The sequence below is a fragment of the Streptomyces sp. NPDC085866 genome, assembly GCF_044541035.1.
GTDB lineage: Bacteria > Actinomycetota > Actinomycetes > Streptomycetales > Streptomycetaceae > Streptomyces.
Window position 1 is genome coordinate 1 of sequence record NZ_JBITSQ010000007.1, and the last position, 55,878, is coordinate 55,878.

Below are 55,878 nucleotides of genomic sequence, written 5' to 3' on the forward strand. Positions count from 1 at the left end.
GAGCCTGCTCCAGGTCCAGCTCCCGGCCGACAGCGAGCACCGCCTCCAACAGACTGTGCACCCGGTCCCGGGTGCCACGGGCCGCGTCGATCCGGACCTGCAACTCCTCCAGCAGTTCATCGAGCTTCAGCTGCGGCAGTGACACGGGAGGCTCCTCCGGGCTTGCCACCACGCTCCGCCAGGTCCCTCAGCGGGAGCCGTCGGATTGTTTTGCTTCCACCGTATCCGTCCCCGGTGGAAGTCGGTACGTAAGCCGCTCCGCCGGCCGGGACTCCGCGCACCGCAGCTGCGCGTCGGTGCTTGGGGGCCGATCGGCCCACCCTTGGGGACCGAGAGCACCTCCCCCGGCGGCGCTTCCCCGTCCGACGCTGGAGACGTACGAGACCGCACTGCCGAACCGCACAGCCGAGGAGAGGCGTCATGGTCCGCTACGTCTACGACTTCCAGGACGGCGGCCGCGACCTGGCCGACCTGCTCGGCGGCAAGGGCGCGAACCTGGCCGAGATGGCCATGCTGGGTCTGCCGGTGCCGCCCGGGTTCATCGTCACCACCGAGACCTGCCGTGCCTTCCTGGCCACCGGCGAGGAGCCGGAGGGCATGTCGGCGGAGGTCTCCCGACACCTTTCGGCACTGGAGACGGCCACCGGGCGGCTGCTGGGGCAGGCGGACGACCCGCTGCTGGTGTCCGTCCGCTCCGGGGCCCGTTTCTCCATGCCCGGCATGATGGAGACGGTCCTCGACATCGGCCTGAACGACGCCTCTGTACTCGGCCTGGCCAAGGTGTCCGGCAACGAGCGCTTCGCCTGGGACTCCTACCGCCGGCTCGTCCAGATGTACGGCAGCACGGTGATGGGAGTCGATCCGGCCCTGTTCGACGAGGCCATGACCCTGCTGAAGGAGGCCCGTGAAGCCCCCGACGACCTCCATCTCGACGCGAGCGACCTCGCCTGGCTGGTGGAGACGTACAAGAGCCTGATCCGGGAGGAGACGGGCCACTACTTCCCGCAGTCCCCCGCCCAGCAGCTCCAGCAGGCGATCCTCGCTGTGTTCCGGTCCTGGAACGCCGAGCGTGCACGCCTGTACCGGCGGCGCGAGCACATCCCGGACGACCTGGGGACCGCGGTCACCGTGCAGCGCATGGTGTTCGGCAATCTCGGCCCCGACTCCGGCAGCGGCGTCGCCTTCACCCGCGATCCCGCTACCGGTCGCCCCGGCCTGTACGGCGACTACCTGCCGAACGCGCAGGGTGAGGACGTCGTCTCGGGCGTACGTGACGCCGTACCGCTTGCCGAGCTGCAACGGCTGGACCCGCGCTCGTACCGGCAACTGCGTGATCACGCCCAGACCTTGGAGCGCCACTACCGGGACCTGTGCGACATCGAGTTCACCATCGAGCGCGGCACCCTGTGGATGCTGCAGACCCGGGTGGGGAAGCGCACCGCAGAGGCCGCGTTCGCCATCGCCGCCGAGCTGGCCGAGGAGGGGCTGATCACCGCCGACGAGGCCCTGGCCCGGGTCAGCGGCGACGGGCTGGCGAGGCTGATGTTCCCCCGCTTCGACACCGCCGCGACGAGCGACGCTCTCGCTCACGGTGTACCGGCCTCGCCGGGTGCCGCGGTGGGCGCGGTCGTGTTCGACTCCGCGGAGGCCGTACGCAGGGCCGCAGCCGGAGAACGGGTCGTGCTCGTCCGCGAGGAGACCACCCCCGACGACCTGCCCGGCATGGTCGCCGCGCAGGCGGTACTGACCGGGCGGGGCGGCAAGACCAGCCATGCGGCGGTGGTCGCCCGCGGGATGGGCAAGGTCTGTGTGTGCGGTGCGCAGGACATCACCGTCAACGCCGCGGCGCGCCGCTTCACCGCCCGGGCCGGCACAGTCGTCGAGGAGGGCACTGTCATCTCGGTCGACGGCTCGACGGGGGACGTGTACGCGGGTGCGATTCCGTTGGTCGCCTCCGCGACGATGCGCTATCTGGAGACCGGCGAGCACCTGGACACCACAGTGGCCGCCGTCGCCCGCGCCCTGGACCACGCCGACTCGGTGCGGCGGTTGGAGGTGCGGGCCAACGCCGACACTCCCGAAGACGCCGCCCGCGCCCGACGGTTCGGGGCACAGGGCATCGGACTGTGCCGCACCGAGCACATGTTCCTCGGCGAGCGGCGCAAGTTGGTCGAACGGATGATCCTGGCCGGCACGGACGCGGAGCGCGACCATGCCCTGGCGGCTCTTCTTCCGCTCCAGCGGCAGGACTTCACGGCCATCCTGAAGGCGATGGACGGCCTGCCGGTCACCATCCGGCTCCTGGATCCGCCGCTGCACGAGTTCCTGCCCGACCGCACGGACCTCGCCGTGCGGATCGCCACCACCAGGGCCGCCGGCGGACAACCGGACGCACACGACGTGGAGTTGCTCGACGCCGTGAACCGGATGCACGAGGAGAACCCGATGCTCGGCCTGCGCGGCGTGCGGCTCGGGCTGGTGGTCCCGGGACTGGTGACGATGCAGGTGCGTGCGATCGCCGAGGCTGTCGTCGAGCGCACTCGTGCCGGCGGATCCCCGCGGGCGGAGATCATGGTGCCGCTCGTCGGCGCAGCAGAGGAACTCCGGCTCACCCGTGAGGACGTGCAGCGGGTACTGGCCGAGGTCAACGAGGAGACCGGCATGCCCGTCCACTGCCCCGTCGGCACGATGATCGAGCTGCCCCGGGCCGCGCTCACGGCCGGCCGGATCGCCGAGGAGGCCGAGTTCTTCTCCTTCGGCACCAACGACCTCACCCAGACCACCTGGGGCTTCTCCCGCGACGACGTGGAAGCCGCGTTCTTCTCGGCCTACCTCGACAAGGGCGTGTTCACCGCCTCCCCGTTCGAGAGGCTCGACCGTGAAGGTGTGGGCAGGCTGGTCCGGATCGCCGTCGAGGAAGGCCGTGCCGCCCGCCCGGACCTGCAGACGGGCGTCTGCGGAGAACACGGCGGCGACCCCGAGTCCATCCACTTCTTCCACACAGCCGGACTGGACTACGTCTCCTGCTCACCGTTCCGGGTCCCGGTCGCCCGTCTGGAGGCAGGCCGGGCGGCCCTGCAGAGCACGGACCCGAGCGACACCAGGTGACGAGGGCATCAAGGTCGACCGGCCCTTCCCTTGGCCCGAAACAGGGTGCCAAGTCCGGCGGGCAGGGTGCGACACACCCGCGAGGAAGCCAGCCATGAACCGTCATGACCGCCCCGCACACCGGCGCATCGACCTCGATCGCGCCGAGGCACTGCGGCTGCTCGGCACCGTGTCCATGGGCAGGATCGTCTTCACCCGCCAGGCCCTGCCCACGGCCCGTCCGGTCAACCACGTCCTGGACGGCGGCGACATCGTCATACGCACCCATGAGGGATCGGCCCTCACCAACCAGGCCCAACCGGCCGACGACAACGGCGTCGTCGTCGCCTACGAGGCCGACGCCATCGATCCGGACACACGTCTTGGCTGGAGCGTGGTGGTCACGGGCTATGCCCGGCTGGTGACAGACCCCGGCGAACTGGTGCGCATTCGGGCGCTGTTGGAGCCCTGGGCGGCCGAGCCGGGCATGGACCATGCGGTACGCATCCATCCCGACCTGATCACGGGGATCCTTCTCATCGCGCTGGGCGAGGCGCCGGAGGGCTGCTGATTCCGCCTCCGTGCGTAAGCACCACACTTCACACGGTGATCCGGCGGCCGGTCACGGTGAAGGGATCGATGCGCACCCACAGACTGCGGGAACCCCCCGCCCAGGGCGTGCTGTAGGCACGTTCCGTGAGCCGGCGCTGCTCCTGCGGGTCCGTGACCGCGCGTGCGGGGCCGCGGACCAGGACGCTCCAGCCCTGGCTGAACGCGTCGTCGATGCGGTCGACCTCGAACGCCACCTGACAGCCGTCGGCCAGGGAGGGCGTCGCGCCGCGCGCTGTCCGGAAGACGATCGCACCGTCCACGACGCTGTAGTTGACGGGCACGATCACCGGCCCGGCCGTCGTGGGCACCGCGAGCCGCCCCACCCCGTGCATGGCCAGCAGCGTGCGGCACTCGCCGGGACGCAGCCAGGTGAACTGCGGTGCGCGCCCGGCCCGTCCGGTTCCCGGTGGCAGGTCCACGGCGCCGCCGGTGAGTTCGGAGACGGTCGTCTCCAGTGCCTCGGACAGCTTCATCAGCGCACTGATGCCCGGCGCGGCGCCAGGATGTTCCTCCAGGTACCTGAGGTAAGTGACCGCCATCCCGGCCCGCGCCGCCGTCTCCCGCCGTGTCAGGCCGAGTTGCACCCGCCGGGCGGCGAGCCTGCGGCCCAGGTCGCCCAGCGATGCCTCCCTGACGGCCTCCACAGGAGCGTCCGCCGCCACGCTCGCCTTCGTCCGTTCGGCCATGATCTCTCACCCTCTCCTGGTCAGGTTGCGGGCACGGCTACTTCTGCGTGCTGCTCCCCGCCGAGTACCACCTTGAGCGCGCCTGTCTCGCCGGCCCTGGAGAAGACCTCGTACGCCTCCTCCATCTGCTCCAGCGGGAAGGTGTGGGTGACCAGCTGCCCGGTCGGCAGCCGACCCGCGGCGGCCATCCGGAGCAGCGTGGGAGTGGAGTAGGTGTCCACCAACCCGGTCGTGATCGTCACGTTCTTGATCCACAGGTCTTCGAGGTGCAGCGTGGCCGGCCTGCCGTGCACACCCACGTTGGCCACATGCCCGCCGGGGCGGACCATGCGGGTGCACAGCTCGAAGCTCTCCGGTACGCCGACCGCTTCGATCACCACGTCCGCGCCGAGCCCGTCGGTCAGGTCGGCGACCAGCTGGGCGGGAGCCTCGTGGACGTCGGCCACGGCGTCGGCGCCCAGCCGGTGGGCCGCCTCCAGCCGGGCCGGGGTCAGGTCCACGGCGATGATCCGCTGGGGCGAGAACAGCCTGGCCGTGGCGATCGCCGCGAGCCCGATGGGGCCGGCGCCGACGATGGCGACGGTGTCGCCGGGGCGTACGTGCCCGTTCAGGACGCCGACCTCGTAGGAGGTCGGGAAGATGTCCGCGAGCAGCACGGCGTCCTCGCTGCGGAGGGCACCGGGCAGCGGGTGGACGGACAGGTCGGCGAAGGGCACGCGTACGTACTCGGCCTGGGTGCCGTCGATCAGATGGCCGAGGATCCAGCCTCCGCCGCCCCGGCACTGGCCGTAGCTGCCGTCACGGCAGAAGCGGCACCGGCCGCAGGAGGTGATGCAGGACATCAGCACCCGGTCTCCGGGCCGGACGGTGCGTACGTCGCTGCCGACCTCGACGATCTCACCGACCGCCTCGTGGCCGAGCACCGTGCCGGGACGCACCTCGGGCACGTCGCCCTTGAGGATGTGCAGGTCCGTCCCGCAGATGGTCACGACGCCGACCTTCACTATCGCGTCGGTGGGTTCCTTGACGGCCGGGTCCGGGACGTCCTGCCAGGAAGCCTGGCCGGGACCGTGGAAGACGAAGCCTTTCATGACGCTCCTCACCCCTCGTCGGTCTGCCGCGGGACCCGGGTTCCGGCGCCTACGACGAACGGCACGGCCGGGTTCCGGCGCAGCCCCCGGGATTGCCCCGCACGTTCAGCTTGGGCAGCGCGCGTGGGGCCGCGCATGGGCCGTCCGGCCCTCGCCGTCGGCCGAACGGTGCCGATCCCGGCCGGAGACGGTGCGGCGGCGCCCGGGCCGGTCGTCGGCGCCCGGGGCCGGTCGTCCCTCGTGCGAGCCGATCGGACCCTCCCCACGACACGGCCACCGCCGGACGATGAAGGTGCCACGGACCTGCTCCCGGCAGGGAGATCGGCGCCGTCCGCCCGAACGACGCACGAGGCACCAGCCGGAGGGTGAGGAGAGATGTCATGAACGAGACGCTGTCCCTCGGCCGGATCGCCGGCGTGCGGGTCGGCCTGCACTGGAGTGTCCTGGTCATCGTCGCCCTGGTGGCGGTCGCGCTCGCGCGCGGCCGGTTTCCCGCCGCCCACCCGGGCCACTCCGCCGCCGTGTACTGGGGACTCGCCCTGCTGACCGCCCTCGTCTTCCTCGGTTCCCTGCTGGCGCACGAACTGGCGCATGCCGTGGTCGCCCGCCGCAACGGCGTCCAGGTGGACGGGATCACTCTGTGGATGCTGGGCGGCGCCGCCCGCCTGCACGACGAGGCGCCGACGCCGGCCGCGGAGCTGCGCATCGCCGGCGTGGGTCCGCTCACGAGCCTGCTCGCCGGTGGCCTGCTCGCGGGCGTCGCCGCAGGGCTGAAGGCACTTCACGCGTCCGGGCTGGTGATCGAGGCGTTCGCCTGGCTGGCCGCGATCAACATTCTGCTGGCCGTCTTCAACGCGCTGCCCGCCGCGCCGCTCGACGGAGGACGGCTGCTGCGCGCGTACCTGTGGCACCGCACCGGCGACCGGCTGCGGGCCACTCGAGGTGCCTCGTCGGCGGGCCGGGCACTGGGCTGGTTCATGGTGGTGACCAGTTTTCTGGCCGTGCTGTACGGACGTGACCTGTCTGGTCTGTGGCCCGCGCTGATCGGCTGGTTCCTCATAGCCGCGGCCACCGCCGAGGCCCGTCAGGCCGAGATGCGCAGCCTCCTGCGCGGTGTCCCGGTCAGCCGGGCCATGACACCGGACCCGGTCACCGTGCCGGCCACGGCGACCCTCACCGACTTCCTTGCCGAGGGGCCCTTCGGCCACTACCGCCACTCCGCGTTCCCGGTGCTGGCAGCCGATGGCTCGGTGAGTGGTGTGCTGACGCTTCGGCGCGTCGACGCGACCCCGCCCCAGGCCCGTGCGCGCACGCTGGTCCACGAAGTGATGCGTCCCCTCGACGAGGTCGTCACGGCCGCCCCCGAGGAGCCCCTGCTCGACCTGCTCCCCCGCCTCGAGGCGAGCCCCGTGCGCCGTGCGCTGATCCTCGACGAGGGCCGCCTCGTCGGCATCCTCACCATCGCCGACATCTCCCGTGCCCTGGCCTGGCCGGCCACATCCACCGCTCGTGGCACTGCAGGGCCGCGCCACGGGCGCCCCGAAGAACCGAAGGAGACATGATGACCAGCAGCAGCCCGCCCTCGACCTCGGTGCCTGCGCACCAGGTGCAGGTGAGTCACCTCAAGAGTCAGGCTTTCGCGGTCACGGTACGCGGGCACACCCTCATCACCGATCAGCCCGCCGATGCGGGCGGTGACGACCGTGGCCCCACGCCCGTCGAAGTGCTCGTCGTGTCACTCGCCTCGTGCGTCGCCTACTACGCGGGACGCTTCCTCGAACGCCACCACCTCGACCGCGAACAGCTCCGCGTTCTGGCGGACTTCACCATGGCCGACGACCGGCCTGCCCGTATCGCCTCGCTGCGTCTGCGGGTCCTGGTGCCGCACGAGCTGACCAGGGCCAGGCTCGACGCGCTGCGTGCGGTGGTCGATCACTGCACGGTACACAACACGTTGCGGCAACCGCCCGAGATACGGATCGAGTTCGGCTGACCCGTGGCCGTGCCCGCGGAGCGTGGGTCGACGTCAGTCGCGCTCCGGCACGACGGCCACCGGGCATGCGGCGTGGTGCAGCACCCCGTGTGCGACGCGGCCGAGCTGGAGGCCGAAGTGGCCGTGGCGGCGCCGGGCACCGACAACCAACAGGTCGGCCTCGTGGGAAGCGGCCAGCAGGGCGTCGCGGGCGCGCGCCTCGACCGTACGCCGCTGTACCTGCAGGTCGGCCGGCACATCGCGCAGTGCCTCCGCCAGCGCTTCCCCGGCCTCCTGCTCGTGCTGGTGCGCTGGTTCGCCGACGATCAGCGGATGGCCCGTGGTCGCGTGCGCGGGCCGGCGCCAGGCCCGTACCGCCTCCAACGGCACGCGGCGCAGCAGGGCCTCTTCGGCGGCGAACCGCGCAGCGGCCGAGCCCGCCGGCTTCTCGCCGACGCCCAGGACGATGCGACCGCGCGCCCCCGAGCGGGCCTGGTTGTCGTGGCTGCCGCGCAGCACGATGACCGGGCAGTGCGCGTGGCCCGCGACCATGACGCCGACGGAGCCCAGGAGTGCTTCGGCCACGCTGCTGCGGCCACGGCAGCCCATGACCACCGCAAGGGCTGTTCTGCTCTCCCGCACGAGCACGTACTCCGGCTCCTCCGGGAGCACGTCGGTGGTCACCTTGATGCCCGGTTGTCGGTGGCGGGCCCGTCGCTCGGCGGTGTCGACGATGTCTTCCGCCATCACCTCCTCCGACGGCTTGCCGAAGTCATGCGCGACAGAGGCGCCCTCGTAGCGCTCCCACAGCGATGCGTACACCAGCCTGAGAGACGTGCCGCGCAGGGCGGCTTCGTCCGCCGCCCAGTCCACGGCCCGCAGGCTCGGCTCGGAACCGTCGACGCCGACGACGATCGGAAGGTCCGTCCTGTTCACCGTCCTGCTGCCTTCATGGGTTCTCGTGCCTTCATGGGTTTCGGTCCGCGAAGTGCCGGATCAGCTGTGGGCCACGACGGCGACGGGCGCGGTGATGTGGTGCAGGGCGGCATGGGTGACGTGCCCGATGTGAGCGCCGAGGTGGCTGGTGCGGATCCGTCGGCCGACGACAGCCAGTGACGCGTCGCGCGAGGAGTTGACGAGGACCTGCGCGGCGTTGCCGCACCGGCTCGCCTCGATCACCTCGATGCCCGGGAACTTCTGCCGCCAGGGACGCAGGACCTCGGTCAGGGCGGTGGCCTGCCGGCGTTCGAGGGAGTCGTAGAGCTCGGCGTCGCCTGGGAAGCGGTAGAAGGAGGTGGGCGGCTCGGGCCAGCCGTGCACGACGCGCAGGGACGCTTCCCTGCGTGCGGCGGCGTCGAAGGCGAACTCCAGCACTGTGTCGTCCGCATCGTCGGTGTCGAGGGCGAGCACCACGGGTCGGAAGGGTGCCGCATCCGAGGGCACGCCCGTCCGGTCCGTCTTGTGTTCGTCCGCGGCCTGCTCACCCGCCCGCACAAGAACCACCGGGCGTTCGGCGCGTGCGACGACGGACAGACTCACCGAGCCGACCACGAACCCGCCGATCGCGCCGAAGCCCCGCGAGCCGAGCACCAACAGTTCGGCGGAGCCCGCCGCCTCGCACAGTGTGTCGACCACTCGCCCCGTCAGCTGCTCGCTGATCACCTCGAGACCGGGGTGGCTCAGCCGGATGCCCTCGGCGGCCTCGTGCGGAAGCCGCTCGATCCAGTGCTGGTCGGACTCCGGGCCGGGCAGCGGCTCCTGAGCCGCATGCGCGGGCACCTGCTCCCAGACATGGACGATCTTCAGCGGCAGGCCGCGGAGCATGGCTTCACGCGCCGCCCACTCGGCGGCGGCCCGGCTCTCGGGCGATCCGTCGAGGCCTACGGTGACGGTTCGCAGCATGGTCTCCACCTCCCGGGTGCGGGTCCCATTCCAGCGTGGTGGCCCGGTCGGGCTGAGGTCAGGGGCCAGAGGTCCCTGAGCTGGGCCACCCGACCCACCGGAGCGAAAATGGCTGGTACAGGAGGCCGAACGGACCGTCCGGGGGCCGAGGGGCCCCTTTTCCACCCTGCCCGTACCGGCACACCCTGGAAGCAGCACCACCCGCCGAGGACCTTAGGGGGTCACCATGTACGGCACCCCGCACATCGTCAGCGATGTCATGACCCACACGGTCGCCTCCGTCGGCCGGTGGGCCTCGTTCAAGGTGATCGTGGGGATGATGCAGGAATGGGGGGTCAGCGCCCTGCCCGTGCTCGAGGGCGAGGGCCGGGTCGTCGGCGTGGTCTCGGAAGCCGACCTGCTGCCCACGGAGGAACTCCGGGACAGCCCCGAGGAGGGCTACGCACTGCTGCGCCGAGCCGCCGACGTGGCGAAGGCCGGTGCGGTCACCGCGGGGGACCTGATGTCCTCGCCCGCGATCACCGTACGCGCGAACACGACCCTGGCCGAGGCCGCGCGGATCATGGTTCGCGAGAAGGTCAAGCGGCTGCCTGTGGTCAGCGAAGCCGGTCTGCTGGAGGGCATAGTCAGCCGCGCCGACCTGCTCAAGGTCTTCCTGCGCGACGACCAGGACATCGCCGAGGAGATCCGGCACGAGATCGTGTCGTACCTCTTCCCGCTGACGTCCTCGGCCATTCAGGTCGATGTGCACGACGGGGTCGCCACACTGACGGGCCAGGTCCGCGACACCGCCCTGGTCCCCGTGGCCGCGCGTCTGGTGCGCGCCGTCGAGGGAGTGGTGGACGTGGAGTTCGACCTCACCCGGGGGGCGGGTGTGCGCTAGGCGGTCCGTGCCGGCCTCGGGGGTGCTCGTCGCCGGGGGGAACGAGGCCGGTCGGCCCTGGTGCGTTCGGCACCAGGTGGTGACGACCGGCTGTGTAGACAACTCCCGCCGTGTAGACAACTCCCGTGTAGACAACTCTCAATCACACCTTCACGGTGGGTCCAGGCGGCGGTCCCCGCCCTCCCACCTCGGCCGGTGGGAGGGCGGGGACCGCTTCGGACATTGATCGCGATCGGGGAGCCCCGGGTCAGGCGGCGGTGAGAAGGTTCTTCACCTCGACGACGTCGGCGATGGCTTCCACCTCCGCCACCAGCCGGGCCATGGTGGCCGACGGCAGCCGTCCCGTCAGCTCCACGATGCCGTCCTGGACGGCCACTTCCACCGTGGTGCGGTCTTGCGGCGGGCAACACGCCTCTACCCTGGCCTCGACCTCTGCCCGTATCCCTGCGTCGTCCCTGATGAGGACCTGAAGCAGTGCGTTGCGGCGCACGACGCCGACCAGGCGGCCCGCGCCGTCGGCGACCGGGAGCCGCTTGAGCCGGGACAGGGTGGCCAGCCAGGCGGCCTCGGCGACGGTCGTGCCCGGGAGCACCGTGATCGCCGGGCTTGTCATCAGGTCGGCGGCCGTCTCACCGCGGGCCTTGCTGTGCATCCGACGCTCGCGCAGCCTTCCGACGCGTCCGGGCCGGTGGCCGGAGGCCTCGAAGGCCACTTTCGCCAGCAGGTCGGACTCCGACACGACACCGATCACATGGTCCTCGGCGTCCACGACCGGGACGGCGCCGACCTGCTCGCGCGCGAGCAGGCGGGCGATGTCGCGGTACGGCAGGTCGTCGCGCAGGGAGACGGCGGGTACGTCCATCACGTCCCGCACCAGCGGAACCCGGGCTTCGGGCGGCGAAGGCTGTTGCGAGGCCGAGCCGGCGGCCGGCGCCGGGCCGGCGGTGTCGTGGGCGGGCGCCTGCTCTGCGAATCGTGAGCGTTCGGCCGCGGCCGTGGCCACGGCTCCCAGGTAGCGAATCAGCCTGTCCTGCCGGTCCGTCTCGCCGGGGCTCCAGGGTCGGGAGGGCAGGCCCTGCCGAGCCTGGGCCTCCGCGGAAAGGTTCTCGTGCTTATTCACGGCGGCCTCCGGACTCCGTCGAGTTGCCTACCTCCCAGTCTCGCGCTCCGTCCGCCGTCGCCAAGAGCCGAACGGCCCTGGTCGGACGACGTGACGGCCCTATCCGGTGCGGGGCGGAGGGGGAACGGTGAGACTGAAAGAGCAGCCGACCGGCAGGAGGCCGCCGATGAGCCTGCGGGACTTCCTGGAGCGGTTCCGTCCGGTGGGGACGCCGGGAGCGTCCGCCACCGGCGTCCCCGCCGACCGTGCGGCGGAACGCGCCGCGGAACTGGAGCCCACACTCGCGCAGTTGACGGGCGTACAGCAGGAGGCGGCAGACATCCGGGCCGCTGCGGAAGTGGCGGCCGAGACCGTCAGGCGCGACACCGCGCGGCAGGCGGAACGCCTCGTGGCGGCTGCCAGGGAGCGGGCCCCCGAGACGCGCCGGCAGGCTGCGGAACCTCTCCTGCGGGAGGCGCGGCAGGAGGCTCGGACCGTTCGGGCCGCCGGAGACCGTGCCGCCTCGGCGGTCCGGGAGCGGGCCGCGGAGCGCATGCCGGATCTGGTGGAACGTGCGGTGGCCGACGCGCTGCGCCTGGCATTCAGGGTGGGCGAAGCACCATGAGCGCAGGCTGGGTGGCCGGGGCCGTGCGGGCCAAGGCTCTCGTGAACCGGTACCCGGGCGCCGACGGGGCGCGGGAGATCGCGGCCTGTGCCTCGCTCGACGACGCCCTGCAGCGTCTGGCGGCGACCCCGTACTCACGCTATGTGCGGACGGCGGTCGGCCTGTCCGAGGCACAGCGGGCGGTGACCGCCACGCTGCTGTGGCATCTGCGGGTGCTGGCCGGCTGGCTGCCCCGGGGCGGTGCCCGTCTGCTCGTTCCGCTCGCCGCGGGGTTCGAGATCGCCAACGTGGCCTCCCGGCTGCGCGCGCAGGACGGTCGCCCTGCCCAGGCCCCGGAGCCGTACCGGCTCGGGGCGCTCGAGACGGCTTGGCGGAGCTTGGCGCATGCCGGGACGCCCGCGGAGCTGCGGGCGGCGCTCGCCGCCTCGCCATGGGGCGATCCCGGTGGCGACACGCCCTGGGCACTGATCACCGGCATGAGGATGGCCGCCGCTCGGCGCACCGCCGTCGCCGTGCCACCCGCGCGCCGCTGGGCCGAGGGACGCGCGGTCCTGCTGATCGCCCGTGAACTGTTCGTGTACCAGCGCTCTCTGTCGAGGCCCGTACGGCGGGACGCGGCCCGGCTGCTCGGGGCGCGGGCGCCGTCCGCCGCCTCGTACCAGGAGTTCCGAGAGGGCCTTCCCGCGACGGCACGCTGGGTCGTGGCGGACGTGGCGGAGCCGGGAGGGCTGTGGCGGGCCGAGGCAGGCTGGTGGCGGACGGTGCAGCACGACGGCGCGGTGATGCTGCGGGGCGGCCGGGGCGGCCCGCGCGTGGTCGTGGGCGCGGTCGCGGTGCTGTCCGTGGACGCGTGGCGGGTGCGGGCAGCGCTGGAGTCGGCGGCGCGTGGCGGGCGGCCCGGGGAGGCATCCGATGCCCTGGCCTGAGGCGATGACGCCGGTACGGATGCGCCGCGTGGCGGTGATCGTGCCGCAGGTGGCTGTGCGGGACGCGTTGGTGCGGATCGCCGAGGAAGGATGCGTGGAGCTGGACCGCGCCGAGGAAGCGGCTCCGGGAGCGGCGGCGGTGCGGCTGCAGCGGCTGCGGGGACGTGCGACGACGGGCGGGCCCGAGGACGTCGTCTCCGCCGTCCTGGCTGCCGACGTGCCCGATCTCGACCTCCTCGAGGCTCGCCGCAGCGTGGAACTTCTGGCGGGCGAAGCCCAGTTGCAGGAGCGTGCGGAAGGCGCCGTACGACGCGGGGAGGTGGCCGCGCTGGCCGGATGGTGCCCTGTCGCCGAGGTGCCCCGGGTGGCGGACCGTCTGGCCGCCGCGGGCGGCGCCCTGGTGCTGCTGCCGTCCCCCCGTGGCACCGATCCACCGACACTGCTGCGACCGGGCAGGCGCGTTTCCTTCACGCCGCTGGTCACGACGTACGGGACTCCGGCCTATGCGGACCTCGACCCTTCATGGCCGGCGGGCCTCGCCTATGTCGCGATGTTCGGGATCATGTTCGGGGACGTGGGGCACGGGGCGCTGCTGTTGTGCGGCGCGCTCGCGCTGCGCGTCGGGAGGCCCCGTCGGCTCGCCCGGCTCAGCCGGCTGTGGCCGTTCCTGGCGGGCGCCGGAGTCGCCGCCATGCTCGCGGGCGCCGCGTACGGAGAGTTCTTCGGTCCGACCGGGCTGCTGCCGGTGCTGTGGCTGAGCCCGTTGGACAGTCCTGCCCGTCTGCTGGCCGCCGCGGTGCTCTTCGGGGCGGGACTGCTTGCCGCCGCGCATGCCGCCGGCGCGGTCAACCGCGTGCGTGAGAGCGGCTGGGGCATGGCACTGTACGCGGCGTCCGGCTGTGCAGGGCTGCTGTTCTACGCGGGGCTCGCGTTCGGCGCGGCGGGCCTGCTCCTGCACCGGCCGCCCGCGGCCGTCGCCGGGGCCACGCTCACCGTCATCGGGCTGGCGCTGGTGGCCCTCGGCCTGTTCCGGGCCACAGCGGGCGGCGGCGCCGGATGCGCCGAGACGGCTGTACGGCTGTTCGACGTCGTCGTGCGTACGGGCACCAACACCCTGTCGTTCGCCCGGCTCGCGGCCTTCGGCCTCACGCACGCCGCGCTCGCCGACCTGGTGTGGCGTGGCACCTCGGGCCTGGCCGGGCGCGGTGCCGCCGGAGTCGCGGCGGCCGTGTTGCTGTTCACCGTGGGCACGGTCCTCTCGTTCGGCCTGGAGGCCCTGGTGGCCGGTGTGCAGGCTCTGCGGCTGGAGTTCTACGAACTCTTCTCCCGGCTCTTCGAGGCGGAGGGCCGCCCCTTCCGTCCGTGGCACGTTCCCCCGGCGGAACCTGCCGACAGTGCTACGAAGGTGATCCCATGCTCACCTGGCTGATCGTCCTGCCGGTCCTGGCCGCGGTGCTCGGCGCCGTCCGGCTGCTGCGGCGACGCCGGGTCAGACACGCCTTCCGCTGGCTGCTGGCCACGAACCTCGCCCTGCTGGCCGGGGCGTGTGCCGTCCTCGGCACGGCGCTCTCGGGTCCCGCGCAGGCGTCGGCACAGGCCGCCACGTCCGGCGGCGTCAACGGATCTGCTCTGATCGGGGCAGCCATCGCGGTGGCCGGAGCCTCGATCGGGGCAGCGATCGCGGTCGCCTACACGGGAGCGGCGGCTCTGGCCGCGCTGAGCGAGCGACCGGAGATGTTCGGCCGGGCGATGGTGATCGTCGGTCTGGCGGAGGGCATCGCCGTGTACGGGCTGGTGGTCGCGATCCTGCTGATCGGAAAGGCATGACGATGGGCACCGTGGCCGCCATCGGCACCCGCACCAGCGTGTGCGGACTGGCCCTGGCAGGGGTCGACGTGCTGGTGGCGGAAGATCCGGACGCCGTCCGCCGTGCCTGGGAGACGCTCCCGAGCACGGTCGGTCTCGTGATCCTCACGGCCGAGGCCGCCGAAGGGCTGGGGGCCGACGTGATGGCACCCGCCCCTTCCCGGCCGTTGACCGTGGTGATGCCCTGATGACCGCGTCCGCGGACGCACTGGACCCAGTGCGCGCCGCATTGCTGCGGGCGGCACGGACCTCGGCCGACGCCGTCCGGGAACGAGCGGAGGCTGACGCAAGGGAAACCCTGCGCACGGCACGCCGGACGGCCGACGAGGTGCTCGCGCGGGCCCGGGAACTCGGCGAGGCCGACGGCGCCGCCGAGGCGGCTCGGGAGCGGGTGCGAGCGGCGCAGGACGCCTGGGCGGTGGAACTCGCGGCTCGCTCCGAGGTCTACGCCGAACTCAGGGAAGCGGTCCGCGCGGGCGTGCGCCGAGCGCTGGCGGAGGGTGCCGTACCACAGGCCCGGCTCGCCGAGGCGGCGCGGGCGGTGCTGGGAACGCAGGCGCGGGTCACAGCCGCCGCAGCGGGCGGAGTGACGGCCGAGGTGCCCGGCCGGCGGGTCGACCTGTCGGCGGACACGCTCGCCGACCGTGCCCTGGAACGGCTGGGTGCGCAGGCCGAGACGCTGTGGAGACCGCCGTGACCGCCGCTGCGGCGCCCCTGCCCGGAGACGACTCGTCCCGCCCGGTGATCCTCAGGGTCGCCGGCCCCCTGGTGGACATCACCTGCCCGCCCACGGTCGCCATGCACGACCTGGTCGTGCTCGGCTCCGCCGGGCTGCCGGGCGAGGTGGTCGCCATCCACGGAGACACGGCCACCGTCCAGGCGTACGAGTACACGGGGGGACTGGCCCCTGGGCATCCCGCGGAGCCTCAAGGCCGCCCGCTGTCGGTGCGCCTGGCCCCGGATCTGCTCGGTGGCGTGTACGACGGTCTGCTGCGCCCCCTGGCCGGTGCCGGTGACCTACTCATGACGGGCGGACCGAGCTCACCCCCGGAACTGCGCGGTTGGTCGTTCACACCACGGGTGGCCGAGGGAGCGCGGGTGGCTGCCGGGGACGTCCTCGGGGAGATCGGGGCGAGCGTGCCGCTGCGGCTCCTGACGCCTCCGGACTGCTCGGGCGAGGTGACCCGGGTCGCGGCGCCGGGTGAGCACTCCGCCGACGCGGTGCTCGCCGTGGTGGGCGGGCACGAAGTGCGGATGGCGCAGTCCTGGCCCGTGCGCAGGCCGCGGCCGGTCGCCCGACGACTGCCGGCGGACGTGCCGTTGAACACCGGGCAGCGGGCCGTCGATCTCCTCTTCCCGGTGGCCCGTGGCAGCACGGTCGCCGTGCCGGGCGGCTTCGGCACCGGCAAGACCATGCTGTTGCAGCAGATCGCCAAGTGGTGCGACGCCGACGTGATCGTCTACGTCGGCTGCGGTGAGCGCGGCAACGAGATGGCGGACGTCATCGAGGAACTGACCGAGCTGACCGATCCCCGTACCGGTGGCCGTCTGGCGGACCGGACCGTCACGGTCGCGAACACCTCGAACATGCCGATGATGGCCCGCGAGGCGAGCGTGCACACGGGTGCGACGGTCGCCGAGTACTTCCGCGACATGGGCCTGGACGTCGTGCTGATCGCCGACTCGACCTCCCGCTGGGCTGAAGCGCTGCGCGAGTTCGCCTCCCGCATGGGCGAACTTCCGGCCGAGGAAGGCTATCCGGCGGGGCTCGCCTCCCAACTGGCCGCGTTCTACGAACGGGCCGCCGCGGTGCACACCCTCGGCGGTGCGGCCGGCTCCGTCACGGTGATCGGCGCCGTGTCCCCGCCGGGCGGTGACCGCACCGAGCCGGTCACCGCGCACACCGAACGCTTCGTACGGTGCCTGTGGAGCCTGGACCGCGAACTCGCCTACGCACGGCACTATCCGGCCGTATCCTGGGCGGACTCCTTCTCACGGGACGCCGCCGCGCTGGCCACCGCCCACACCCGGGCCGGTGACGCCGAGTGGGCCGCGCGACGCGGACGGGTGGCACTGCTGCTCGCCGAGGCAGACAGGCTGGCCGACCTCGTCGACTTGGTAGGTGTCACGGCCCTGCCGCCCCGGGAGCGGATCAGCGTGCTCGCGGGACGGCTGCTGCGCGAGGCCCTGGTCCAGCAGAGCGCTCTGTCGCCGGCCGATGCCTACAGCGCCCCAGGGAAGACCGCCGCCCTCGTGGAGGCCGTGCTGGCGGTGATCGACCGCTGCCTGGAGCTGGTGGACTCCGGTGCCCAGGCGGACGCCGTCGAGGCGGTCGACTTCACCCCGCTGCTGCGAGCACGCGAAGCGGCCGGCCCGGCGGAGACCGCTCCCGTGGCAGCGGCCCGCGACACCGTACTGGCCCGGCTCGAGGAGGCGGCATGAGCGGCCTCGCCGACATCGAGTACACGGCTGTACGGGAACTGCGCGGCCCGCTCGTGGTCGTCGAGGGCGTCAGCGGGGTCGGCTGGGACGAGTTCGCCACGATCCTCCTCGACTCCGGTGAACGACGGCACGGCCTGGTCCTGGAGGTGGACCGGGATCTCGCGGTGGTCCAGGTCCTGGAGGACACGGCCGGCATGGACCGGACCGGCACCCGCGTCGCCTTCTCGGGCACGCCGCTGCGGATCCCGGTCGGCACCGGATGGCTGGGGCGGGTGTGCAACGGGCGGGGCGAACCGGCCGACGGGGGGCCGCCGGTGCTGGGCGGGTCGTACGCGGCGGTCGGCGGCGCACCGATCAACCCGGTGCGCCGGGAACCGCCGAACGAGCCGGTGCTCACCGGTGTGGGCGCCGTGGACGTGCTCACCACGCTGGTGCGGGGGCAGAAGCTGCCGGTGTTCTCGGCGGCCGGGCTGCCGCATCTGGAGCTGGCGGTGCAGATCGCGGCCCAGGCGACGTGCGGCGGCGAGGCGTTCGCGGTCGTGTTCGCCGGCATGGGACTCACGCACGCCGACGCGGGGTTCGTCCGTGACGGGCTGGCCGCCCGATCGGCCGCTCGGGAGCTGGTCCTCCTCGTCAACACGGCCGACGACCCGGTGATCGAACGGTTGCTCACCCCACGTCTCGCCCTGACGGTCGCCGAGCACCTGGCGTTCACCGAGGGCCGTCACGTCCTGGTGGTGATGACCGACATGACGGCCTATGCGGAGGCGCTGCGCGAAGTGTCCGCTGCGCGGGGCGAGATTCCGGCGCGCCGGGCGTACCCGGGCTACCTCTACAGCGACCTCGCGTCCCTTTACGAACGCTGCGGGAGGATCAGGGGGCGCCCGGGGTCGGTGACCGTGCTGCCGGTGCTCACCATGCCGGCGGGCGACATCACCCACCCCGTTCCGGACCTCACCGGGTACATCACGGAGGGGCAGATCGTGCTGTCCGCGGAGGTGCACGCGGCCGGCACGTATCCGCCCTTCGACCCGCTGGCCTCGCTGTCGCGTCTGATGCGCAAGGGAACGGGGGCAGGACGGACCCGGGCGGACCATCCGGCCGTCGCCGCGCAGTTGATCGCCGCGCTGGCCCGGTCCCGGCAGGTGCGGGAACTCGCCGATCTGATCGGGCGATCGGCACTCAGCCCGACCGACCTGCGCCACCTGGACCTGGACGACGCCTTCCGGAGCCGGTTCCTGACCCAGGGCACGGACGAGAACCGGTCATTGGAGGAGTCCCTGGACCGGGCCTGGGAAGTGCTGCTGACCCTGCCGCGCAGCCAGCTCGGCATGATCCCGGCCGACCTGCTCGACACCCACGCCCCGCCGCAGAACGAGGAGCCGACGTGAGCACGCACGGCCGCCGGGTGCCGCCGGGGCGGGCCGGGCGGCTGCGGCTTCGGCGTAACCTCGCCACCGCGCTGCGCGGAGCCGACCTGCTGGAACGCAAACTGCGGCTGCTGCTTGACCGGGAGCGCGCGGAACGCAGGGCGGCAGAGGATGCGAGGTCGGCGTGGCGGGAAGAGCTGGCCCAGGCCGACACCTGGCTGGTGCGCGGGGTGCTGCTCGGCGGCGAACAGGCGCTGGCCCAGGCGTTGCCCGTGGACCGGGCGCGCATCGACGTCGAGTGGGCCACGCTGATGGGCGTACGCCATCCCGCGGCCGTGGCCTGGACGGCCCCCGTCCGCTCCCGGGCGGAGCCGACACCGCCCAACACCGCGCTCGCGCAGGCCGAGACGGCCTACCGGGCCGCGGTGCGCGCCGCCGCGGAGTACGCCGCTCACCAGGCAGCCGCCGAACTGCTCGCCGCCGAAGCCGCACGGACCCGGCAGCGGGTGCGCGCCCTGCGCCGGCACTGGATCCCCCGGCTGCGGCGCGAACTGGCCTCTCTGGAGCTGGCGTTGGAGGAGACCGAACACGAGGAAGCGGTACGACGCCGCTGGGCCGCCTCCCACGGGGCCCGGTGAGGGCGGCGACGCGCGAAGCGCTCGACGGTGGCGGGCTCGCACCTGAGCCCGCCACGTGCCGTCAACCGTCGTCACTTATGGTGCTTGATCTCGACGTGCTTGGCCTCCGCCTTCTCGGCGCCCAGACCGACGCTGACGGTGAGCATGCCGTCGGTGTAGTCGGCCTCGACGTCGTCCTCGTCGGCGCTCGGCGGCAGCGTCACGCTGCGGCTCATCGCGCCGTACCGGATCTCGCTGCGGTCCTTCGTGACGTCCTTCTCCGTGCGTTCGGCCTGGACCGTCAGCACCCCGTCGCTGATGAAGACGTCGATGTTCTCGGGGGTCATGCCCGGAAGCTCCGCTCGCATGACGTAGCGGTCGTCCTCCGTGAAGTCCTCGATCCGGACCGTGTACAGGTCGCCCATGGTGGGCATCGCGAACCGGGCCGGAAGGTTCTCGAACCAGTCCGGCATCTCCGGGAACACCATCCTCTGCTTCCGTGCCAGTGTGCCCATCGCCGTACCTCCTCGGCTGTTGTCCGGCCTGCCGACACCTCCAGTCCAGCGCGCACGGGCCCGGACCGCTGAGGCCGAACAGCCCATGCCAGGGGTCCCTGAAGTCCCTTTCCTCCTGCGCGTGTGCGGTCAGACTGGTGGATGATGGGAAGACCCCACTCGGCGGCGATCATCATGTCCGACGTCACGACCACCGATCTCTACGAAGTGACCATGGCCATGTCCTACCTGCGGGAGGACATGCGGGCCCCGGCCACCTTCAGTCTCTTCGTCCGCGACCTCCCGCCCGGCCGGGGCTTCCTGGTGGCCGCAGGGCTGGAGTCCGCCCTGGACTTCCTGGCCGGCTACCGCGTGGAGCGGGAGGACGTCGAGGAGTTCGCGGACGCACTGCACCGCCCTGTCCGGGACCTCGAACCACTGCTCGGCCTGGCTTTCGAAGGCGAGGTGTGCGCCGTTCCGGAGGGTCGTGCGGTGTTCTCGGGAGAGCCACTGCTGGAGGTGACCGCGCCACTGCCGCAGGCCCAGCTCGTCGAGACGTACCTGCTGAACCAGGTCTGCCACCAGACGGTCGTCGCGTCCAAGGCCGCCCGCTGTGTCCTGGCCGCCGCCGGACGACCCGTGGTGGACTTCTCGCTGCGCCGTACCCACGGGCCCTGGGCCGGTTACCAGGCGGCCCGGCTGGGCGCCCTGGTCGGCTTCGCCGGCACCAGCAACGTCGCCGCCGCCACCGCCCTGGGCATCCCGGCTTCGGGCACCATGGCCCATTCGTACATCGAGGCGTTCCCTGGCGAGGAAGAAGCCTTCCGGGCCTTCGCGCGCGTTCATCCCGGCCCGATCACGTTCCTGGTCGACACCTACGACACCGAGGAGGGTGTGCGGATCGCGGCGCGGGTGCTGAGAGACCTGGGGCGCGGTCCGGGCTGCGCGATCCGGCTGGACAGCGGAGACCTCGACGCGCTCGCCCGCCGGGCACGCGCCCTGCTGGACGCCGCGGGGCTGCCCGACGTACGGATCGTGGCCAGCGGCGGACTGGACGAGTACGGCGTCGCCAGGCTGGTGCGCGCCGGTGCCCCGATCGACGTGTACGCCGTGGGAACGCGTGTCGGCGTCGCCGCGGACGCCCCGTATTTGGACACCGCGTACAAACTCGTCGAGTACGACGGCCGCCCGGTGATGAAGTTGTCCTCGGCGAAGGTCACGACCCCGGGCCGCAGGCAGGTCTTCCGCCGAGCCGGGCAGCCCGACGTCATCGCCCTGTGGCGGGAGGAACCCCCGGGCTCGGCACGGCCGCTGCTGCGCACGGTGATGCGCGACGGCCTTCGGACGGGCCCGCCGGACCGCTGGCAGGACGCCCGCGACCGGTTCCGCGAGGACCTTGCCGGCCTGCCCGGCCCGGCGCGGCGGATCTACGACCCCGAACCGGTCCGGCCCGTCACCTCCCGCGCCCTGGAAGAGCTGATGGCCACGGTACGCGCGGACATCGAGGCACGGTTCCGTCCGGACCACCTCACCGCCGCCTCGCGCCCCTGAACGCTGTCGGCCGGCGCACCGTGAACGGCCCGCGGTGGGGCCGACAGGGACGAGGCGAGGACCAATGGCCCCTGGATCCCGGACCGCGCCAGGTCTTTCATGAGATCGGCGGTGCTGCTCCGCGCCACCGCCTGGAGGAGGCGAGCGAGATGTCCGCTCCCGCAGCGACAAGAACGAACGAGGTGGCTGGAGGCCGTCATGGCACGGCCCGGTGATCGCCTCCCGATCGTGGTGGGCGTCGATCCCGATCCCGGTCGGCGGACGGCGCTGGCCTGGGCGGCGGACGAGGCCGCCCGCCGTCGCTTGCCGCTGCGGCCCGTCCACGTCGAGGGCGTGCCGACCAGGGGCTACCGGGGGCGGGAGGTCCCGCCGTCCTGGGAGGAATGGAACGAGGCGCTGCACGAGGCCGGGAAGCAGGTGCTCGAAGAAGCCGCGAACTTCGTCGGGGCGCGGCATCCGCAGGTCGAGGTGGACACCTTGCTCGCGGAGGGCGACCCCGTGTGGGTGCTGCGTGAGCAGAGCCGTGACGCCACGGCTGTCGTACTGGGTTCGCGGCATCTGAGCCGGTCCCAGGAGGTGTTCGGCTCCGCCTCGGTCGCCGTTCCGGTCATGGCCCACGCGCGCTGCCCCGTGGTGGTCGTGCCCGAGCCGGAACACATCACGCAGGAGCCCGCGTACTACGTCGTCGGAGTCGACGGCAGCGAACACTCGGCCGCCGCGGTCGACCTGGCATTCGAGGAGGCGGCTCTGCACGGCGCCCAGCTGCGGGCCCTCTATGTCTGGGAGCCGGGTCGGCTCCGGATCTTCGACGAGTACGCCCCGCAGCAGGAGGCCCGCCGACTGCTCTCCGAGACCGTGGCCGGCCGCCACGACCGCTACCCGGAGGTGGACCTGCACCACGAACTGGTCGTCGGGCATCCCGTGCAGGTGCTCACCGACGCCTCCGCCCATGCGCTGGGCCTGGTGGTGGGGACCCGGGGCCACGGCGGCTTCGCCGGCATGCTGCTCGGCTCGGTCAGCCAGGGAGTGCTGCACCACGCCCGCTGCCCCGTCATCGCCGTTCCGTCGAGGCCGACGTGAGGCCGAGGTCGGCACCCCCTGCACAGAAGGGAAGCCACCGTGTCTGCACAACCCATGGACGTGAACGTCGTCTCCGAGCTCGTGGCGGATGCCGCGGCGGCACCCTCCCTGCACAACGCGCAGCCGTGGAGGTTCCGCTTTCTGCGCAACAGTGCCGTCCTGCTCCTGCACGCCGACCTGGAGCGAGCCCTGCCGCGAACCGATCCGGACAAGCGAGGCCTGCATCTCGGCTGCGGTGCGGCGCTCTTCAACCTGCGCGTGGCCGCCGCCGCGAAGGGACTGGCGCCGGTCGTCCGGTTGCTGCCTGCCCCGGACGACACCGAGCTGCTCGCCGAGGTGGGTCTGCGCGGCTCCACGTCACCCGACGAGACGCTCGCCCGGCTGTACCCGGCGATCTCCCTCCGTCATTCCAGCCGTTTCCCCTTCCGCGACGAGCAGATCCCGGCCGCCGTGGTGGAGCGGCTGTGCGCCGCGGCTCATGCCGAGGGCGCCCAGTTGGTGTTCCCCGGCGCCTGGCACCTGCGGTCGATTCTGGAGCTGGTGCAGGATGCTGAAGGCCGGCAGGCCCTGGACCCGGGCATCCGCGGTGAAACGACGCAGTGGACGCGTACGGAACCGTCGGACGTCGTAGGCGCACCCGACGGCATTCCCGCGGAGGCGTTCGGCCCCCGCCAGCACGGCACCACAGCCCCCGTGCGCGACTTCGCCGTCGGCCGTCCGATGCCGGGGCGTGGCTGGGCGTCCTTCGAGAAGAACCCGAACATCGCTCTGCTGGGCACGGCTCGCGACGGGGTCGCCGACTGGCTGCTCGCGGGCCAGGCCCTGGAGCGTGTCCTGCTCCAGGCCACGGTGGACGGGCTGGTCGCCTCGATGACCTCCCAGCCCCTGGAATGGCCGGAACTGCGGTGGGTGGTCCGCGACCCCGTCTCGGCCATGGCCCACGTGCAGATGGTGCTCAGGCTCGGCTACGGCCCCGAGGGCCCCGCGAGCCCGCGCCGACCGGTGGCCGACGTGCTCGACATCGCCTGAGGCAGGTCTGGTCGCATGAAGGTCTCCGAGGTCATGACCGCGCCGCCGGTGTCCGTCGCGCCTCATGCGTCCCTGCTGGAGGTGACCCGGCGGATGGCCGAGTCCGCCGTCGGATCCGTCCTCGTCGTCGAGGACGAAGTGCTGCGCGGCATCGTCACCGACCGCGACCTCGCCGTACGCGGCCTGGGCGGTGGCCTGGACCGGGAGGCACGGGTGGACGCGGTGATGTCGGCCGAGGTGGTCACGGTCGACGCGGACGACGACCTCCAAGTGGCCTACCGAACGTTCCGCCGCACCGGCGTGCGCCGACTTCCGGTCCTCGACGGGGACGGGGTGGCGGGGGTGCTGACGATCGACGACCTGTTCCTGGACCTCTTCCGGCGGCTGGCCGACCTGCTCGGACCGGTCGCCTGGAGCGTGCTCCAGGAGCCGCCGGGGCCGCCCTCGGCGGTGGGAGACCCGTATGCCCGCTGAACCGGCCGAGCGGGGCGCGGTCCCGCATCGCGTGCCCGGGACGACGGCGCTGTGCGACGGCGGTCCACCGACGGACATCGTGGCCTCGGCCGACGGCCCGCCGTCCCGGTACGGGCAGGGGGCGCCCGGCCCGTCCGTCACGTCCCTGGCCGCCACGGACGTGTTCGCCGCCCTGGACACTGCCCCGCGCGGTCTCACACCGACCGAGGCCGCCGCACGGAGGGCCCGCTACGGCGCCAACGAGCTGCCCGGTGTGGGCCGCAGGCATGTGTGGAGGCGACTGCTCGCGCAGTTCACCGATCTCTTCGCGGTGGTGCTGCTCGTCTCCTCGGCGATCACCTTCCTCGCCTACGCGCTGGAGCAGCCCCGGGATCCGGCCACGCTTCAGCTGGCCCTCGCGATCCTCGGTGTGGTCCTCCTGAACGCGGGCATCGGATTCGCGCAGGAGTACTCCGCCGAGCGCACGGCGGAGTCCTTGCAGGCGATGGTGCCGCACACCTGCCGGGTGCTGCGGAACGGGGAACCACGGGAACTGCCCGCTCGGGATCTGGTCCCCGGCGATGTCGTGCTGCTGGAGGCCGGGGACGCCGTGCCGGCCGACTGCCGGCTGGTCGAGGCGCACGACGTCGCCGTCAACAACGCGGCGCTCACCGGGGAGAGTGACGCCGTCGCGCGGGTCGCCGGGCCGGTACCGGCGGGGCCGCCGCTGGAGGCGCGCAACTGCGTGTTCATGGGCACCGACGTGATCGCGGGCACGGGGAAGGCGGTCGTGTCCGCCACCGGGACCGGCACCGAGTTCGGGAGAATCTTCCGGCTCACCGCAGCGGCACCCCGGCAGCAGACCCCACTGCAGCGCCAGGTCGCGGCGATGGCCCGCCGGGTGGCGGCCCTCGCGCTGGCGACCGGGGCCGTTCTGTTCGCAGTGCGCGTGCCCAGCGGGCAGCCGTTCGTCGACACGTTCGTCTTCTCGCTCGGGGTGATGGTCGCCCTCGTTCCGGAGGGTCTGCCGGCGACGCTGTCGGTGTCGCTGGCGATCGGTGTGCGCCGCATGGCTCGCCGGCACGCCCTGGTCAAGCAGCTGCTGGCGGTGGAGGCGCTGGGCTCGACCAGCGTGGTGTGCACGGACAAGACGGGGACACTCACGCAGGCCGAGATGACCGTCGTACGGCTGTGGGCGAACGGCGTGTCGCACGCCGTGACGGGGGTGGGATACACGCCTGCCGGTGAGGTCGCCGAGGCGCGATCCGTGCGGGAACTGCTGCGGGCGGCGGCTCTGTGCGGCAACTCCCGGCTGGTGCCGCCGACGGACCGGGACGGGTGGCGGGTGCTCGGCGACACCACCGAGGGCGCACTCCTGGTGGCCGCCGAGAAGGCCGGCCTGGACCCGGCGGCCGAGGAGGCCCGTACGCCACGGGTGGCGGAGTACCCCTTCGACTCCGTCCGCAAGCTGATGAGCACCGTGCACCGTGATGGAGACGGCACGTATCTCGCGTGCGTCAAGGGTGCGCCGCTGGAGCTGCTCGCCCGCTGCGACGCCATCGACCGGGAGGGTACGCGGACACCGCTCACGGAAGCCTCCCGCGCCGAGGTGGTCGCGGCCGCGGACGACATGGCCGGGCAGGGCCTGCGCGTGCTGGCGGTCGCCCGACGGCGGGTGTCGGGTCCCCGCCCGGCGCTCGGAGACGTGGAATCGGGGCTGACCCTGCTGGGACTCGCCGGGATGTACGACCCGCCGCGCCCGGAGGTGCGGGACGCGGTGGACGCGTGCCGGCGGGCGGGGATCCGCATCGTCATGGTCACCGGCGACCATCCCCTGACCGCGGAGGCCGTGGCCCGTCGCGTCGGCATCGTGCGGGAACCGGCCCCCTCCGTGGTGACGGGTGCGCAACTGGACGCACTGGACGACGGTGGCCTTGACGCGCTGCTCGCGGGCTCCGCCGAACTGCTGCTGTGCCGGGTCAGTCCCGAGCACAAGATGCGCGTGGTCACCGCGTTGCAGCGGCGCGGCGAGGTCGTCGCCGTGACCGGGGACGGCGCCAATGACGCGCCCGCCCTGAAACACGCGGACATCGGTGTCGCCATGGGGGCCTCCGGCACGGACGTCGCCCGTGAGGCGGCAGTGATGGTGCTGCTCGACGACTCCTTCGCCTCCATCACCACCGCGGTGGGGCTGGGCCGTTCCGTCTACCGCAACATCCGCAAGTTCCTGATCTATCTGTTCAGCCACAACATCGCCGAACTGGTGCCGATCCTGGCGGCCACCTTCACCGGGTTCCCGCTGGTGCCGATCACGGCCGTGCAGATTCTCGCCATCGACCTGGGCTCCGACGTACTGCCCGCACTCGCGCTGGGCGCCGAGCCGATGGAGGCCGACGTCATGGACAGCCCGCCACGACCGCGCCGGGAGCGGCTCTTCTCGACCGCCGTCATGGGCCGGATCCTGTTCCTCGGTGGCATTCAGGCCCTCGGCGTGTGCGCCGTCTTCTTCTGGCACGTCCACGCCTCCGGCATCCCGTACGCGGACTTCACCAGGGACGATCCCGTCTACCGGGAGGCGATCACCCTGGTCCAGGCCGGCATCGTGGTCAGTCAGTTCTTCAACGCCCTCGCGGTGCGCACCGACCGGCAGAGCGTGTTCCGGGCAGGTGTGCTGTCCAACCCCTGGCTGATCGGCGCCGGTTGTGTCGGCATCGCCCTGATGGCCGCCATCAGTTACGCGCCGCCGCTGCAGGAGGTCTTCAACACCGCGCCGCTGGCCCCCGCCGACTGGGCGGTTCTCGCCGGGTTCGGAGCGTTGTTGCTGGCCGCCGAGGAAGCCCGTAAGTGGGTGCTGCGGCACCGGCGGAGGTCCCCGAAGGGAGGGACATCATGAGAGTGGTGATCGTGGGCTGCGGCCGGGTCGGTTCCACCCTCGCGGCGCAGCTTGTGGCCGAAGGCCACGACGTACGTCTCGTCGACCGGCAGCCCAAGGCGCGCAGGCGGCTGCCACCGGGCTTTCCCGGAACCTTCCACGTGGGCAACGGCTTCAGCCGCTCCGTGCTGGAAGCGGCCGGGATCGGACACGCGGACGCGTGCGTCGCGGTCACCTCGGGGGACAACAGCAACATCGTGAGCGCCCGTACCGCCAAGGAGACCTATCGGGTCCCCGTCGTCCTCGCCCGTATCCACGACCCGAGCCGCGCCGACATCTACCGGGACCTGGGCATCCCGACGATCTCCAGCGTCCGGTGGGCCGTCGGTCGCATCCACCAGATGCTGCTGCACCGCCACCTCACCCCGGAACTCTCCTTCGGCAACGGCGAGACCCTCCTGGTCCGCTCCCAGCTGCCGGCCTATGTCACCGGGCGGCAGCTGACCGAGTTCGACGTCGACGGGGAGATCCGCGTCGTGGAGATCACCCGGGCCGGACGCTCGCTGCTGCCCGCCCACGGTGTCCTCGTCGAACCCGGCGACCTGGTCACCTTCGCCGTGGCGGCGACCGCGCTGGGCCGGCTGCGCGGCTTCCTCGACAAGGAGCTGGGAACGTGAAGGTCCTGATCGCGGGCGCGGGCCGCCTCGGCACTCAGATCGCCCAGGTGCTCGGCGCCGCACGCAACGACGTCACCCTCATCGAGCACGACGAGGACCGCTGCGCGGAACTCGAAGGGATGCCGTCCGTGCTCCTGGTGGCCGGGGACGCCTGCGAGCCCGCGCTCCTGGCGCGTGCGGGCGCGCTGACCTGCGACCTCGTCGTGGCCGCCACAGGCCTGGACGAGGACAACCTCGTCATCAGCCTGCTCGCCAAGCGGCAGTTCGGCGTGGGACGAGTGGCGGCACGCGTCAACGACGCGGAGAACGCATGGCTCTTCGACGCACGGTGGGGTGTGGACGTGGCCGTGCCCGCGGCCACCCCGCTGATCTCGCTCATCGAGGAGGCCACCGGTGCCACGGACACGGTGGCGCTGCTGCGGCTGAGCAAGGCGGGCGTCGAAGTCATCGAGACAGCGATCACCGAGGAGTCCCGGGCCGCGGGCCACACGCTGGGCGAGATCGCGCTACCGGCCGGCACCGTGGTCGCCACGGTCGTCCGCGACGGACATCCCACGGTGCCGAACCCCGAGGTGCGGCTCCTGCCGGGGGACGAACTCCTGCTCGTCTCGCACGAGGCGACCGAGCAGGAGATCCATGCGGCCTTCCAGTGACCGGCCCGGGCGCTATCGGGCCCCGGCTCAGGTCACGACGTCTCGGGGCGCACGATCACGACCGGGCACTTCGCGTGCTGCGACACGTGCTGGCCGACGGAACCGAGCAGGGCGCGGGCGAACCCGCCCCTCCCCCGGCTGCCCACCACCAGGACCTCCGCTCCCTCGGCAGCCCGCAGCAGGACGTCGGCGGGGTTGCCGTGCACCACGTGGGTCCTGACCGCCCCGGCCGCGTCCGCGCCCAGCACATCGGTCAGTTCCTGGCGCATGCGCTGGCGGACGTCGTCCTCGTCGACATCCAGGTCCACAGCGGGCGCCGACCAGCCGTACAGGCCCGCCAGCTCCCATACGGCGACCGCGTCCACGGTGCCGCCCACCAGCCCTGCGTAGCGAACGGCCCACCGCAGGGCCGCGTACGAGGACGGCGACCCGTCGACGCCGACGACGACCCTCGGCTCGGAGACATCCGCGTCCATCTGTCCCACCTCTCCTACGGCCCTCACGCCGTCCGAACGGTCGTCCCTGTGCGGTGTCCGCATGGCACGGCGCTCCGCTCCGGAGGCCTCTTCCGATACCGTTCCAGGCTCCCGCGCCGCAGAGGGCCCGGGTATGGGCCCGACGGTCCACGTGAGTGCCGTTCGACCCCACTGCGCGGAACAGTTTTGACGCGATGCTGGGCGTAGCAGGGACCGCGCCCCAGCGGATGGAAGGGATCGATGAGCAAGCGCAAGCGAGCCGAGCGGTTGGCTGAACGCGCCCGCGGCAGCGCCCGGTTGCCGTCGCGGGACGCAGCCGCTCGGACCACGGACGGCTCGGGCCTCTGGAGTGCCCGAGGCACGGACGGCGATTGGCTGCTCCTCCCTGGCGGCACATGGCGGCGTGTCGAGACGATCCGGGTGCAGAGTCTGTTCGGCTGACTGCGGCGGACGCGCCCAACGACGCGGGCATGCGTATCGGCACGACCCTGGACCTCGCCGTACCGCGGAGGAACCGGCCGAGACCGCGATGGGCCGGGTGGCCGACGTCGTCAGCGTGGACGTGCTCCACTCCGTCCACCGGGGCGAGCCCCCGAGCCCGGACCGGTGAACCTCACCACCGTCACGGCCTCTGCGGCACGATCGCGACCGGGCACTGGGCCAGGTGAAGAAGTGCGTGGCCGACGCCGCCGAGCTGGAGCCCGACATGGCCCGTCCTGGGCCGGGACCCGACGACCACGAGGTCGGCGGCTGCCGACCGGTTCACGAGGATCTTGCCGGCCGGCCCCTCGAGCGTCGTACGGTGCACACGTACCTGCGGATGCTCGGCGCTCGCTTCGCCCAGCACCGCGTCGAGCAGGGCGGAGGCCTCCTGCTCGGGAGTGGCGGCCCCTTCCTCGGGACCGCGGGTCAGGCGGGCGGGGCTGCGCCAGGCCCGGACCACGTCCAGGACGCAACCGCGCACCTCGGCCTCACGAAAGGCGAACCGCACAGACTCGGCGGCCGTGTCGGCGTCGTCCCCCAGCCCGAACAGAATCCGCTCGTGCGTACCGGTGATTCCCGCCTGGTCGCCTCGGACGACGATCACTGGGCAACGGGCCCGACCCACCACGCCCAGCCCGACCGAACCGAGCAGCAGCCCTTTGAGCTCACCGCGACCGCGCGACCCCGTCACCAGCGCGGACGCACCGTCGCCCTCGCGCACGAGGGCGGCTACGGCGTCGTCCGGGATGACGTCGGTGGTGACCTTCACGTCCGGGTTGCGCCGCTCGGCGCGCTCCGCACCGGAAGCCACGATGTGCTCCGCCAGCACCTGCTCGGAGGGGCGCCCCAGGCCGGTGGAGGGCAGCGCACCCTCGTAACGCTCCCAGAGGGAGGCGTAGACCAGCCTGAGCGGAACGCCATGGCGGACTGCTTCGTCCACGGCCCAGTCGAGGGCAAGCAGACTCGAGTCCGATCCGTCGATGCCTGCGACCACAGGAAGTGTCATCGTCCCCACCGCCTTTCACGGAGCTTGCAGCGCATGGGACCGACTTCACCGTCGCACCCTCTCGCACCCGGGCACGAGGGGCCCTTCGGCCCCTTCCGGGGGCCATAGGCCCACGCTCGTCCATCCCCGCCGCAAGGCGGCGGCCGGTCACGGTGAAGCCGCACCGCCGGACGTCCGACCTCGGCGGTTGCCTTCGCGGGCCTGCCGGACCGAGACGCGGGTGCGCTCGATCAGTGCGGGCAGGGCCGACCGCACCGGCTCGCTCAGCCCCGTGCCGAGTTCGACGTCGGCCACCTCGACGGCATGCACGACGACCTTCCGCGGAAGCAGGTCGAGGGCTTCCGCCAGGGCGAGGCACTCCCCCAGGCCCAGGGCGTGCGTACTCGCCGTACCCCTTGCCCTGCCGGCCGCCTGTGTCGCTGTCAGGGTGTGCAGCGCACCCGGCCTGGACTCATGCAGACGCAGGGCCTCCACCACGACCGCGGTGTCCGCGCCGCGCCACAGTTCGAGCATCCGGCCGGGTTCGCCGTCGCTGACCGCGAGCACGGTGTCGTCGGGAACACTGCCTCGCAGGGCCTCGACCACCGCCGGCCCCGCTCCGTCGTCACCGCGGAGGGGGTTGCCCACGCCGATCACCACGATCCGGCCGGTCATGTGCGGTCCACGGTCAGGTCGAGGAAGTGGGCGGCGCAGGAGATGCAGGGGTCGTGATTGCGGATGGCCCGCTCGCACAAGCGGGTGAGTTCCTCGTCGTCGGGGGCGGGCCCGTGCCGGTCCAGGCGTGCCTGCACGGCTCGGCGTACGTCCTCCTCGATGGCCGTCTGGTTCTGGGCCGTGGGCGGAATGATGCGGGCCGCGGTGAGTGTGCCGTTCTCGGCGAGGGCGTAGCGGTGGTACAGCAGTCCGCGCGGTGCCTCGGTCGCTCCGGTGCCCACGGCCTCGCGCGGGGCGACGTCCAGTGCCGGCCGTGGCGGTCGTTCGTAGTCCCGGATGATGCTCAGCGCTTCCTCGACGGCCTGCACCACTTCCACGGCGCGGACGACGATGCTTCGGAACGGGTTGTCGCAGATGTCCCCGGCCACGGGATCGCCCAGCCCGGCGGCCCTCGCGGCCTCGGCCGCCACCGGGTGGAGCCACCGGCCGCTGACCGCGTAGCGGGCCAGTGGACCGGTCAGGTAGCGGCGGCCGTCGAGCGCGGCGGTCAGAGCGGTGCTGTGCGGCACCTGTTCCTCGTGGACGTGCTGTTCGAGGTCGGACACGGGGAACTCACGGGGCGCCGGCGTCGCGCCGGCGCCGGCGATGACCGTTGGTGTGCCGGAGTCGATGGCGTAGCGGCCCGGGTCTCGCAGCGCGAGCAGGTCATGGTCGCTCGCCGCGTCGGGGAGGTCGAACGCCGCCGCCCAGCGGACGGTCTCCAGTGCGTCGTCCCGGGCCTGTCGCAGCCGTTCGGCCAGTGGCCGCAGCTCTTCGGGCGCCGGTGTGCGGTAGAAGCCGCCGACGCGGACGTTGACCGGGTGGATGGGGCGTCCGCCGAGCTGTTCGAGGATGGCGTTGCCGGTCTGTTTGATCCGCAGACCGCGCTCGACGGCGGCTCGCTGGTCGCGGGCGAGTTCGACGGCGTCGGCCCGGCCGAGGAAGTCGGGGGCGTGCAGCAGGTAGATGTGCAGGGTGTGGCTCTCGATCCACTCACCGCAGTACAGCAGGCGGCGCAGCTCCGCGAGAGGCCCGTCCACGGTGACACCGCAGGCGTTCTCGATCGCCCGGCAGGCACTCATCTGGTAGGCCACCGGGCAGATGCCGCAGATGCGGGCGGTGATGTCCGGCGGCTCGGTGTGGGCGCGTCCGATCAGGAAGGCTTCGAAGAACCGGGGTGGTTCGTAGATGCGCAGCCGTGCCTCGGTGACCGTCTCCTCCTGCACGCGCAGGTGCAGGGCGGCTTCGCCTTCCACCCGGGCCAGGGCGTCCAGCCTGAGGATGCGGGTTCCGCGATGGCTCATGCGGGCCTTTCCGGGTCGTCTTCTGTTCCTGCCCGAGGGGCGTCCGGCTCCTCGGCCGCAAGATCGGCCACGGGGGCATACTCCGGCGCGGCTGCGTTGAAGGTGCGGAAGACACGCAGGATGTCCGCCTCGCTCATCCCGTCGCGGCGCAGCTGCGCGACCATGGACCGCAGGTTGGGCCGGACGGTCGGCCCGAAACAGCCGTAGCAGCCGCGGCCGTAGGCGGGGCAGATGGCACCGCACCCGGCGTGGGTGACGGGACCCAGGCAGGGGGTGCCGTGGGCCACCGTGACACAGGTGGTGCCACGCCTCTTGCACTCGAAGCAGACGCTGTGGGCAGAGACCTGGGGTTTGCGGCCGGCCAGGTGGGCGGTGACGACTTCCAGGAGCTGGCGGCGGTCGATGGGGCAGCCCCGGAGCTCGAAGTCGACCGGTACGTGTGCCGAGATCGGAGTCGAGGTCTCCAGGGTGGCGATGTAGTCCGGGCGGGCGTAGACCGCGGCTCGGAACTCCTCGACGTCCCCGAAGTTGCGCAGCGCCTGGATGCCGCCCGCGGTGGCGCAGGCGCCGATCGTCACCAGGTGCCGAGAGATGCGCCGGATGTGCTGGATGCGCTCGGCGTCCTCGGCCGTGGTGATCGAGCCCTCGACCAGGGAGAGGTCGTACGGACCCCGGCCGGCCAGCTCGGCCCGCCCTCCGCCGGGGCCCTCGGCGCCGGACATCTCCAGGAAGTGCTCGATCCGTACCTGCTCGGTGAGGCCGAGCAGTTCGTCCTCGCAGTCGAGGAGGGTCAGCTGGCAGCCGTCGCAGGAGGCGAACTTCCAGACGGCGAGCGTGGGCAGGGGGTGGGCGTCGGCCGGCCCTCGGTCGGTTTCCATCTCACAGCTCCCGTACGGCCAGCAGGCGTTCCACGCGGTCGTAGCGGACGACCGGTCCGTCCCGGCACAGCAGCAGCGGGCCGAGCTGGCAGTGACCGCAATGGCCGGTGGCACAGCGCATGTTGCGTTCCAGCGACACCTGGACGCGGGGCGCGGCGAGGCCTCGGCCCATGAGTGCGCGTGCGGTGTGGCGCATCATCACCTCGGGCCCGCACACCAGCGCATGGGTCCGGTCCGGCCGGAGGGCGAACGCGTCGAGGAGGGCGGTGACGACCCCGACCGAGCCGTGCCAGCCCGGCCCGGGGCGGTCGACGGTCACCCCCACCTCGGCTTCGCCGCGCCAGCGCTCGATGTCCTCTCGGTAGATCAGGTCACCAGGGGTACGGGTGCCCACCAGCACCCCGAGCCGGCCGTAGGCGGTCGGCTGGTCCAGGACCGCGTGGACCACCGGTCGCAGCGGCGCGAGCCCGATGCCCCCGGCGATCACCAGCACGTCCTGGCCGGCTGCCGCGTGCAGATTCCAGCCGGTGCCGAACGGCCCGCGCAGCCCGACGGTGTCTCCCGGGCGCAGCTCGTACAGGGCGGCGGAGACCGCGCCCACCGCACGGACGGTGTGCACGAGTCCCTGGTGGGGGCCGCGCAGGGCACTGACCGAGATCGGCACCTCACCGACCCCGAACGCGTAGATCATCGCGAACTGGCCGGGTGAGAAGGGCGGGAGTTCCCGGCCGACGGGAACCAGTTCCAGCGAGCGGACGTCGGCCGTCTCCGCCAGGATCTCGGCCACCCGGTAGGGCAGCGGCGGCGTCACGGTGCTCACGGCGGACCGCTTCCGTGGGGTGCGTAGAGGTCCAGCAGCCTGATGCGGGTGGCTTGCAGCCGCTCGGCGACCACCTCGGTGAAGCGGCGCATCAGGGCGTATCCGAGTTCCGGGTCGGCAGCGCAGAGAGCGAGGACGTCGGCGGCGGGGAACTCCGTGGCCTGCACGGCGGTCACCGTTCGTGCGCCGAGGTGCCAGCGGTACGGCGGGCAGATCCATGACCAGCCCAGCAGCTGACCCGCCCCGAGCGTCTCCACGAGGGCCTCCGGCTGTCTGCCGGGAACACAGATGTCGAGGGCGACCTCGCCACTGCGCAGCAGCCAGAAGCGGTCGGCATCCCCGCCCTCGTCGAACAGGCGCGTGCCGGCCGGGAACGTCACGTCGAACCCGACTGCCAGCAACCGCTCGCGCTGTGCGGGCGCAAGGAGTTCCGGAGTCGGTGGCAGCCCGGTCATGGGGCTTCTCCCGATGTTCCGGACCGCGTCCAGTCGTACAGGGCGGCGGCCTCCTCGGTGATGTCGATGCCGACCGGGCACCACACGATGCAGCGGCCGCAGCCCACACAGCCGGAGGAGCCGAACTGGTCGTACCAGGTGCCGAGCTTGTGGGTCATCCACTGCCGGTAACGACTGCGCGGGGAGGTACGGACGGAGCCTCCGTGCAGATGGGAGAAGTCCAGGTCGAAGCAGGAGTCCCACAGCCGCCACCGCTCCGCGTGGTCACCGGTGAGATCGGTGACGTCCTCGGTCGTGGTGCAGAAACAGGTGGGACACACCATGGTGCAGTTGCCGCACGTCAGGCAGCGCCCGGCGACGTCGTCCCAGCGGGGGGCGTCGAGTGTGCCTGCCATCAGCTCCCGCAGGTCGGCCTCGGGCATGGTCCGTCCCATCCGGTCCGCGGCGGCGGCGACGCCTGCGCGCGCCGCCTCACAGGTGGCGGGGTCGGCCGGGCGGACGGGCAGTTCGGCCAGGAGCTCGTCGCCTTCCGGGCTGCCGCCGCGGATCCAGAAGCGGTGGCCGTCGTCGTCGACCACCTCGGTGATCACCAGGTCGCAGCCGGGCGGGGCTGCGGGTCCCGTGCCCATCGAGACGCAGAAGCAGGTACCGCCGGGTTCCGTGCACTCGACCGCGATGAGCAGCGCTCCGGCACGCCGCCCCTGGTATTCGGGGTCGCGATGGGCACCACCGGTGAGCACCCGGTCCTGGACGGCGATGGCCCGCGCGTCACAGGGACGGACCCCGAGGAAGGCGTACCGCGGCGGCGAGGGCTCCTCGGCTGTGAACACCAAGTCCTCGCCCACCCGGTCGGCACGCCACTGCCGTACCTTCGCCGGATGCAGGAACTGCTTCCACGACTGCGGGCCCGCCGCGTTCGCGAAGGCGGCGCCGTCGGCCCGCTCCCGCAGCCGATACGTCCCGGCTTCGAGTTCCACGCCCCACCCGTACGGCAGCTCGTCGGCCGACTCCAGTTCCGCCAGCACGATCGCACCGTCCCGCACGGTGGGGCCGACCACGGTGAAGCCTCGCCGGGACAACACGTCCACCAGCGCGAGCATGCCGTCCTTGCCCATCTCCAGCCCGCCGGACGCGGGAGGAGACGCGGCGTTCACGTCAGGGTCCGCAGTCATGGCCGTTCTCCTTCGGCACCGCCTCGGACAGGTGGGACGTCTGCGGTGCCTCATGCAGTCCACGAACGCAGGATTTCCGGTCCGGCACCACACAGGTAGGGCCATGCGGGCCATAGGCTCGGGTTCTTTCGTCTCCGCTCACTCGGCCGGGTCGGCGCTCTCCCGCTCTCCGGGGCCGCCTCATAGGGCTCGACGGCCACACGCCGGGGCCGTTCGGCCCAGTGCGTGCGAAGCGGCCCCGACAGATGGTCGAAAAGGGCAGACAGGAAGGTGGCCGCGATGCGATGGGAAACGGTCCGGAAGGACGCTCCGCCTCGCGTCGAGCCGAATCTGGACGACTACGAGAAGGTGTGTGCGGGATTCGCCTGGCCTCAGGCGCGTGCCCACCTGCAGGGGCTGCCCGGCGGACGGGGACTGAACATCGCGCACGAGGCCGTGGACCGGCACGCCGCTTCGGACCACGCCACGGCCGTCGCGCTGCGCTGTGTCCGACGGGACGACTCCGTGACCTGTGTGACGTACGGGGAGCTGGCCCGATCGACCGCGAGGTTCGCCAACGTGCTCCGGACCCTCGGCATCGGTCACGGTGACCGGGTGGCGACGCTGCTCGGCCGATGCCCCGAGCTGTACACCGTGGTTCTCGGCACGCTGAAGAACACCAGCGTCCTGTGCCCACTGTTCTCCGCGTTCGGACCGGAACCGGTCGCCATGCGCCTGACGCTGAGCGACACGCAGGTACTGGTCACCACGGCGGAGCTGTACCGCAGGAAGGTCGCCGGACAGCGCGAGAGACTCGCCGCCCTGCGGCACGTACTGATCGTCGGCGAGGGCGCGGACGAGCTGCCAGGCACCGTGTCCCTCGGCGCGCTGATGAACGAGGCAGCCGACACCTTCACCATTCCGCCGACCTCGCCCCACGACATGGCCCTGCTGCACTTCACCAGCGGCACCACGGGCACCCCCAAAGGCGCCGTGCACGTGCACGAGGCTGCCGTGGCCCATTACACGACCGCGCTGTACGCGCTCGATCTCCACGAAGACGACGTGTACTGGTGCACCGCCGATCCCGGCTGGGTCACCGGCATGTCCTACGGGATCGTCGCGCCGCTCATGCACGGGGTCACGGTCGTGGTCGACGAGGGCGACTTCGACGCCCGCCGCTGGTACCGGATCCTCGCCGACCAACGCGTAAGTGTCTGGTACACGTCGCCGACGGCGCTGCGCATGCTGATGCGGACGACGCCGCGCTCAGGGCCGTACGATCTGCCCCGCTCGTTCGACCTGAGCGCGCTGCGGTTCATCGCGTCCGTCGGTGAGCCGCTCAATCCGGAGGCCGTGCTCTGGGGCAGGGACGTCCTCGGGCTGCCGGTGCACGACAACTGGTGGCAGACGGAGACCGGCGCCATCATGATCGCGAATTACGCCGCCTGCGAGATACGCCCGGGGTCGATGGGGCGTCCGCTGCCCGGCGTGGAGGCAGCGGTGGTGCGACGCGGGGAGGACGGCCGGGCGGAGCGGGTCGAGGGCCGTGTCACCGTCCTGGAGGAGCCCGGTGTGGAGGGCGAACTGGCGCTCCGGATCGGCTGGCCGTCCATGTTCCGCGGCTATCTGCACGACGAGCCTCGCACCGCGGCGGCTTTCGCGGACGACTGGTACCTCACCGGCGACCTGGTACGGCGCGACGCGGACGGCTGGTACTGGTTCGTCGGGCGCGCCGACGACATGATCAAGTCGGCGGGACACTTCATCGGGCCGTTCGAGGTCGAGAACGCCCTGATGGAGCACCCGGCGGTCGCCGAGGCCGGGGTGATCGGCCGGCCCGACCCCGTCGCAGGGAGCATCGTGAAGGCGTTCGTCACGTTGACGCCGGGCTTCGAGGCGACCACGCAGACCCGGCAGGAGCTGCTGGCCTTCGCCAGGCGCCGGCTCGGCCCGGCCGTGGCACCGCGTGAGATCGCCTTCGACCAGCACCTGCCCCACACCCGCAGTGGAAAGGTCATGCGCCGCCTGCTGCGAGCGCGTGAACTCGGCCTGCCCGAGGGCGACATCTCCACCCTGGAACGGGCCGGCTCCTCCCTGGACACATCGGAGGCGTCCGCATGAGCACCACCCGCGCCCCACGCAGACCCCGGCCCGGGGCCCGGCCGAACCATCAGGCGGCGCACCGCCTGGCCCTGCTGGAGTCGATGCTGCGCGTCCGCCGCTTCGAGGAACGCTGCGTGGAGCTGTACAGCGCGGCCCGCATCCGCGGTTTCATGCACCTCTACATCGGCGAGGAAGCCGTGGCCGTCGGTGTCAACGAGGCCCTCACGGACGAGGACGCGGTCGTGTCGACGTACCGCGAACACGGCCATGCGCTCGCACGCGGGGTGCCGGCCGAGGCGATCATGGCGGAGATGTTCGGCAAGGCCACCGGCTGCAGCCATGGCCGGGGTGGCTCCATGCACCTTTTCGACGTCGGCCGCCGCTTCTACGGCGGCAACGCGATCGTCGGCGGCGGACTGCCTCTCGCGGCCGGTCTCGCCCTCGCCGACCGCATGACCGGTCGCAACCGGGTCACCTGCTGTTTCTTCGGTGACGGCGCCTTCGCGGAGGGCGAGTTCCACGAGACGGCCAACCTCGCCGCGCTCTGGCAACTGCCCCTGCTGCTGATCTGCGAGAACAACCTGTACGCGATGGGCACGGCCCTGGCCCGCCATCAGGCCCAGACCGACCTCGCGCTGCGTGCCGCCGGCTACGGCATGGTCTCCTGGGCCGTCGACGGCATGGACGTCTTCGCCGTCGAGGACGCTGCCCGGCGGGCGGCCGAAGGGGTCCGTGCCGGTACCGGTCCGCACTTCCTGGAGATGCTCACCTACCGCTTCCGCGCCCACTCCATGTACGACTCCGACCGTTACCGGGACAAGGCAGAGATCGAACACTGGAAGGAGCGCGACCCGGTCGAAGGCCTCGCCCGGCGGATGCGGGAAGCGAAGGAGCTGTCCGACAAGGCCCGCGCCGCCCTGGAGGACCGTCTGTCCGCCGAGATCGACCAGGCCGTCGAGGCCGCCGAACGGGCTCCCGAAGAGGCTGTCGAGGATCTGCTGAAGTACGTCACCAGTCCGGTGGAGGCGAGCCGGCCATGACCACGACCCACGTCCGTACCGCCGGGCCCGCCCCACCCTCCGGCCGGAAGACGACCTACCGGGAGGCGATGCGCGAGGCCCTGCGCGAGGCCCTGCACGCCGACGCGCGGGTGTTCCTGATGGGTGAGGACGTGGGCCGCTACGGCGGTTGCTTCGGCGTCAGCCTCGGCCTGCTGGAGGAGTTCGGGCCGGAGCGGATCCGCGACGCCCCGCTGTCGGAGTCCGCCTTCGTCGGCGCCGGCATCGGCGCGGCCCTGGCGGGCATGCGGCCGATCGTCGAGATCATGACGGTCAACTTCAGCCTGCTGGCCCTGGACCAGATCCTCAACAACGCGGCGACCTTGCTGCACATGTCGGGCGGTCAGCTACCGGTCCCGATCGTCATCCGGATGACCACGGGTGCCGGACGGCAGTTGGCGGCCCAGCACTCGCACAGCCTGGAGGGCTGGTACGCACACATCCCGGGCCTGCGCGTGCTCGCCCCGGCGACCCTCACGGACGCCCGCCACATGCTCGCCCCGGCGCTGGCCGACCCCGATCCGGTGCTGATCTTCGAGCACGGCAGCCTGTACAACGCCTCGGGCGAACTGCCCACCGGGGCGGGCCCGGTCGACATCGACCATGCCGCCGTTCGCCGACCCGGGACGGACGTCTCGGTGATCACCTACGGCGGCTCCCTGCGCAAGGCGCTTGCTGCCGCCGACGACCTGGCGGGCATCGGCATCAGCGCGGAGGTCGTGGACCTGCGCACCCTGCGCCCCCTGGACGACACGACCATCGGCGACTCGGTCGCCCGCACGCACCGGGCCGTCGTCGTCGACGAGGGGTGGCGCACCGGCAGTCTCGCTGCGGAGATCTCCGCGCGCCTCACCGAACAGCACTTCTACGACCTCGACGCCCCCGTCGAACGGGTGTGCAGCGCCGAGGTCCCCATGCCCTACGCCCGCCGACTGGAGGAGGCCGCGCTGCCGCAGCCCGCCGGAATCGTCGCGGCCGCATGCCGTGCGGTCGGCGAGCCCGTGCCGACCGGCACGGACGAACCGGGTGCGGACGCCGGGAGGTCGAGCTGACATGGCCGAGTTCACCATGCCCTCGCTCGGCGCGGACATGGACGAGGGCCTCTTGCAGGAATGGCTCGTGGGTCCCGGGGACCGGGTGCACAAGGGCGACGTCGTCGCCGTAGTGGAAACCGACAAGGCAGCCATTGAGGTCGAGTGCTTCGAGTCCGGGACCGTGGGGCGACTGCTCGTCGAGCCGGGGACTCGGGTACCGGTCGGGGCACCGCTCGCGGTGATCGAGGGCGGGGGCGCGCCCGGCGTGCGGGCGGGCGCGCCGGTGGGCACGGGATCCAGGGACAAGCCTGCCAGGCAGCCCGTGGGCACTTCGGCCGGCCCCGAACACCTGCCTGCGAAGCTGCCTGCCGAGACCACGTCGGCCATCGGGGCGGGACCCCTGGTACGGCACCTCGCGTTGCAGCGGGGCATCGACCTGACCGCCGTGCACGGCACCGGACGGGGCGGACGGGTCACCCGTACCGACGTCGAGCGCGCGTCACCCACCCCACTGCCAAGAGTGCGAGCCACCCCGTACGCCCGGCGGCTCGCCCGGGATCTCGGCATCGACCTGACCACGGTCCGGGGCACCGGGGACGGCGGAGCCGTGCGCGCGGCGGACGTACACACGAACATGCGTGCACGACGGCACGAGCCGGAGCGGGAGACCACGCACGGACGGGACGCCGAGCAGCCTGGGCGCGGGGCTGTGCCGACCGACGGCGGAGCGGCACACCGTACGGACACCATGCGCCGTGTCATCGCCGACCTCATGAGCCGCTCCAAGCGGGAGATCCCGCACTACTACCTGTCCACCACGATCGACCTCACGGCGGCCGAGGACTGGCTGCACCGGTTCAATCGCGGCCGTCCGCCCACCGACCGGCTCGTTCCGGCGGCCCTCCTGTTGAAGGCCGCAGCCGTAGCAGCACGTGAGGTGCCGAAGCTCAACGGCTACTGGCAGGACGACGAGTTCGTCCCCGGGACCGCGGTCAACCTGGGGGTCGCGGTGTCGCTCCGGCAGGGCGGACTGCTCGCGCCGGTCGTCCACGGTGCCGACACGCTGTCACCCGACGCGCTCATGACCAGGCTCAAGGACCTCGTCCAGCGCGCTCGCCGGGGCCGGCTGCGCGGCAGTGAGATGTCCGGCGCCACCCTGACCGTCACCAACCTGGGTGACCAGGGCGTGGAGACCGTGTTCGGTGTCATCCATCCGCCCCAGGTGGCCCTGGTCGGCTTCGGCGCGGTCGTCGAGCGGCCCTGGGCAACGGGCGGCATGCTCGGTGTACGCCCGGTGGTGAGCGCGACCCTGGCCGGGGACCACCGGGCCACGGACGGTGCCGTGGGGGCGCGCTACCTGACGACGGTCGACCGACTGCTGCAGAAGCCGGAGGAGTTGTGAGTCAGATGAAGCCCCTGGACGAGACGGAAGCCATGTCGGTGGTCAAGGAGTCCATCACCCGGATCATCCCCGACGCGGACTTCACGCTGGTCGGACCGGACGACAAGTTCCGTGACGTGCTCGAACTCGATTCGCTCGACTTTCTCAGCCTGGTGGAAGTGCTCTGCGAACGCACGGGAATCCGTATCGACGACGAGGACTACCCCGAACTGACCACGCTGGCCGACGCTGCACGGTTCCTGGTCGACAGGTCGCGGGACAGGACCGGCCCGGCGTCGTGAACCCTCACCGAAGGAGTGAGTGACCGGGGCCCGTTCGGTGGCCCAGGAGGTCTGTTGCGGGCCGTGGCAGACGCGTGCACCTCAGTCCGGCTCCATGTAGGGGCGACGGAAGACCGGGGCCTGGCCGGCGCCCCATGGGCGTACGGCTGTGAGTGCCCGGGCGACCGCGGACTCCAGGGGGCCGCCGGTGTCGACCGCGACGGCCTCGGGCCAGGGTGGTTCTCTTGCCGCCATGGCGGCGGCGACGTCGGGGCCTGCATCGGACGGGCCGACGGCGCGCGTGGTCAGGCGGGCGGTAGACACGTCACCCGGCGCCTGGCAGTGCAGGGCCACCAGGTCGGCACTGGTGCGTTCCGCCACGCGCAGGGCCGCCTCGCGTTGTCCCGCATCGGACCAGGTGGCGTCCAGGACGACGGACTCGCCGGAGGACATCAGCGCGGCTGCGCGATCCAGGAGGGCGGCGTAGGTCTTTGCCGTCCACTCCGGCGTGTAGAGGCCCTCGCCGTAGTCGGCGGCAGCGGACTGCTCCGCGGGGATGCCGGCCAGCTCCTTGCGGAGGCGGTCGCTGCTGAGCAGGGTGACCCCCAGCCGGTCGGCCAGCGCTCCGGAGAGGGTGGACTTCCCACTGCCGGGCAGCCCGCCGACGAGGGTGAGCGACACGGCAGAGGTGCGCAGGTGGCGCAGTGCCGTCGAGGCCAGCCGCCGCGACGCCGCCGCCGCGCCGGGCGCGCCCTGCCGGGCCTGGATCAGGGAGACCTTGGCGCGGACGAACGCCCGGTAGGCGACGTAGTGGTGCCTCAGGGAAGAGGGCGCGGGATCGCCGGAGTACTCGCCGTACTGGGCGAGGAAGTACGCGGCTGCCTCCGGGGCGCCGAGCTGTTCCAGGTCCATGGCGAGGAAGGCGGCGTCGTCCAGGCCGTCGACGTAGCGGAGACGGTCGTCGAACTCCAGGCAGTCCAGCACGCGTGGGCCGTCGTCGAGGCAGAAGATGTCCTCGGCGAGGAGGTCGCCGTGGCCGTCGACCACTCGCCCCTGCTCAATTCGGGAGTCGAAGAGCCGCTTGCGGCCGGCGAGGTAACGGCGGACCAGCCGCTCAACCTCGGTCACCTGGTCCAGGACGAAACCCTCGGCAGCCAGTGCGCGGACCTGCGCGAAACCGGCCTCCCAGCGGGACGAGAGCGCATCCCGCGTGCCCTGCTCGTTCACTTCGCGGCCACGGGGCGCCTCCGCGTGCCAGGCGGCGAGATGCCGGGCGACCGCGCGGAGGACGTCGTCGACTGCGGCTCCCTCACGTACCAGGTGGGAGAGGCGGCGGTCCGCCGGCATGCGGCGCATCACCACCAGGGGTTCGGGCCCCTCCGCGTCCGGGCTGCGGAACTCGCCCAGACCCAGGTAGACGTCGGGGGCGAAGCGGCGGTTGAGAGCGACTTCGCGCTCGCACGCGGCCCGGCGGGCCGCCAACGTGGTGTAGTCCAAGAACTCCAGATCGACCGGCTTCTTGACCTTGTAGGCGCGGTCGCAGGCGAAGAACACGATCGCGGTGTGAGTCTCGAACACCTCAGCGCGTGGCAGCGGCTCACCAGCGTGCCCGGCGCCGGACCGGAGCGCGGACGCATCGATGGCCCGAGGCACCGGCCGCGCCGATGTCCCGCTGGGGCCGGGCTCAGTCATGAGGGACGACGGCGACGGGGCAGCGCCCGTGATGAACGGCCGCCTGCGCCACGGGACCCAGGTGGGGCGCGAGACCATGACGGTGCCGGCGACGGCCCACGACCAGCAGCACGGCGCCCTCGGCAGCCTGTACGACTGCCTTGGCCGGGCTTGCCAGACGGACGCTGTCGGCCACGTCCACCCGCGGGTACTTCTCCCGCCACAGGTGGAGCGCCTCGCTCAGCTGCCTGTACGCATCCCGGGTGATCTCCTCGGTGACCTCGTGGTCCACGCCCCAGGGAACCCGCGCATGGAGCGGCACGCTGCGGCCGTGGACGGCCAGGAGAGGAACGCCCCTGGCCGCGGCGGTGTGGAAGGCGAAGTCGAGCAGGGCGTCGGAGGATCCGTGCAGTTTCAGGGCCACGACCACACGGCTCGCGGGCGCCGGAGGCGGTCCTTGCTCCCGGGGTTCGGCGCGGACCAGCACCACCGGCCGCTCCGCCCGTGCCACGACGGGCATGCTGATGTCACCCAGGAAGTAGCTCTCGAAGGGCTCCAGACCACGCGAGCCCAGCACCGCCATCTCCGACTCCGACGCGGCTTGGAGCAGGGCGTTCTGAGCGTCGTCGGCAACCAGGTTCCCGACGATGGACAGCCCTGGGTGGCGCGCCTGGAGCTCCGCTCGCGCCGTGTGGACGAGACGCTTCGCCCAGTAGTTCTGATCGACTTCCGCGGGGACGCGGGCCGGTTCGGGCGCCAGCAGCGGCCACGCGTGCAGCAGGCGCAGGGTGAGCCTGCGCTTCTCGGCCTCGTCCGCGGCCCAGCGGGCAGCGGCGAGGCTCTCGGGTGAACCGTCGAGGCCCACGGTGACGGCTTGTTGCATGGCGGCGGCCTCCGTCTCGTAAGAAGCTGGAAATGACGGGTGGACGTCCGATCCGGTGACCGGCCCGGACACCACCTGGATGCCGATCGCGGTGCTTCTCTCATTCGAGGATCACCCCGATCCCCTCCGAGACGCATGTGGACCTGTGGAGGCGTGGAATTCCGCACAAGAGGAATCAGGGCGGTGATGATTCCGGCGGGCTCGGAGATCTCGCCGACATGCTTCTGGGCGCTCCTGCATCACGCGCTGTGTCCCGCTGCGGTCGTACCCCACAGATGACGGCCACCGGCTGAGACGCCCGTGCCGACCACCGCCCTCTTGGGGCCGGACGCCGGTCGGCAGGGACTTTCGGCCCTGTGACCGAAGCCGGCCGCCGTCCGATGGTGGACGAGGCGGGGGAACCGGACCAGCAACGTGCTGGAGGCCGCATCATGAGCGCACACGCTTCGCCGTCCGCATCCGGTCCGCCCCGGCCGCGCAAGGGGGACGTGCCATACGAGGCGAACCCGCTCAGGCGTACGTCCGACAGGTGTGAATCCTGGTTCCACCGCCTGCTGATGCTCGTCCTCGTCCTCGGACTGCCGGTCGCCGCGCTCGGCGCGGGGCATACGGCGTACGAGTCATCCATGCGCACCGTGCATGCCCAGGCCGTGGAGCGACACGAGGTCACCGCCCGGCTGACGTCCGACGTGCTGGGCGACAGCCGAGTGTCCAAACGACAGGCGCCGATCCGCTGGACCCAGCGGAACGGCATCGTGCGGACGGGAACCGCCCTCGTGGAACCGGGCACACCCGAAGGCGCGATCGTGCGGGTGTGGGTGGACCGGGACGGGACCGTCACCAGTCCGCCGATGAACGTGGCCGGCGCACAGGCGAACGGCTGGTTCGTGGCCGGTATGGCGGCGCTCGGTGTGGCCCTTGGTGTGCGCGCCGCACGGGCAGCCATGCGCCTGGCGCTGGACCGGCGAAGGTACGCGCGGTGGGAGGCCGAGTGGGACCTGGTGGAACCGCAGTGGTCCGGGCGCTTCCGCCGCTGACCGACAGACCGGAGTGAGGAGGAAGGCAATGTCGCACACGACTGAGTGGAAGGTTCGCCTCCATCTCTTCGAAGACGACGACGGAACGACCAAGGCGCATGTGGTGCTGGACACCGGTACCACGGCGCTCACCGGCAACGGAACCGCGCACCGTCATCCGGCGGACACGAACGTGCCGGAGATCGGCGACGAGCTGGCGGCGGGCAGGGCCATGGTCGACCTCGCCCACCAGCTGCTGGAAGTCGCCGGACGCGACATCCAAGCCATGGGTGCGCCCCGGCTGAGCACCCGTGACCCCGCTGGACGGCTCGTCTGAGACCCTGCGGACTCAGGAAGTAGTGGGGAAACGCCCGGCATCGTCCGTCCGGTACGCGATGTGGCCGGCGACCGAGACAACGCCGTCGACACCGCGGCACAGCTGCTCGATGACCGGGATCAGGCTCCGGAACTCCACTGAACCGCCGAGGTCGACACGCCCGTCGTGGACCTCGACCGTCACCTCCGAGGGATCGAGCCCCATCGTGCGCCGCAGCAACTCCTGAGTGATCTCCTCGCGGATGGCGTCGTCACGGCGCAGGAAGATTCGCAGCAGATCGCCACGGCTGACGATGCCCAGGAGCCGGTCCGCCTCGTCCACCACGGGCAGCCGCTTGACGTGCTGCGCCTCCATGAGCCGCGCGGCCTCGACCACGCTCCACTCCGGACGTGCGCACACCGCGGGAGCCGACATCAGTTCCTCGGCGCGGGACCCCTCGGCCTTGGCCCGCTCCGAGGCTTCCAGCTTCGGGACCGGAACCCTGCCTGACGGATCGACCTGGTCAGCGCTCTTGCGGAGCAGGTCGGCCTCGGACACCACACCGATGGGGCGCTCCAGGTCGTCCACCACGGGCACTGCGGTGACGTCGTTGTCCGCCAGCAGCCTGACGAGCTCCTTGAACGGCGTGTCACGCCGTGCCCGGACGACGTCCCGGGTCATGAGCTCCTCGACCGTTCGGTGGTGCATGTCGCCTCCCTGATACGGGCAGCCCGCCTCGCGGATACGGGGTCTCGTCCCGTGCGGCGGTGCCTTCCGCGTGGCAGGTTGGAATACAGCACCATTCTGAGCAGAGGGCGGCGATCATGCGAGCTCACCTCGGTGACCAACTCGTCATCGAAAGTCCGACGACCGGCGGCGCCAGGCGCGACGGCGAGATCGTCGGCCTCCACCACTCGGACGGAACCCCTCCGTACGACGTGCACTGGTCGGACACGGGCGAGGTGACGCTCGTCTTCCCCGGGCCCGACGCGCACATCCGCCATCTCGAGCACGAACAGCCCGGGACCACGCACGAGGCACCGCCGGGCACGACCGGGGCGGAGCCCGTGTCCACGGTCGCCGCTCCGGCCGGGACACCCAACCCCGGCGACATCGGCCGGCGCGTGGGCACCGAACGCCGCAGACAGGGTCTCAGCCTGGAGGAAGCGGCCCGCCGCGCGCGCATGTCGCCCAGCTACCTGTCATATCTGGAGGAACAGCCCGCCGATCCCACGATGCCGGCTCTCATCAGGCTGGCCGACGCGCTGGGCACTTCGGCCACGGCGCTGCTCGGCGGCGGCGTGGATCTCCCGCCAGGCCAAGGCCACGCACTCCTGCACCCTCAACTGCGGGACCTCAGCCCCGATGAATGCCGCGCCCTGCTCTCCACGCACGGCATCGGGCGCGTCGCGGTGTCGACGTCCGACGGCCACCCGGCGGTCGTCCCGGTCAACTACGACGTCGTCGATGAAGCCATCGTCTTCCGTACGGCGCCCGACTCCGTGGCCGCAGCGGCCGTGGGAACGGAGGTCGCCTTCGAGGTCGACCACGTGGACGAGGCTCTGAGCCAGGGCTGGAGCGTGCTCGCCGTCGGCCCTGCGAGCGTCGTGACCGAGCCGGAGGTCGTGCGCGGGCTCGCCCAACGCGCCCACACCACGCCATGGGCCGGCGGTGAGCGCGAGATGTGGGTGTCGATCCGCCCCACGAGCCTCACGGGCCGTCGCATCACTCCGGCCGACGAGTAGACACGGGGCGCGGCGCACCTGCCGCTACTTACCGGTGATCTCTGGTCTGTCCTGGCGGAACCCTTCGCCGACGAGCCGTGCCTCGACGCCCACCACGCCCTCCAGGGCACGGACGAGGCGCTCGGCGACCCAGTTGAGCGAGGTGTCGGGGACGCGCCCGCGGAGCGTGACGACCCCGTCCCGCACGGACACGTGGATGGCGTGACCCACTGCGGGGAACAGGTACGACACCACGGTGCGGCGGACTTCCTCCTCGATGTCCTCGTCCGACCGCAGGAAGACCTTCAACAGGTCGCCTCGGCTGACGACGCCGGAGAGCCTGTCCTCGTCATCGACCACGGGAAGCCGCTTGACGTGCTCCTTCGCCATGATCCGGGCCGCCTGGGCCAAGGTGACGTCGGGGCGGACCGTGACCGCGGGCGCGCTCATGAGCTCCTCAGCGGTCAGCGCCTCGGCCTTGGCCAGTGCTGACCGGTGACGGGTCCGATCACTCCGGGTGGGACCGTCATCCCGGAACTCCTCCTTGGGCAGCAGGTCGGCCTCCGACACGACACCGACCACACGCCCCTGGCCTGCGACGACCGGCACGGCACTGACCTGCCGCTGCTCCATGACCCGCACGATCTCCTTGAACCGCGCATCGCGCCCGACGGCCACCGCGGGACGGGTCATCACATCGCTCACGATGTGCGGAGGGTCAGGCATGGCAGGGTCCTTCAGAGGCGCACCGGAGGAACTGGTTCGGCCGCATGCCTCCAGCATCACCGCGCCGCAGCATCGCGCAATCCGGCCGAAGGCCGCCCGGTCCGGGGCCGGACGCACAGGTCGCGGCTGCGCAATCGCGGGGCTGCTGTTGGGGTCGATCAGCCTCTCGTCGGCCGGGTCGTGGTGGGGGTCCGGGAGCCGAGCACCGGTGCGGGCGCCGTGCGGTTCGCCGTCCGCGAGGAGCGGGCCTCGACCGGTCTCGACGAGGCACTGCGCGAAGCCATTCGGGGCGCTCTACCGCAGCCGACCTTCAGCCGGCGACTCGGCCCCCCAGGTGGCTGCAGAGGCGAGAAACGGCTTGTACGACCACTTGAAACGGGCCACGGCTACTGATGGGATGCGCGGCACCCCGAACTCGACGGCCGGAGGTTCCCCGTGGTGCTGCGAACGACTCTGACAGTGAGCGCAGTTGTCGCCGCACTGCTCGCCCCCACAAGCGCCCACCCCCGACAGGCCACGGTTGGCATACCCGCACTCACCGACCGGCAGGGACGTGTCCTCACCCTGCGCGGCTGGAACGTCGAGGACAAGACGAACCGGGGCGAAAAAGCCCTGACGGCCATCACCGAAAACCACTTCCGCGACATGCGCGCCAAGGGCTTCGACTTCGCCCGACTGCTGGTCTTCTGGGACGACCTGGAACCGCGGCGCGGCCACTACAGCGAGACGTACCTGCGGAAGATCGAACGCATCCTGGACTGGGCGGCCCGACATGACATGAAGGTCGTGATCGACGCCCACCAGGACGTCTTCGGCCCCGCTTTCGGCCACCGCGGCATTCCCGAGTGGGCGACCAGGACCGACGGACTTCCCTTCACCGCCCACCCGGACGACTGGTTCGCCGAGTACTTCGAGCCCGCCGTCCAGCGCGCCTTCACCCACCTCTACCAGGACCAGGACCTCCAACGCGCCCAGGCCCGGGCGTGGCAGGTCCTCGCGGAACGCTTCGCCCACCACCCGGCGCTCCTCGGCTACGACCTCATCAACGAACCCATGGGCGAGCTGCGCCAGGGGGAAGACCTGCCGACGGCCGCCCGCCGGATCGAGCACGATCAGCTCACCCCCATGTACAACCGCCTGGCCGACTCGGTCCGTTCGGTCGATCCGGACTCCTGGGTCTTCGTCGAACCCACCCCGATCGTGGGCGAGGGCGTACCGACCGGCCTCGGCCGCATCGACGATCCCAAGGTGGTGTACGCGCCGCACTTCTACAACGCCGCCATGGAGGCGGGCGCCGACTACGATCCCGGCGCCGGGTGGATCGCGGCCTACGAGCAGGCCGTCACCGAGTACCCCAAGCAGTACAAGGTCCCGATCGTGGTCGGGGAATGGGGTCCACTCAACAGCTCCCTGCCGAACATGAAGCGCTTCTACCACGACGCGATGGACTCGCTCCGCCGCTACGGTTCCGGCTGGGCGGGCTATGTCTGGTGCTACGGCGGCGGGTACTGCGCCGTCGACGACGCCGGCGCCTTCCGCACCAACAAGGAGCTGACCGCCGAACCGTACGCGGAGGCAGTGGCAGGCACGATCCGCTCCGCCTCGTACAGCCCCGCCGATGCCGTATACCGGCTGACCTACACCGCGGCGCGCCAAGGCTCGCGGCTTACAGAACTGTCCCTGCCCCCCGGCCCATGGCGCATCGCCACCCACGGCAATGCGGTGATCCTACGCAGGACCACGGGCAAGGCTTGGGTCCTGGCAGCCCCAGGCAGCGAAGTGACGATCACCGTCGAGCACGGCTGACAGGCCGACGGGTCTCAGACCTGTGGATCGATGAGGTGAACAATACGGAGTGCAGTAGCCCGGGTCCGGCTACCCGGTGAGTTGGCAGGACGATCCCCTTACGCTCGATCGTGTGGACTCCTGGGGACGCCGGACGCCCACCGCGAAGCGGACCGTGGGCTTCGCAGAGCGCAGAGGCGCCGTTCCCGGGCCGTGTTCACGCCCGTAGGCCCGACCGTCGGGCGCGACGCCGGGGAGCGTCATGTCCCTAGACTCCCCGCACATGTTGCTCTGGCTGCTCAATCATTTCAGCACCTTCACCCTGGCCGTGGTCACCGTCGGCGGGACCGTCGTCCTTGCCGTCGCCGGCAGTGTGCTGCTCCGCCGCAGATACCCGTCGCTGGCCAAGGGCGAGCACAACGACATGGTCGGAGTGACACTCGGGATGTTCGGCGCGATCTACGGGATCATCCTGGCCTTCGTCATCGTCACCCTCTGGACGCAGCTGGAGAGTACGGAGACCATCGTCGCCACCGAGGCCACCGATGTCTCGCTCATCGCCCGCGATGCCGCTGCTTTCCCGACCCCGGTCCGCGCCCGCCTCGACGCCGCGCTCGGCGACTACGTTCACGCGGTCGTGGAGCAGCAGTGGCCTCGGATGCGCGCGGGACACCCGAGCTACGGGGCCACCGCCGGCAAGCTCCAGTCCGTCTACGACGTGCTGCAGACGTACGAACCGAAAGCCACTCGCGAAGAGGTCTTCTACGAGCAGGCCGTGGACCACGTCAACGACGTCGCCTCCCAGCGCCGGGCCCGGCTGACCATGGCCGAACAGCAACTCCCCCCGCTGCTGCAGATCCTGGCCTTCGGCGGCGCCGTCGTCCTGATCCCGCTCACCTTCCTGTACGGCATGCGAAAGCTGCGGATCCAGATCCTCTTCGTCGCCTCCGTCGCCGCTCTCATCGGGTTCAGTCTGCTCCTGGTCTTCGTCCTCGACCGCCCCTTCGCCGGCGAACTCAGCGTGAGCCCGGCGCCGTTCCGCCAGGGAGCGCTCGCGCCGTACTGGACCAAGTGAGTCCGGAGTAACCCGTTTTCGCAGCGCAAGCCGCCAGGGACGCCCCAGCCCTCAACACCCCACCCATACAGCGAAAATGCTCGCTCACGGACTTCTCGAACAGGCTTTAGTGCCCATCGGCCGCCCGTACCGCGGCCTCGACCAAGCGATGGTTCTCCAGGCCCGCACCGAATCCTGACGGCATGCCGAAGCGGCGGCGCGTGTACGCGTAGGCCACACCGCTGGCCGGGTCGGCGAGGGCGAGTGAGCCTGTCGCCCCGCTGTGTCCGAACGCGTCCGGGCCCAGGACGCGATAGCGGCTGCTCAATTCCTCGAAGCCCAGGCCGAAGACGTCCTCGTTCCCGGTGACCAGATCGGTTCCGCGATAGTGGACCCGGGCGAACTCGGTGATGGTCTCCGGCTTCAGCAGCGGCACCCGGCCGTCCACCTCGGTGATTGCCGCGGCGTACATCCCCGCCACGCCCCGTGCGGTGCCGACCCCGCCGGATGAGGTGGGCCCGAGCGCCCGCACGGCTCGGGTGTTCGCGAAGGCCACCAGGTCGGTCGGCGGGGTCGCGTTCTGGTTGAACGCGATGCCCGTGACGCTGTCCGGGGCCGCGGCGTTGGCCGCGAGTTGCTCGGCCTCCTCCCTCGTCGGCAGCAGCGGCAGCACCTCGGCATAGCGCGGTTCGAGCGCCTCCGGCAGGCCCAGGTGGAAGTCGAGCCCGTACGGCGCCCGGATCCGCTTCGCGTAGATCTCCTGAATCGAGCGGCCGGTCACCCGCCGCACCACCTCGCCGGTCAGGGCGCCGATCACGAAGGCGTGGTAGCCGTACGCCGTTCCCGGCTCCCAGAAGGGCCGTTGGCCGGCGAGTCGCGCGGCCATCAGTCGATCGTCGGCCAACTCGCCGGGGGTGAAACCACCATCGACGCCGACGACGCCGGAACGGTGTGCGAGCAGCTCGCGCAAGGTGAGCCGTTCCTTGCCCTTCGCCCCGAACTCCGGCCAGTACGCGGCCACTTCACGGTCGAGGTCGAGGACGCCTTCCTGGACCAGAAGCGCGACCACGAGGTGGGCGGCACCCTTGGTGATGGAGTAGAGGCCGGTCAGCGTGTCCGCCGTCGTACCGGGACCGGCCCACAGGTCGGCCACCCGGCGGCCGTCTACGTGCACCACGAGCTGCGCCTCGGGCGCGTCGCACATCTCGCCGAGCACCGCGGCGAACTCCTGCCGCACGCCCTCGAACCCCGCCGCCACGGTCCCGTGCACCCTGCCATCGTCGTGCGCCACGGCCTGCCCCTCCTTGATCAACTGCCGGTCGGGAGACACAACAGCCGTACGCGGACGGCCATTCCCGCGGTGACAGGAGCTCGACGACAGGACCACGGCGCTCTCGATCTCCTGCTCGGCGTCGACGTCGAGGGGTACAGCTCCTGCAAGGTCCGGCCGAGAGCCTCAGGAGCAGAAGTCGGCGACGGTGGCGGTGAGGATGTCGGTGAGGCGGTCCACGACACAGGCGAGGACGACATCGCCGCGCAGGGGGCCGCGGGCGGCGGCGACGAGCGAGGGGCGGCCCGGGTGCTTCTCCAGGCGATGGACGTCGAAGGCGCGAGCAGCGAGCCACTCGCTGCAGAAGTCGGCGATGGCGGTCTCACCGGTCCCGCCGGGAACGAGGTCCGGGTTGACGGAGTCGATGGAGACCAGCCGGGCCAGCAGGCTGCCGGGGTCCGGGTCGAGGGGTTCGGGAGCCGCGGGGGTCTAGGAGGTCTCGGGGAGCATGAAGGCCTTCCGGAGTTCTGCCCACGCCCCGGGTCCAGGGCGGGGTGGTGAGCACCGCACGTAGGTGGGGGTTTCTGCCGAACGGTCGCTGCTGTGGGACGCCGTCGGCGGTCACTCCAGGCCGGCCAGGCGCAGGAGGGTGGTCGCCAGGACGTCGACGCCGTGGGCGCACGCCTCGGGGGTGGAGTACTCGCGGGGGTTGTGGCTGATGCCGTCGTACTCTCCGCGTACGAAGATCATGGCCGTGGGGCAGAGCGCCGCGATCTCCTGGGCGTCGTGGCCGGCGCCGGAGAGCAGGGAGATGTGCTCCAGGCCGTGGTCGTCGGCAGCCTGCGCGATGAGCTTCTGCACGCCTTCGTCGAACGGGACGTAGGCGGTCGTGGCCGTCCGCCGGGTGGTCAGCGACAGGCCCGGCCGGCTGTTCTCGAGGTCGCACAGGAATGCGGCCAGGGCCTCCTCGGCCCGGGCCATCTGGGCGTCGTCGGGGTTGCGCAGGTCTACGGTCAGTTCGGCGCGGGCCGGGACGATGTTGGTCAGGTCGGGGTGGACGACCAGGTGGCCGACCGTGGCCCGCAGGTCGCCGTAGGAACCGGAGTCGACCAGGGACCGCAGGTGGACGATGATCTGGGCTGCGGCCAGGCCGGCGTCGGCGCGCAGGTGGGTGGGGGTGGTGCCGGCGTGGGCGGCGCGGCCGTGGATGGTGATCTCCTGCCAGGAGATGCCCTGCACGCCGGTGACGACGCCGATCTCGACATCGTTCTCGGCGAGGACGGGGCCCTGTTCGATGTGGCACTCGACGTAGGCGTGCGGCGGGGCGAGTCGTACGTCGGTGGGACCGTCGAAGCCGGTGCGGGCGAGTTCTCCGCCGAGGGTACGGCCGTCCCGGTCGGTCAGGGCATGGGCGTACTCCAGGGTGAGGCGGCCGGCGGCGACCGCGCTGCCGAGCATGTCGGTGCCGAAGCGGACGCCTTCCTCCTCGGTGAAGACGCCTACCTCGATCGGGCGGCGGGTGGTGATGCCACGTTCGTTCAGGGTGCGGACGACCTCGATGCCGCCCAGGACGCCGAGGCAGCCGTCGAAGGCGCCGGCGGTGGCGACGCTGTCGATGTGCGAGCCCGTCAGGACCGGGGCCGCGGTGGGATCGGTGCCCTCGCGGCGGCCGTAGATGTTGCCCATCCGGTCGACACGGACGGCCAGTCCGGCCTGTTCCATCCAGGCGATGACCTGGCGGCGGCCGGCCGTGTCCGCATCGGTGAGGGCCAAGCGGTTGACGCCGCGCAGGCCGGTGCGCTCGTCGTCATAGGCGCCGATCTCGGCGAGGTCCATCAGGGACCGCCACAGCCGGTCTGCGTTGACGGTGATCGTGTGGGGGGCGGGGTTCATCATGACCTGGCTCCCGGAGGTTGTCGGTTTCAGTGGGGTGGGGCGACGGCACGGCAGCCGTGTGCGGGCAGGCACGGGTCGGCCGGGAGCGGTGGCAACCGCGAGGCCGAAGCCGATCAGCGTGACGCCTGCGGTCCGCCCGAGCGCGCGGTGGACCCGGGGGTCTTGCAGGTGTTGCGGGCTCAGTGACCGGCGCTGGAGTGCGGGTTGGCAGCAGTGCCCTCGGTGCTCAGCAGTACGACCACCGAGGACGGCCCGAGCCCCAGTGCCGTTCGGCGTTGCTCGGCGTCCACGCCGGTGAGCGCCGCACGCAGACCGGCGAGCGACGCGGCCCCGCAGGGACCCGAGGAGATGCCGAGAGCCGCGAGATCACCGGCCGCGCGGGCGCTGTCGGCGTCGGCGACGGCGACAGCCGCGTCCAGCCCACCGTGCAGGTAGGGCCAGGCGATGCTGGACGGAGTGCCGCAGTTCAGCCCGGCCATGGTGGTGTCCCCCGTCGTCACGCTGACGGGTACGCCGAGGGTGAGGCTCTCCAGGACGCAGGCCGCGGACTCCGGCTCCACCGACAGCAGCGCCGAAGCGTGCCCGGACGGGCGGCTGCGGTAGTGCGTGACCACAGCCTGGGCCAAAGACCCCACACCCACCGGTATGGAGACGAGGTCGGGGCCCGCCCTGACCCCTTCGGCGGCCAGCTGCTCGTCGATCTCGGCGCAGAGAGTGGAGTAGCCCTCTACGATCCACCCGGGGATCTGCTCATATCCCGGCCAGGCGGTGTCCTGGACCAGGACCGCGTCCGGCGCGGCAGCCTCCTCGGCCGCCAGGCGTACGGCCTCGTCGTACGGCCCCGGGACCTCGGTGACCTTCGCCTGCTCGGCGACGATGGCCGCCACAGCCTGCGGATGCACACCCTGCGGTACGAAAACGTGCGCGTGCTGCCCGAGACGGTGTGCCATACGGGCCACGGCGCGGCCGTGATTGCCGTCGGTGGCGGTCACCAGGGTGACCGGGCCCGGGTCCCTTCCGTTCGCGGCCCGCTCGGCAAGGGCGCGGTGGATCGCCCAGGACGCGCCCAGCGCTTTGAACGCGGGCAGCCCCAGACGGGACGACTCGTCCTTGACGAAGACACGACCGACTTCCAACTCCGCGGCCAGCGAAGGAACTTCGGACAACCGGGTGGGCGCGTAGTCGGGCAGGGAGAAGTGGAAGCCGCGGACCTCGGCGGGCGCGGGTGCACACCGCCAGGCGCGGGCACCGAGCCGAGCAGACCACGGCAACGTACGGGAGGGGGGATCGTTCTCACACACACGACCAGGGTCCGACGCCCTCCTACGATCGGTCCAGCGAATGTTTTCGACCTATACTCGTCGAAGAAACCGACCATTCAGCCGTCGGGCCCGCGACGGCGAGGAGAGCGGCTGCTCATGTTCGACCTGCACCGGCTGCGCCTGCTGCGCGAACTCAAGCACCGCGGCACCCTGGCGGCCGTCGCCCAGGCCCTCTCCTACGCCCCCTCCTCCGTCTCCCAGCAGCTCTCGCAGCTGGAGGCCGAAGTCGGCGTGCCGCTGCTGGAACCGGTCGGGCGGCGGGTACGGCTGACCGAGCAGGCCGAGATCCTCGTCGCCCACACCGAAGCGCTGCTCCAGCGCCTCGAGCGAGCGGAGGCCGACATCGCCGCCTCCCTGACCGATCTGAACGGCACCCTGCGCATCGCCTCGTTCCAGACCGCGGCACTCACTCTGGTCCCGACCGCACTCGGCCTGCTGCGCGAGCTCCACCCCCACCTACGCGTCCACGTCACCCACATGGAGCCGGAAAAGGCCCTGCCCGCCCTGCAGGCCCGCGACTTCGACCTGATCATCGCCGAGGAATACCCCGGCAACCCCAACGCGCGGCCGGCCGAACTCCAACAGGAAGACCTGCTCGACGACACCCTGCACCTCGCCCTGCCGAAGCCGGCCGACAGCACGGAGACCGACGGCCCGATGGCGGCGCTGCGCCCACTGGCGGACCACCCCTGGGTGATGGAACCCGAAGGCACAGCCGCGCGGCACTGGGCCATGTCCCTGTGCCGCAGCGCCGGCTTCGAACCCGACGTACGGTTCGAGACCACCGACCTCCTGCTCCACGTCCGCCTCGTCGAGCAGCACCACGCCGCGGCCTTCCTCCCCGATCTGGTCTGGAGCGGCCGACCTCCGACCGTCCCGCTCCGGCACCTTCCCCGCGGCCAGCGCGCACGCCGCGTCTTCACCGTCGTACGCCGCGGCCGAACCCGACATCCCGCCATCCAGGCATGCCGGGATGCCCTCCGCCGAGCCGCCGCTCTCCACTCCCACATCTCTACTTGACGGTTTGTGCCAACTGCGTGGCGCTGTGGAGAAGCTGTTCCAGGGGACCGCGCCGAAACAGCCGGGTCCACACAGTCGCCAG

The 55,878-nt window shown here is 71.8% G+C and carries 54 protein-coding genes (1 of these 54 only partly in view); 32 read left to right on the forward strand and 22 right to left on the reverse strand.

Translation table 11 applies throughout. The features are described from left to right. Window positions 1-420: 420 nt before the first annotated feature. Complete coding sequence (gene ppdK / locus ACIF83_RS18485; protein ID WP_399727992.1) at window positions 421-3,108, forward strand: pyruvate, phosphate dikinase; 2,688 nt, start codon at window positions 421-423, stop codon at window positions 3,106-3,108. Between the two features lie 94 nt (window positions 3,109-3,202). Further along, complete coding sequence (locus tag ACIF83_RS18490) at window positions 3,203-3,658, forward strand: pyridoxamine 5'-phosphate oxidase family protein (RefSeq protein ID WP_393479573.1); 456 nt, start codon at window positions 3,203-3,205, stop codon at window positions 3,656-3,658. 28 nt (window positions 3,659-3,686) lie between these two features. Here the strand turns inward: ACIF83_RS18490 and ACIF83_RS18495 are convergent, their stop codons facing one another. Both ACIF83_RS18495 and ACIF83_RS18500 read right to left on the reverse strand, forming a co-directional pair. After that, window positions 3,687-4,385: a helix-turn-helix domain-containing protein gene (locus ACIF83_RS18495; RefSeq protein WP_398141467.1), complete on the reverse strand. Its 699-nt coding sequence runs from the start codon at window positions 4,383-4,385 to the stop codon at window positions 3,687-3,689. A gap of 20 nt (window positions 4,386-4,405) precedes the next feature. Beyond that, a complete protein-coding gene (locus tag ACIF83_RS18500) occupies window positions 4,406-5,476 on the reverse strand; it encodes a zinc-dependent alcohol dehydrogenase family protein (protein ID WP_399727995.1) in 1,071 nt (356 codons plus the stop codon). A gap of 380 nt (window positions 5,477-5,856) precedes the next feature. Between ACIF83_RS18500 and ACIF83_RS18505 the strand changes: the two genes are divergently transcribed. Then, a complete protein-coding gene (locus tag ACIF83_RS18505) occupies window positions 5,857-7,038 on the forward strand; it encodes a site-2 protease family protein (RefSeq protein ID WP_399727998.1) in 1,182 nt (393 codons plus the stop codon). After that, a complete protein-coding gene (locus ACIF83_RS18510) occupies window positions 7,035-7,469 on the forward strand; it encodes an OsmC family protein (protein WP_399728001.1) in 435 nt (144 codons plus the stop codon). The genes ACIF83_RS18505 and ACIF83_RS18510 overlap by 4 nt, the downstream gene beginning before the upstream one ends. Before the next feature lie 33 nt (window positions 7,470-7,502). Here ACIF83_RS18510 and ACIF83_RS18515 read toward each other — a convergent pair whose 3' ends face one another. Together ACIF83_RS18515 and ACIF83_RS18520 are read right to left on the reverse strand one after the other, a co-directional pair. Next, window positions 7,503-8,384 carry a universal stress protein gene (locus tag ACIF83_RS18515; protein WP_398141470.1) on the reverse strand — a complete coding sequence of 294 codons (882 nt, stop codon included), beginning with the start codon at window positions 8,382-8,384 and terminating at the stop codon, window positions 7,503-7,505. Window positions 8,385-8,444: 60 nt separating this feature from the next. Then, window positions 8,445-9,350: a universal stress protein gene (locus ACIF83_RS18520; RefSeq protein WP_399728005.1), complete on the reverse strand. Its 906-nt coding sequence runs from the start codon at window positions 9,348-9,350 to the stop codon at window positions 8,445-8,447. 226 nt (window positions 9,351-9,576) lie between these two features. Here ACIF83_RS18520 and ACIF83_RS18525 point away from each other — a divergent pair, with 226 nt between their 5' ends. Further along, on the forward strand, window positions 9,577-10,233 hold the full coding sequence (locus tag ACIF83_RS18525) for a CBS domain-containing protein (protein WP_393479557.1): 657 nt from the start codon (window positions 9,577-9,579) through the stop codon (window positions 10,231-10,233). A gap of 247 nt (window positions 10,234-10,480) precedes the next feature. On the opposite strand, the gene ACIF83_RS18530 is transcribed toward ACIF83_RS18525, so the two are convergent. Next, window positions 10,481-11,353 (reverse strand): CBS domain-containing protein, encoded by an 873-nt coding sequence (locus ACIF83_RS18530; RefSeq protein ID WP_398141471.1) that lies wholly within the window; start codon window positions 11,351-11,353, stop codon window positions 10,481-10,483. Window positions 11,354-11,519: 166 nt separating this feature from the next. Here ACIF83_RS18530 and ACIF83_RS18535 point away from each other — a divergent pair, with 166 nt between their 5' ends. From ACIF83_RS18535 to ACIF83_RS18575, 9 genes are read left to right on the forward strand one after another with little or no spacing between them, the layout of a single operon-like run. After that, window positions 11,520-11,957, forward strand: a complete 438-nt coding sequence (locus ACIF83_RS18535; RefSeq protein WP_398141472.1) for a hypothetical protein — start codon at window positions 11,520-11,522, stop codon at window positions 11,955-11,957. Next, the gene (locus ACIF83_RS18540) at window positions 11,954-12,883 is read left to right on the forward strand and encodes a hypothetical protein (protein ID WP_398141473.1); all 930 of its coding nucleotides are present in this window, start codon (window positions 11,954-11,956) and stop codon (window positions 12,881-12,883) included. Before ACIF83_RS18535 ends, ACIF83_RS18540 begins: the two co-directional genes overlap by 4 nt. Next, complete coding sequence (locus ACIF83_RS18545; protein WP_399728010.1) at window positions 12,870-14,312, forward strand: V-type ATPase 116kDa subunit family protein; 1,443 nt, start codon at window positions 12,870-12,872, stop codon at window positions 14,310-14,312. Before ACIF83_RS18540 ends, ACIF83_RS18545 begins: the two co-directional genes overlap by 14 nt. Beyond that, entirely contained in the window at window positions 14,297-14,710 is a 414-nt protein-coding gene (locus ACIF83_RS18550) for an ATP synthase subunit C (RefSeq protein ID WP_398141475.1), read from the forward strand. The genes ACIF83_RS18545 and ACIF83_RS18550 overlap by 16 nt, the downstream gene beginning before the upstream one ends. Next, a complete protein-coding gene (locus ACIF83_RS18555; protein WP_393479542.1) occupies window positions 14,707-14,937 on the forward strand; it encodes a V-type ATP synthase subunit F in 231 nt (76 codons plus the stop codon). The genes ACIF83_RS18550 and ACIF83_RS18555 overlap by 4 nt, the downstream gene beginning before the upstream one ends. Continuing rightward, window positions 14,937-15,446 carry a hypothetical protein gene (locus tag ACIF83_RS18560; RefSeq protein WP_399728013.1) on the forward strand — a complete coding sequence of 170 codons (510 nt, stop codon included), beginning with the start codon at window positions 14,937-14,939 and terminating at the stop codon, window positions 15,444-15,446. Before ACIF83_RS18555 ends, ACIF83_RS18560 begins: the two co-directional genes overlap by 1 nt. Beyond that, the gene (locus tag ACIF83_RS18565) at window positions 15,443-17,191 is read left to right on the forward strand and encodes a V-type ATP synthase subunit A (protein ID WP_399728016.1); all 1,749 of its coding nucleotides are present in this window, start codon (window positions 15,443-15,445) and stop codon (window positions 17,189-17,191) included. Before ACIF83_RS18560 ends, ACIF83_RS18565 begins: the two co-directional genes overlap by 4 nt. Continuing rightward, window positions 17,188-18,582 (forward strand): V-type ATP synthase subunit B, encoded by a 1,395-nt coding sequence (locus ACIF83_RS18570; RefSeq protein WP_399728019.1) that lies wholly within the window; start codon window positions 17,188-17,190, stop codon window positions 18,580-18,582. The genes ACIF83_RS18565 and ACIF83_RS18570 overlap by 4 nt, the downstream gene beginning before the upstream one ends. Then, window positions 18,579-19,199, forward strand: a complete 621-nt coding sequence (locus ACIF83_RS18575) for a V-type ATP synthase subunit D (RefSeq protein ID WP_399728022.1) — start codon at window positions 18,579-18,581, stop codon at window positions 19,197-19,199. Before ACIF83_RS18570 ends, ACIF83_RS18575 begins: the two co-directional genes overlap by 4 nt. A gap of 71 nt (window positions 19,200-19,270) precedes the next feature. Here ACIF83_RS18575 and ACIF83_RS18580 read toward each other — a convergent pair whose 3' ends face one another. Then, entirely contained in the window at window positions 19,271-19,693 is a 423-nt protein-coding gene (locus ACIF83_RS18580; RefSeq protein ID WP_393479529.1) for an Hsp20/alpha crystallin family protein, read from the reverse strand. Between the two features lie 174 nt (window positions 19,694-19,867). On the opposite strand from ACIF83_RS18580, the gene ACIF83_RS18585 reads away from it, so the two are divergent. The 7 genes from ACIF83_RS18585 (at window position 19,868) to ACIF83_RS18615 (ending at window position 27,987) form a co-directional block, all read left to right on the forward strand. Continuing rightward, on the forward strand, window positions 19,868-21,223 hold the full coding sequence (locus ACIF83_RS18585; RefSeq protein WP_399728025.1) for a nicotinate phosphoribosyltransferase: 1,356 nt from the start codon (window positions 19,868-19,870) through the stop codon (window positions 21,221-21,223). Between the two features lie 198 nt (window positions 21,224-21,421). Next, window positions 21,422-22,303, forward strand: a complete 882-nt coding sequence (locus ACIF83_RS18590) for a universal stress protein (RefSeq protein ID WP_399728028.1) — start codon at window positions 21,422-21,424, stop codon at window positions 22,301-22,303. 39 nt (window positions 22,304-22,342) lie between these two features. Then, window positions 22,343-23,332 carry an Acg family FMN-binding oxidoreductase gene (locus ACIF83_RS18595; protein ID WP_393479520.1) on the forward strand — a complete coding sequence of 330 codons (990 nt, stop codon included), beginning with the start codon at window positions 22,343-22,345 and terminating at the stop codon, window positions 23,330-23,332. Window positions 23,333-23,347: 15 nt separating this feature from the next. Further along, entirely contained in the window at window positions 23,348-23,806 is a 459-nt protein-coding gene (locus tag ACIF83_RS18600; RefSeq protein ID WP_399728031.1) for a CBS domain-containing protein, read from the forward strand. Then, the gene (locus tag ACIF83_RS18605) at window positions 23,796-26,678 is read left to right on the forward strand and encodes a cation-translocating P-type ATPase (RefSeq protein ID WP_399728034.1); all 2,883 of its coding nucleotides are present in this window, start codon (window positions 23,796-23,798) and stop codon (window positions 26,676-26,678) included. The genes ACIF83_RS18600 and ACIF83_RS18605 overlap by 11 nt, the downstream gene beginning before the upstream one ends. Further along, the gene (locus ACIF83_RS18610; RefSeq protein WP_399728037.1) at window positions 26,675-27,334 is read left to right on the forward strand and encodes a potassium channel family protein; all 660 of its coding nucleotides are present in this window, start codon (window positions 26,675-26,677) and stop codon (window positions 27,332-27,334) included. Before ACIF83_RS18605 ends, ACIF83_RS18610 begins: the two co-directional genes overlap by 4 nt. After that, a complete protein-coding gene (locus ACIF83_RS18615; protein WP_399728040.1) occupies window positions 27,331-27,987 on the forward strand; it encodes a potassium channel family protein in 657 nt (218 codons plus the stop codon). Before ACIF83_RS18610 ends, ACIF83_RS18615 begins: the two co-directional genes overlap by 4 nt. A gap of 32 nt (window positions 27,988-28,019) precedes the next feature. On the opposite strand, the gene ACIF83_RS18620 is transcribed toward ACIF83_RS18615, so the two are convergent. From ACIF83_RS18620 to ACIF83_RS18655, 8 genes are all read right to left on the reverse strand, one after another. Continuing rightward, window positions 28,020-28,463, reverse strand: a complete 444-nt coding sequence (locus tag ACIF83_RS18620) for a universal stress protein (RefSeq protein ID WP_398141483.1) — start codon at window positions 28,461-28,463, stop codon at window positions 28,020-28,022. Window positions 28,464-29,085: 622 nt separating this feature from the next. After that, window positions 29,086-29,952, reverse strand: a complete 867-nt coding sequence (locus ACIF83_RS18625) for a universal stress protein (protein ID WP_399728043.1) — start codon at window positions 29,950-29,952, stop codon at window positions 29,086-29,088. 147 nt (window positions 29,953-30,099) lie between these two features. Then, window positions 30,100-30,606, reverse strand: a complete 507-nt coding sequence (locus ACIF83_RS18630; RefSeq protein WP_399728046.1) for a hydrogenase maturation protease — start codon at window positions 30,604-30,606, stop codon at window positions 30,100-30,102. After that, window positions 30,603-31,949 carry a Ni/Fe hydrogenase subunit alpha gene (locus ACIF83_RS18635; protein ID WP_399728049.1) on the reverse strand — a complete coding sequence of 449 codons (1,347 nt, stop codon included), beginning with the start codon at window positions 31,947-31,949 and terminating at the stop codon, window positions 30,603-30,605. The genes ACIF83_RS18630 and ACIF83_RS18635 overlap by 4 nt, the downstream gene beginning before the upstream one ends. Beyond that, window positions 31,946-32,827, reverse strand: a complete 882-nt coding sequence (locus ACIF83_RS18640; RefSeq protein WP_393479502.1) for an oxidoreductase — start codon at window positions 32,825-32,827, stop codon at window positions 31,946-31,948. Before ACIF83_RS18640 ends, ACIF83_RS18635 begins: the two co-directional genes overlap by 4 nt. A 1-nt stretch (window position 32,828) precedes the next feature. After that, window positions 32,829-33,647 (reverse strand): FAD/NAD(P)-binding protein, encoded by an 819-nt coding sequence (locus ACIF83_RS18645; RefSeq protein ID WP_393479499.1) that lies wholly within the window; start codon window positions 33,645-33,647, stop codon window positions 32,829-32,831. Next, a complete protein-coding gene (locus ACIF83_RS18650) occupies window positions 33,644-34,102 on the reverse strand; it encodes a Crp/Fnr family transcriptional regulator (protein ID WP_393479497.1) in 459 nt (152 codons plus the stop codon). Before ACIF83_RS18650 ends, ACIF83_RS18645 begins: the two co-directional genes overlap by 4 nt. Further along, the gene (locus tag ACIF83_RS18655; protein WP_399728054.1) at window positions 34,099-35,274 is read right to left on the reverse strand and encodes a 4Fe-4S dicluster domain-containing protein; all 1,176 of its coding nucleotides are present in this window, start codon (window positions 35,272-35,274) and stop codon (window positions 34,099-34,101) included. Before ACIF83_RS18655 ends, ACIF83_RS18650 begins: the two co-directional genes overlap by 4 nt. Window positions 35,275-35,553: 279 nt before the next feature. Here ACIF83_RS18655 and acsA point away from each other — a divergent pair, with 279 nt between their 5' ends. The 5 genes from acsA to ACIF83_RS18680 are packed head-to-tail and all read left to right on the forward strand — an operon-like array spanning window position 35,554 to window position 41,134. Then, window positions 35,554-37,377: an acetate--CoA ligase gene (gene acsA, locus ACIF83_RS18660; protein WP_399728057.1), complete on the forward strand. Its 1,824-nt coding sequence runs from the start codon at window positions 35,554-35,556 to the stop codon at window positions 37,375-37,377. Beyond that, complete coding sequence (gene pdhA / locus ACIF83_RS18665) at window positions 37,374-38,399, forward strand: pyruvate dehydrogenase (acetyl-transferring) E1 component subunit alpha (protein ID WP_399728060.1); 1,026 nt, start codon at window positions 37,374-37,376, stop codon at window positions 38,397-38,399. Before acsA ends, pdhA begins: the two co-directional genes overlap by 4 nt. Next, the gene (locus ACIF83_RS18670; RefSeq protein WP_399728063.1) at window positions 38,396-39,469 is read left to right on the forward strand and encodes an alpha-ketoacid dehydrogenase subunit beta; all 1,074 of its coding nucleotides are present in this window, start codon (window positions 38,396-38,398) and stop codon (window positions 39,467-39,469) included. The genes pdhA and ACIF83_RS18670 overlap by 4 nt, the downstream gene beginning before the upstream one ends. 1 nt (window position 39,470) lies before the next feature. Then, on the forward strand, window positions 39,471-40,853 hold the full coding sequence (locus tag ACIF83_RS18675; RefSeq protein ID WP_399728066.1) for a dihydrolipoamide acetyltransferase family protein: 1,383 nt from the start codon (window positions 39,471-39,473) through the stop codon (window positions 40,851-40,853). A 5-nt stretch (window positions 40,854-40,858) separates the two neighbouring features. Next, entirely contained in the window at window positions 40,859-41,134 is a 276-nt protein-coding gene (locus ACIF83_RS18680) for an acyl carrier protein (RefSeq protein ID WP_398141492.1), read from the forward strand. A gap of 81 nt (window positions 41,135-41,215) precedes the next feature. On the opposite strand, the gene ACIF83_RS18685 is transcribed toward ACIF83_RS18680, so the two are convergent. Together ACIF83_RS18685 and ACIF83_RS18690 are read right to left on the reverse strand one after the other, a co-directional pair. Further along, window positions 41,216-42,691 (reverse strand): AAA family ATPase, encoded by a 1,476-nt coding sequence (locus tag ACIF83_RS18685; protein ID WP_399728069.1) that lies wholly within the window; start codon window positions 42,689-42,691, stop codon window positions 41,216-41,218. Window positions 42,692-42,797: 106 nt separating this feature from the next. Continuing rightward, window positions 42,798-43,667, reverse strand: coding sequence for a universal stress protein (locus tag ACIF83_RS18690; protein ID WP_399728072.1), 870 nt, complete (start codon window positions 43,665-43,667; stop codon window positions 42,798-42,800). Window positions 43,668-44,098: 431 nt separating this feature from the next. Between ACIF83_RS18690 and ACIF83_RS18695 the strand changes: the two genes are divergently transcribed. Both ACIF83_RS18695 and ACIF83_RS18700 read left to right on the forward strand, forming a co-directional pair. Beyond that, window positions 44,099-44,704: a hypothetical protein gene (locus ACIF83_RS18695; protein WP_399728075.1), complete on the forward strand. Its 606-nt coding sequence runs from the start codon at window positions 44,099-44,101 to the stop codon at window positions 44,702-44,704. Window positions 44,705-44,732: 28 nt separating this feature from the next. After that, window positions 44,733-45,020, forward strand: coding sequence for a DUF1876 domain-containing protein (locus ACIF83_RS18700; RefSeq protein ID WP_399728078.1), 288 nt, complete (start codon window positions 44,733-44,735; stop codon window positions 45,018-45,020). A 12-nt stretch (window positions 45,021-45,032) separates the two neighbouring features. Here ACIF83_RS18700 and ACIF83_RS18705 read toward each other — a convergent pair whose 3' ends face one another. Beyond that, window positions 45,033-45,707 carry a CBS domain-containing protein gene (locus ACIF83_RS18705; RefSeq protein WP_393479472.1) on the reverse strand — a complete coding sequence of 225 codons (675 nt, stop codon included), beginning with the start codon at window positions 45,705-45,707 and terminating at the stop codon, window positions 45,033-45,035. Between the two features lie 116 nt (window positions 45,708-45,823). On the opposite strand from ACIF83_RS18705, the gene ACIF83_RS18710 reads away from it, so the two are divergent. Beyond that, window positions 45,824-46,744, forward strand: a complete 921-nt coding sequence (locus tag ACIF83_RS18710) for a pyridoxamine 5'-phosphate oxidase family protein (RefSeq protein WP_399728082.1) — start codon at window positions 45,824-45,826, stop codon at window positions 46,742-46,744. Between the two features lie 24 nt (window positions 46,745-46,768). On the opposite strand, the gene ACIF83_RS18715 is transcribed toward ACIF83_RS18710, so the two are convergent. After that, entirely contained in the window at window positions 46,769-47,449 is a 681-nt protein-coding gene (locus ACIF83_RS18715; RefSeq protein WP_399728085.1) for a CBS domain-containing protein, read from the reverse strand. Window positions 47,450-47,929: 480 nt separating this feature from the next. On the opposite strand from ACIF83_RS18715, the gene ACIF83_RS18720 reads away from it, so the two are divergent. Together ACIF83_RS18720 and ACIF83_RS18725 are read left to right on the forward strand one after the other, a co-directional pair. After that, window positions 47,930-49,255, forward strand: a complete 1,326-nt coding sequence (locus tag ACIF83_RS18720; RefSeq protein WP_399728794.1) for a cellulase family glycosylhydrolase — start codon at window positions 47,930-47,932, stop codon at window positions 49,253-49,255. A gap of 262 nt (window positions 49,256-49,517) precedes the next feature. Next, window positions 49,518-50,309, forward strand: a complete 792-nt coding sequence (locus ACIF83_RS18725) for a DUF4239 domain-containing protein (protein WP_393479465.1) — start codon at window positions 49,518-49,520, stop codon at window positions 50,307-50,309. Between the two features lie 106 nt (window positions 50,310-50,415). On the opposite strand, the gene ACIF83_RS18730 is transcribed toward ACIF83_RS18725, so the two are convergent. The 3 genes from ACIF83_RS18730 to ACIF83_RS18740 form a co-directional block, all read right to left on the reverse strand. After that, on the reverse strand, window positions 50,416-51,579 hold the full coding sequence (locus tag ACIF83_RS18730) for a serine hydrolase domain-containing protein (protein WP_399728088.1): 1,164 nt from the start codon (window positions 51,577-51,579) through the stop codon (window positions 50,416-50,418). Between the two features lie 600 nt (window positions 51,580-52,179). Then, on the reverse strand, window positions 52,180-53,454 hold the full coding sequence (locus ACIF83_RS18735) for a M20 family metallo-hydrolase (protein WP_399728091.1): 1,275 nt from the start codon (window positions 53,452-53,454) through the stop codon (window positions 52,180-52,182). Between the two features lie 179 nt (window positions 53,455-53,633). Next, window positions 53,634-54,755, reverse strand: coding sequence for a diaminopropionate ammonia-lyase (locus tag ACIF83_RS18740; RefSeq protein ID WP_399728094.1), 1,122 nt, complete (start codon window positions 54,753-54,755; stop codon window positions 53,634-53,636). A 117-nt stretch (window positions 54,756-54,872) separates the two neighbouring features. On the opposite strand from ACIF83_RS18740, the gene ACIF83_RS18745 reads away from it, so the two are divergent. Further along, the gene (locus ACIF83_RS18745; protein ID WP_399728097.1) at window positions 54,873-55,796 is read left to right on the forward strand and encodes a LysR family transcriptional regulator; all 924 of its coding nucleotides are present in this window, start codon (window positions 54,873-54,875) and stop codon (window positions 55,794-55,796) included. On the opposite strand, the gene ACIF83_RS18750 is transcribed toward ACIF83_RS18745, so the two are convergent. Then, on the reverse strand, window positions 55,789-55,878 hold the end of the coding sequence (locus ACIF83_RS18750; RefSeq protein WP_399728100.1) for a DUF418 domain-containing protein. Its footprint extends 1,173 nt past the window's final position; 90 of the gene's 1,263 nt are visible here — the last part of the coding sequence; the start codon falls outside the window, past its right edge; the stop codon is at window positions 55,789-55,791. The genes ACIF83_RS18745 and ACIF83_RS18750 overlap by 8 nt on opposite strands.

Coding starts and splice junctions, on each gene's coding strand:
- ACIF83_RS18585 (WP_399728025.1), top strand. CDS start 19,868: ATGTCCGACGTCACGACCACCGATCTCTACGAAGTGACCATGGCCATG.
- ACIF83_RS18535 (WP_398141472.1), top strand. CDS start 11,520: ATGAGCCTGCGGGACTTCCTGGAGCGGTTCCGTCCGGTGGGGACGCCG.
- ACIF83_RS18570 (WP_399728019.1), top strand. CDS start 17,188: ATGAGCGGCCTCGCCGACATCGAGTACACGGCTGTACGGGAACTGCGC.
- ACIF83_RS18705 (WP_393479472.1), bottom strand. CDS start 45,707: ATGCACCACCGAACGGTCGAGGAGCTCATGACCCGGGACGTCGTCCGG.
- ACIF83_RS18590 (WP_399728028.1), top strand. CDS start 21,422: ATGGCACGGCCCGGTGATCGCCTCCCGATCGTGGTGGGCGTCGATCCC.
- ACIF83_RS18680 (WP_398141492.1), top strand. CDS start 40,859: ATGAAGCCCCTGGACGAGACGGAAGCCATGTCGGTGGTCAAGGAGTCC.
- ACIF83_RS18605 (WP_399728034.1), top strand. CDS start 23,796: ATGCCCGCTGAACCGGCCGAGCGGGGCGCGGTCCCGCATCGCGTGCCC.
- pdhA (WP_399728060.1), top strand. CDS start 37,374: ATGAGCACCACCCGCGCCCCACGCAGACCCCGGCCCGGGGCCCGGCCG.
- ACIF83_RS18635 (WP_399728049.1), bottom strand. CDS start 31,949: ATGAGCCATCGCGGAACCCGCATCCTCAGGCTGGACGCCCTGGCCCGG.
- ACIF83_RS18550 (WP_398141475.1), top strand. CDS start 14,297: ATGCTCACCTGGCTGATCGTCCTGCCGGTCCTGGCCGCGGTGCTCGGC.
- ACIF83_RS18640 (WP_393479502.1), bottom strand. CDS start 32,827: ATGGAAACCGACCGAGGGCCGGCCGACGCCCACCCCCTGCCCACGCTC.
- ACIF83_RS18580 (WP_393479529.1), bottom strand. CDS start 19,693: ATGGGCACACTGGCACGGAAGCAGAGGATGGTGTTCCCGGAGATGCCG.
- ACIF83_RS18745 (WP_399728097.1), top strand. CDS start 54,873: ATGTTCGACCTGCACCGGCTGCGCCTGCTGCGCGAACTCAAGCACCGC.
- ACIF83_RS18490 (WP_393479573.1), top strand. CDS start 3,203: ATGAACCGTCATGACCGCCCCGCACACCGGCGCATCGACCTCGATCGC.
- ACIF83_RS18710 (WP_399728082.1), top strand. CDS start 45,824: ATGCGAGCTCACCTCGGTGACCAACTCGTCATCGAAAGTCCGACGACC.
- ACIF83_RS18700 (WP_399728078.1), top strand. CDS start 44,733: ATGTCGCACACGACTGAGTGGAAGGTTCGCCTCCATCTCTTCGAAGAC.
- ACIF83_RS18525 (WP_393479557.1), top strand. CDS start 9,577: ATGTACGGCACCCCGCACATCGTCAGCGATGTCATGACCCACACGGTC.
- acsA (WP_399728057.1), top strand. CDS start 35,554: ATGCGATGGGAAACGGTCCGGAAGGACGCTCCGCCTCGCGTCGAGCCG.
- ppdK (WP_399727992.1), top strand. CDS start 421: ATGGTCCGCTACGTCTACGACTTCCAGGACGGCGGCCGCGACCTGGCC.
- ACIF83_RS18630 (WP_399728046.1), bottom strand. CDS start 30,606: ATGACCGGCCGGATCGTGGTGATCGGCGTGGGCAACCCCCTCCGCGGT.
- ACIF83_RS18695 (WP_399728075.1), top strand. CDS start 44,099: ATGAGCGCACACGCTTCGCCGTCCGCATCCGGTCCGCCCCGGCCGCGC.
- ACIF83_RS18620 (WP_398141483.1), bottom strand. CDS start 28,463: ATGGACGCGGATGTCTCCGAGCCGAGGGTCGTCGTCGGCGTCGACGGG.
- ACIF83_RS18505 (WP_399727998.1), top strand. CDS start 5,857: ATGAACGAGACGCTGTCCCTCGGCCGGATCGCCGGCGTGCGGGTCGGC.
- ACIF83_RS18555 (WP_393479542.1), top strand. CDS start 14,707: ATGACGATGGGCACCGTGGCCGCCATCGGCACCCGCACCAGCGTGTGC.
- ACIF83_RS18520 (WP_399728005.1), bottom strand. CDS start 9,350: ATGCTGCGAACCGTCACCGTAGGCCTCGACGGATCGCCCGAGAGCCGG.
- ACIF83_RS18725 (WP_393479465.1), top strand. CDS start 49,518: ATGTTGCTCTGGCTGCTCAATCATTTCAGCACCTTCACCCTGGCCGTG.
- ACIF83_RS18715 (WP_399728085.1), bottom strand. CDS start 47,449: ATGCCTGACCCTCCGCACATCGTGAGCGATGTGATGACCCGTCCCGCG.
- ACIF83_RS18500 (WP_399727995.1), bottom strand. CDS start 5,476: ATGAAAGGCTTCGTCTTCCACGGTCCCGGCCAGGCTTCCTGGCAGGAC.
- ACIF83_RS18600 (WP_399728031.1), top strand. CDS start 23,348: ATGAAGGTCTCCGAGGTCATGACCGCGCCGCCGGTGTCCGTCGCGCCT.
- ACIF83_RS18655 (WP_399728054.1), bottom strand. CDS start 35,274: ATGACTGCGGACCCTGACGTGAACGCCGCGTCTCCTCCCGCGTCCGGC.
- ACIF83_RS18545 (WP_399728010.1), top strand. CDS start 12,870: ATGCCCTGGCCTGAGGCGATGACGCCGGTACGGATGCGCCGCGTGGCG.
- ACIF83_RS18735 (WP_399728091.1), bottom strand. CDS start 53,454: ATGATGAACCCCGCCCCCCACACGATCACCGTCAACGCAGACCGGCTG.
- ACIF83_RS18690 (WP_399728072.1), bottom strand. CDS start 43,667: ATGCAACAAGCCGTCACCGTGGGCCTCGACGGTTCACCCGAGAGCCTC.
- ACIF83_RS18670 (WP_399728063.1), top strand. CDS start 38,396: ATGACCACGACCCACGTCCGTACCGCCGGGCCCGCCCCACCCTCCGGC.
- ACIF83_RS18650 (WP_393479497.1), bottom strand. CDS start 34,102: ATGACCGGGCTGCCACCGACTCCGGAACTCCTTGCGCCCGCACAGCGC.
- ACIF83_RS18560 (WP_399728013.1), top strand. CDS start 14,937: ATGACCGCGTCCGCGGACGCACTGGACCCAGTGCGCGCCGCATTGCTG.
- ACIF83_RS18510 (WP_399728001.1), top strand. CDS start 7,035: ATGATGACCAGCAGCAGCCCGCCCTCGACCTCGGTGCCTGCGCACCAG.
- ACIF83_RS18540 (WP_398141473.1), top strand. CDS start 11,954: ATGAGCGCAGGCTGGGTGGCCGGGGCCGTGCGGGCCAAGGCTCTCGTG.
- ACIF83_RS18610 (WP_399728037.1), top strand. CDS start 26,675: ATGAGAGTGGTGATCGTGGGCTGCGGCCGGGTCGGTTCCACCCTCGCG.
- ACIF83_RS18625 (WP_399728043.1), bottom strand. CDS start 29,952: ATGACACTTCCTGTGGTCGCAGGCATCGACGGATCGGACTCGAGTCTG.
- ACIF83_RS18495 (WP_398141467.1), bottom strand. CDS start 4,385: ATGGCCGAACGGACGAAGGCGAGCGTGGCGGCGGACGCTCCTGTGGAG.
- ACIF83_RS18675 (WP_399728066.1), top strand. CDS start 39,471: ATGGCCGAGTTCACCATGCCCTCGCTCGGCGCGGACATGGACGAGGGC.